We start from the raw sequence: 57,671 nt of genomic DNA, 5'->3' as shown, positions 1-57,671 counted from the left end.
GATGCCCTGGGCGAGTGCTGCCTCACCCACGACGTCGCACTCCCGGCGGACCGGATCGCGGCCGACTTCGCGGTCCGGTTCGCGGGTGTGCCCGCCACCTCGCACACCCGCCCGGAACCGGCCGTGCGCTACACCGCCACCGGTCACGCGATTCCTGTGCTGCTGGGCATGTACGGCGACGAGGAGCGAGTCCGCAACTGGCTTCCCGGATTACCGGAAAGGTCCACCGTGGACTCGGTTGCCAAGCTCCTGGACCAACGCGCCGAACCCGAACACGTGACCAAAGCTCAGTGTCAGCAACAGGTCTCGTCACTGGCGGCGTTGCCGGTGCTGCGGGCCACGCCACGGGATGCGGGGCCGTTCCTGACGATGGGTCTGGTGCACGCGGGCGAGGCGTTGTCCGTGCACCGGATGCTCGTGCTCGACGACTCGCGGCTCGCCATCTGGATGGTTCCCGGACGTCAGCTGTTGGCTTTGTACGAGAAGAACAAGAAGCTGCCCGTGTCCATCAACATCGGCGCCCCACCCGCCGCGCTGGTGGCGTCGGCGTTGTCGAGCGCGATCCTCGGCGGCGTGAGCAAACTGGAGATCGCCGGCGCGCTGGCGGGTGCCCCGATCGCGGTCGCCGAGGGTGTCACGCAACCGGTGCGGGTGCTCGCGGACTCGGAGATCGTGCTGGAGGGCTACCTCGACGGCAGCACCGCCGACGAACCGCCACCGGTGTCGCTGCCGGAGTTCCTCGGCTACGACGGCGATGCGCGGGCCGGTCTGCCGGTGATCACCGTGACCGCCGTGACCACCCGGCACAACCCGGTGTACCAGGCGGTGATCGGGCCGGGCCGCGAGCAGTCGGTGATCCTCGGGCTCGCCGGGGCGTTGTCGGTCGCGCTGTCGGGCACCGACGACGACTGGCGCCTGATCGACGACCTGCACTTCAGCGCGTCGGGCGGCGGCATGCTCACGCTCAACGTCGCCATCCGCAAGAAGTCGGCCCGCGACGACGAACGGCTCACGGACGTCGCCCGGCGGATCTTCGCGCAGCACCGGTTCGTGAAGCTGATCGTCTTCACCGACCCGGACGTGGACCTCCGCAACCCCGAGGACCTGTGGTGGGCCGTGACGACCCGCGCGAACCTCGGCACGGACTGCCACGCGTTCGGCGACTTCCGCCCGTTGCCGATGGACCCGTCCCAGGCACCGGACTGGCGCGGCGGGCACGGTGGCACCACCCGCACGTTCGTCGACGCCACGACCCCCTTCGCGCTCAACACCCAGCGGAGCTTTGGATGAGACTCGTCGTCGGCATCACCGGCGCGACCGGCACGATCCTCGGCGTGCGGCTGCTGGAGGCGTTGCGGCAGCTGGAGGTCGAGACCCACCTGGTGCTCAGCCGGTGGGGTCGCGCGACGCTGGAGATGGAGACCGACCTGACCGCCGCGGACGTCCGTGCGCTCGCCACCGTCTCCTACGGGCCCGGTGACGCGTCCGCGGCGATCGCCAGCGGGTCCTTCCGCACCGACGGGATGATCATCGTGCCGTGCAGCATGAAGACGCTGGCCGCGGTGCGCACCGGCTACGGCGACGGACTGATCCCCCGTGCCGCCGACGTGACTCTGAAGGAACGCCGCAAGCTCGTGCTGGTGCCGCGCGAACTACCGCTGTCGGAGATCCACCTGGAGAACATGCTGGCGTTGACCAGGATGGGCGCCGTGATCGCGCCGCCGGTGCCGGCGTTCTACACCCGCCCCACGTCGATCGACGAGATCGTCACGCACATCGTCGCGCGCGTGCTCGACCAGTTCGGACTCGATCTGCCGGACGTGCCTCGCTGGACCGGACCGCCCGAGAAACTCGTTGGATCATCGGATGGCCGCGACCTACCGTGACGCGTGTGAGCGACCAACCTGTTCAGGCCTTCGAACCGCCCTACTACCTGGCGGTCTTCACCACGGTGCGCACCCAGGAGCAGACCGGCTACAGCGAGACCGCCGACCGCATGGAGGAGCTCGTGCAGGACATCCCCGGCTACCTGGGGATGGACCACGCGCAGACGCCCGGTGGGCTGGGCATCTCCGTCGGGTACTTCCGTGATGCCGAGGCGTTGACGCAATGGCGGACCCAGGCCGAACACCGCGAGGCGCAGCAGCGCGGCCGGGAGCAGTGGTATGAGAGCTACACGCTGCACGTGGCGAAGGTGGAACGGAGCCACGGGTTCACCCGCGCATAGGGTGACGCCATGCTGACCATCGACGACGTCCGGGCCGCGGCCGAGGTCCTCGAAGGACGGGTGCTGCGCACGCCGACACTCCCCTCGCCGGGGCTGTCCGCGCTGCTGGGCGTGCCGACGACGGTGAAGCTGGAGTTGTTGCAGCGCACCGGGTCGTTCAAGACGCGCGGTGCCGTCGCGAAGATCCTCTCGCTGTCCGACGAGGCACGGGCGGCGGGCGTGGTCGGAGTCAGCGGCGGCAACCACGGCATCGCGCTGGCCGACGCGGCGGCGCAACTGGGCGTTCGCGCAGCCGTCGTGATGCCCTCCTCGGCACCGGTCCGGTCGGTGGAGCTCGCCCGCGCCTCTGGTGCGGACGTGCGGATCACGAACGGCCTGGCGGAGGCGTTCGCGCTGCTGAACGAGCTGGTCACGGCGGGTGCGACCCTGGTCCACCCGTACGACGACCCGATCGTGGTCGCCGCGCAGGGCACCGTCGGCCTGGAGTTCGCGACGGACGCCCCGGACGTCACCGACGTGCTGGTGAGCATCGGCGGCGGAGGGCTGATCTCGGGTGTCGCGACCGCGTTCCACGCGCTGGTGCCCGGCGTGCGCGTGTGGGGCGTCGAGGTCGAGGGCGCCGACGCGATGCGCCAGGCGCTGGCCGCGGGCGGTCCCGTGGACATCACGCCCACGTCGATCGTCTCGACCCTCTCGGCGCCCCACGCGTCGCAGCTGACCTACGACCACGTCGTCGCGCTGGTCGAGGACGTGCTGGTGGTGTCCGACGCCGAGGCGGTGCAGGGCTCGATCACGCTGGCCGAGACGCAGAAGGTGTGGGCCGAGCCCGCGGCCGGTTGTCTTGTCGCGGCGGCCCGGACGGTGCTCGACCGGGTCGGGCCCGGCGCCCGGCTCGGAATCGTGGTGTGCGGCGGGAACGTGGCGCTCGCGGACATGATCCGCTGGCGTGAGCGTTAGTTGACAACTTCCCACGAACTCGCCCGGCGGCACCGGTCCCGCCACTATCCTCCCGGCGCGGAGACCTGGGGATCGGAGGAGCCATCGGCGGGTTGAGCGTGCGGGTGCTGGGCCCGCTCGAGGTCTGGCGTGCCGACCGCAGGGAGAGCCTCGGCGGCGTCAAGCAGCGAGCGCTGCTCGCGCACCTCGCGCTGCACGCGAACACCGGTGTCTCGCTCGACCAGCTGGTAGAGGCCCTGTGGCCGGTCTCGCGGCCGCGCTCGGTCGTGTCGAACGTCCGCACGTACGTCTGGCAGCTGCGCCAACTCCTCGATGACCACCTGCGCACCCACGGCACCGGATACGTGCTGCAGGTGTCCGCTCAGGAACTCGACGCGTTGCAGTTCGACGAGCTGGTGTCGGACGCGCGCCGAAGCCCGGACGCACTGGAGTTGTTGCGGCAGGCGGAATCCCTCTGGCGCGGCCGGCCGTTGGAAGACCTGCCGGACCACGAGGCCTGGGCACCCGCCATCGCCCGGCTGGACGAGGCCCGGCTCACCGCGACCGAGCAACGGCTCGCGTTGCAGGTGGCGCTCGGCGAGAGTGCCGCCGCGATCCCGGAGCTGCGGGCGTTACTGGCCGAGCACCCGTACCGCGAGAGTGTGTGCGGTCAGCTCGTGGTCGCGTTGCAGCAGGACAACAGGCGTGCCGAGGCGCTGCAGGTCTACGCGGACATGCGCTCACGGCTGGCCGACGAGCTCGGTCTGGAGCCGGGACCGGCACTGCGGGAAGCCCAGCTCGCGGTGCTGCGCGACGAACCGGTCTCCGCGGCGATTCGTCAGTTACCGCCGTCGGTGTCCGATTTCTGCGGTCGTACCAACGAATCCGAGGCGTTGGTGGCGGCGTTGCGCGGCTCGGTGTCGGTCGCCGGAGTGACCGGACCGCCCGGCGTCGGCAAGTCGACGTTCGCGATCCGGGTGGCACACGAGGTCAGCGATCACTTCCCGGACGGGCAGCTGTACGTCGATCTCGCCGGTACCGCCGACCACCCGCGTGACGCGAGCGACGTGCTCACGGAACTGTTGCACGCCTTGGGGATCACCGGAGCCGGGTTGCCGTCGCAGGGGACCGCCCGTGCCGCGCTCTACCGTTCGAAGCTCGCCGGCCGGCGGGTGCTGGTGGTGCTCGACGACGCCGCCTCGGTGAGCCAGGTCGTGCCGCTGCTGCCGGGCGACCCGGGCTGCGCGGTCCTGGTGACCAGCCGGCGTCGGCTGTCCGAGCTGCCCGGCGCGCTGCAGGTGGAGCTGCCGCCGTTCGAACCCGAGGAGGCGTTCGCGCTGCTCGCGGGCATCGCGGGCGAGGACCGCGTCAGCGCCCAGCCCGGTGAGGCCGCGGCGATCGCGCTGGCGTGCGGGCATCTGCCGCTGGCGATCCGGGTGGCGGGCGCGCGGCTGGCCGGGCGCAGCGGGTGGTCGATGCAGGTCCTGCGGGAACGGCTGGTCGACGAGTCGACGCGCCTGCGTGAGCTGAGCTCCGGCGAACTGGCCGTGCGGGCGAGCTTCGACCTCAGCGTGCGGCAGCTGCCTGAACGGGAGTACCACGCATTCGTGCGGCTGGCGTTGCTCGGACAGCACGACTTCCCGGGCTGGGTGGTCGAGACGCTGCTCGACGCGCCGGGCAGCGAGGAGCTGGTCGACGGGCTGGTCGACGCCAACCTGCTCGAGTCCTGCGGCGCCGACGGCATCGGCCAGCCGCGCTACCGGCTGCACGACCTGCTGCGGTGCCACGCGCTGGAGCTGGTCCGTTCGGTGCCCGACCGTGCGCTCGCGTTGGAACGGACGTTGCGTGCATGGCTGTGGCTCGCGGTCACGGCGGCACACCGGTTGCCGGTCACGTTCGGCACGACGATCGCTTCGGTCGACCCGGTGCACGCACCGGAACACCTGCTCGCCGAGCCGGTCGCGTGGTTCGAGGCGGAGCGGCGGACGTTGTGCGGCGCGGTCGACCTGGCGGCGGCGGCCGGGCTCGACGAGGTGGCGTGGCAGCTCGCGGCGGCCTGCGTGCCGTTCTTCGACCTGCACAGCCACTACGAGGACTGGGCCCGGACGCACGCACGGGCTCTGCAATGCGTTCGCGCGGCGGGCAACAAGGCGGGTGAAGCGGCGTTGCTGCGCGGCGTCGCCCAGGTGCACATCTACCGCGACGAGTTCGCCGAGGCCGAACAGGGAATGCTCGCGGCGCAAGAGCTCTACCGCTCGGTCGGGGACGAACGCGGTCAGGGCATCGCAGTCGCGGGCATCGGTGTGGTGTACCGGCTGCGGGCGGAGTACGAGCGCTCGATGGCGTTCTACGTCGAGGCGTTGCGGCTGCTGGAGTCCGCGGGCGATCTGCACTCCATCGCACACGTCCGCGCGTCGATCGGTGGGGTCCACGGTTCACTCGGGGCCTCGGACGAGGCGTTGAGGTGGCTCACCGACGCCCGGCAGCTGGCCGCCGATCTCGGTGACCTGCACCGGGAAGCGCTGGTGCTGGTCCGGCTCTCCGCGCTGTACCGGGCAACTGGCGAGCACGAGGCGGAGTTGGTCAGCGCGCGCCGGGCCGTGGCGATCCTGATGGATCTCACCGACGAGCGGTGCACGGCGTTCGCGCAGGTCGAGCTGGCCGAGGCGTTGATCTCGAACGGGCACCCGCAGGCGGCGCACGACCTGGTGCAACAGGCGTTGGAGACCTACCGCCGGACGGGCAACCGCGAAGGCGAACCCGCCGCGCTGCGCACATTGGCGCGCGCGGCGGGCGCAGTGCCGCGACCCGGATCGCTGGCGAGGTGATTCACGCTCAGCAGGGCACCTCGCGGCACCGGTCTGACCGCGAATTCCCACGGCGGCGTTCCGGGCCGCGGCACTGGGTCAGTTGCTGTTGCCGGGCTTCCAGCCGAGGTAGTTCCGGAAGTAGCCCGTCGAGCTCGCGTGACCGATCCTGCCGCCCACGCTGGTCGACCAGAAGCCGCCGTTGCCGTCAGCGATGCCGACGTGACCCCACTGGCTGGTGTTCCAGAAGACGAACGCACCCTTCGGCGGCCGGCCCGTCGTGTGGCGAGCGCCGTCCGAAGACCTCCAGTGCGCGATGGCCGAAGCGTGGTGCGTCCTGCGGGCCCACGCCAACCGGACCGCACGCTCGCAGTAGCCCTCGTACGCGGTGCTGCCGCGGCGATCCGACATCCACTTGATGGCGCCGGCCGCCGTCTGCTGAATCGCGATGTCGCCGTCGACGGCGGTCGCGGTGGCCGTGTCCTCGAGCCACGGCGCCGCGACCTCGACGTCCGGGCTGAACGCCTCAGCGCCGGTCGCGCTCGCCGGAGCGGCGGTGCTGATCAGCGCCGCGCCCAGCAGACCGACGACCGCGGCCGTCACTTTGATGAACCGCATGGAGATCCTCCCCTGTTTTGCATGACTGCACTGCTCCGTCAGCGTCGCGAGGGGACATCCACGGCCGATACATCGCCGATACACGGCTCAGGTGCGCTGCTCCGGCGGCACGTGCTCGAAGGTCGGGCCGGCCTCCATCTTCATCAACGCCTGCGCCTGGCCCTTGAGCTGGTACATCGTGCCGACGGTCGCGCCGAGCTGGGCCGGGTTGCCGTTGAAGACCTCTTCCAGCTGGTAGAGCAGCAGGCAGTAGGTGTTGTTGAACTGCACCTGGGCGGCGCGGATGTCGGGGTGGTCGGCCGGACTCGGGTTCGGCGGCATGGGCAGCACCCCGTCGAGGTCGACGGTGATCTCCTCGCCGGTCGGACCGGACTGCGGGGTGTCGCCGGCCTGATAGCGGCGGCCGTGCTTCAGCTCCTGGAACCGGTAGTAGTGCGCCACCTCGTCGCGGTCGGGGTGGAAGACGTCCCGTTCGCCGTCCCACACCTCGGTCCGCGCGGCGCCCTCACCCTGCTCCACGATCTCGGCCAGCGCGGCCAGCGCGGACTTCAGGTCGTGGACCGGGATCACCTCACCGCCGCCGGTGCGCAGGTGGAACTCGCCGACCTGCCGCTTCGGGTCGCCGCTGAAGACCGCGGCCTCACCCAGCGAGTCGCAGAGCGAGCGCAGGCCCGCCTCGATGGCGGCGTAGAACTGCCCGATCGTCTCGTACTCGTCCGCCTCGGGCGGTGCGTCCGCCGCCGCGGGCTTCTCGATCTGCAGGAACAGCTCCAGGGCCGCCGGTCCGAACGGAGCGAGCTGGACCTGCACGGACCGGTCGCCGTGCGGGAGCGGACGCGGATACGGCTGCAGGAAGTCGGGAGTGTCGAGCCTGGGCTCGCCGCCCACGGCGTTGAGCAGGTTCGCCGCCAGCGCCAGGTGCAGCATCTCCTCGGCGAACACGCTGCCCACGACCTGCGCCGCCGCGGCGTTGCGGCCGGGGTCCAGCGAGTACAGCGCGCACAGGTACGGCGGGATCGTCGCGTGTTCGAGCTCGATCGCCCATTGCAGGTGGCGACGGAGATCCTCGACGGTCTCGATCGCGGAGCCACGGGTGTCCATTGTGGAACCTCGTCTTCATCGGTTCGGTGTCGAAAGCCAAGACAAGGTGGCGCCCTCAGTTGTGACAACGGACGTAACGAAAGCTCGCCGGCAACGAGTTCGAAGGTGTAGCGGCCGGCGGCCGTCTCGCCGCCGGGCGATTCCCCGCGACGAGAGGACGGGCCGATGAACGAACGTGTCGTCAGGATCTCTCAAGACGTGGCCGAGGCGGTCCGCGCCGTCGAGGAAGCGGGTGGTCGCGTCCTGCACCGCTATGACCGGGTGCTGATCGTCGAGGGCGACGACCTGCCGGAGCTGCGCAGTGACGTCGAGCTCACCGAGGCCGAGAACCTCGCGGTGGAGGCGTTCCGGCTCAGGAAGACGCCCGCGTACCAGGAGGCGAAGCGCAACCGGCCGGACCGCGACAAGGAGTGGGGCAAGGACGACCTCGACGCGCCGGACGCGGACGAGGAGCAGGCCGCGCCGAGCCTGAGAGCCGTGGCGAAGCCCACCAGCGAGCGGATGATCAACGAGATCGCGGTCGGGGTCGTGCTCGTCAACGGGACCGATCCCGGCTACGTGATGAGCGCGGCGGATCGGGTCGCGGCCGTCGCGGACGTGCAGGAAGGCCTCGACTGGCTGGCCGCGCAGGAGCCGAACGCCAAGATCACGTGGGCGTACGACGTGCGGGTCGCGACGGTCGACATCGAGCCGTGGCAGGGCGCGCGGTGGAAGGGGCTGCCCGAGACGTTCTACAAGGGCATCGACGCGGCGCTGTTCCGCGAGGACAACAACGCGACCTACTTCTTCAAGGGTGACCAGTACGTCCGGTTCTCGGCCGGCTCCACCACCGCCGACGCCGGGTATCCCAAACCCATCGCCGGCAACTGGCCCGGCCTGCCCGCGAGCTTCCAGAGCGGCATCGACGCCGCGTTCTGGCGCGAGTCCAACGACGCGGTCTACCTGTTCAAGGGCAGCCAGTACGTGCGGTTCACCAAGGTCCCAGACGGCGTCGACGCGGGCTATCCGAAACCCATCGCGGGCAACTGGCCCGGTCTGCCGGCGAGCTTCGAAGCCGGCCTCGACGCGGCGTTGATGCGCAAGGACAACCACAAGATCTACTTCTTCTAGCACGGCCGCTTCTACGGCAGGTACGTGCGGTTCTCGTAGGTCTCATACTGGGTCGAAGCGGGCTATCCGAATCCCATCGCGGGCTACTTGCCCGGTCTGCCGGCGAGCTTCGAAGCCGGCCTCGACGCGGCGTTGATGCGCAAGGACAACCACAAGATCTACTTCTTCAAGGGCGACCAGTACGTCCGTTACTCGAACGTCAGCGACGGTGTCGACCCCGGCTACCCGACCACGCTCTCGCCGAACTGGGATCTCGACAGCGGCTTCGAGGACGGCATCGACGCGGCCGTGTACCGCGGCGACAACCAGAAGATCTACTTCTTCAAGAACGGCCGCTTCAACGGCAGGTACGTGCGGTTCACGGACGTCGACGCGGGCGTGGACGCCGACTACCCGAAGCCGATCGGGCTCTCCACCAGCGAGGCCGAGCTGCTGTGGCGCGACCCGGCGATGGCGAAGCTCGGCTATCCCGCGGGCGACGCGGGCGTGCAGCAGTACGTCGAGGACATCCGCACGAAGCTGAAGACCGACTGGACCTACACGGCGTTCATCACGCGCCACCCCGTCACCTGGTTCGCCTACGCGGGCCGGCCCAAGGTCGTCATGCACTTCGGCACCAACGGGATCTCCGACATGGTCTACGCCCACGAGACCGGGCACATCTTCGGCGCACCGGACGAGTACGCGGCCAGCAACTGCTCGTGCGCCTCGGAGGCCGGCGGGTTCTTCCGCTCCCCCAACAAGAACTGCGCCAACTGCACACCCGACGAGAACGCGCTGTGCGTGATGCGCAGCAACTCCAAGGCGATCTGCGCCTACACGCCCAAGCACTTCGGCTGGGGCCCGTTCCTCACCAAGGTCGACGCCGCAGTGTGGCGCGGCGACAACGCGCGCGCCTACCTGTTCAGCGGTGACGAGTACATCCGCTACACCGACATCGCCAACGGCCGCGACGACGGCTACCCGCGGAAGATCTCACCGAACTGGAGCGGCCTGCCCTCGAGCTTCCGCACCAGCATCGACGCGGCGCTGTTCCGCGAGGACAACAACGCCCTCTACTTCTTCAAGGGCAACCAGTACGTCCGCTTCTCGGCCGGCTCCACGGCGGTCGACAGCGGCTACCCGAAACCCATCGCGGGCAACTGGCCCGGCCTGCCGGCGAGCTTCGAGGCCGGCATCGACGCCGCGTTCTGGCGGGAGTCGAACGGCGCGGTCTACCTGTTCAAGGGCAACCAGTACGTGCGGTTCACCAAGGTCAGCGACGGGGTCGACGCCGGCTATCCCAACCCGATCGCGGGCAACTGGCCGGGCCTGCCCGCGAGCTTCGAGGCGGGGATCGACGCGGCGTTGATGCGCAAGGACAACCACAAGATCTACTTCTTCAAGGGCACGCGGTACGTCCGGTTCTCGAACGTGAGCGACGGGGTCGACGCCGGCTATCCCAACCCGATCGCGGGCAACTGGCCGGGCCGGCCCGCGAGCTTCGAGGCGGGGATCGACGCGGCGTTGATGCGCAAGGACAACCACAAGATCTACTTCTTCAAGGGCACGCGGTACGTCCGGTTCTCGAACGTGAGCGACGGGGTCGACGCGGGTTATCCGGCCTGGGTCGACGGCAACTGGATGCCCTTCCCGCGCTGAGCGGGGTGCGGGGTCCAGCGCAGGTGGACGTTCCGATCAGCGGCGTCCGCCCGCAGCAACGACAGCCGCGGCCGCACGGCGTCGGTGCGCGAGGTCGGCGGCTTGCGGCTGCCGGCCCGGTACTGCACGGGCCACTCCGCCCCGCGGTACTCCTGCTCGGCGGCCGCGTGCAGCGTCCAGTGCGGGTCGTAGAGGTGTGTGCGGCCGATCGCGCACAGGTCGGCGCGGCCGGCGAGCAGGATGGAGTTGACGTCGTCGTAGGAGGCGATGGCGCCGACCGCGATCACGGCCGCGTCGGGTACCTCGTGGCGGATCCGGTCGGCGAACGGCGTCTGGTACGAGCGGCCGTACGCCGGGCGCTCGTCCGCTGTGACCTGGCCGGTGGAGACGTCGATCGCGTCGGCGCCGTGTGCGATGAAGGCACGGGCGATCTCGACGGCGTCGTGCTCGGTGTTGCCGTCGGGAACCCAGTCGGTCGCGGAGATGCGCACGATCATCGGGCGCTCGGCAGGCCACGCCGCGCGGACGGCGTCGAACACCTCCAACGGGTAGCGCAGCCGGTTCACCAGCGGGCCGCCGTACTCGTCGGTGCGCTTGTTCGCGATCGGTGACAGGAAGGACGACAGCAAGTAGCCGTGCGCGCAGTGCAGTTCGAGCAGGTCGAAGCCCGCTTCGGCACCGCGTCGGGCAGCGGCGACGAACTCGGCGGTGATCCGGTCCATGTCGTCACGACTGACCACGCGCGGGACAGGTGATCCAGGGCCGTACGGGAGCGCGGACGGGCCGATGGTCTCCCAGTTGCCGTCCGGCAGCGGCTCGTCCATGCCCTCCCACATCAGCCGGGTCGAGCCCTTGCGGCCGGAATGGCCCAGCTGCAACCCGATGCGGGCCGTGCTGCGCTCGTGCACGAAATCCACGATCCGCGCCCAGGAGTCGCGTTGCTCGTCGGTCCACAACCCGGTGCAACCGGGCGTGATCCGCCCCTCGGGCGAGACGCACACCATCTCGGTCATCACCAGGCCCGGCCCTCCCATGGCCTTCGAGCCCAGGTGGACGAGGTGGAAGTCGCCGGGCACGCCGTCGACGGCGGAGTACATGTCCATCGGCGAGACGATCACGCGGTTCTTCAGCTCCAGCTGTCCGAGCCGGAACGGCTGGAACATCGCCGGAGCGGGGCTCGGAAGCCCTTGGGAGGCGGCGAAAGCGGCGTCGACGCGGTCGGCGAACTCCGAGTCACGGGTGCGGAGGTTGTCGTAGGTGATGCGGCGCGACCGGGTCAGCAGGTTGAAGCAGAACCGGGTCGGCTCCTGCCCCGCGTACATGCCGATGTTCTCGAACCATTCCAACGACGCCTGCGCGGCGCGCTGCGTCGACTCCACGACCGGGCGCCGTTCAGCCTCGTAGGCCGTCAAACCCGCCTCGACGCCGGAGTGTTCGTGCAGGCAGGCCGCGAGGGCAAGGGAGTCCTCCATCGCGAGTTTGGTGCCCGACCCGATCGAGAAGTGCGCGGTGTGCGCGGCGTCGCCGACGAGGACGAGGTTGCCGTGGTGCCAGCGCTCGTTGCGCACGGTCGTGAAGCTGAGCCACTTCGAGTTGTTGGCGAACACCTGGTGCCCGGCCAGCTCCTCGGCGAACAGCTCGCGGATCCGTTCGACGGCCAGCTCGTCGGAGGCACCAGGCGGGAACTCCTCGCCGGTGTCGAAACCCGCCCGGCGCCAGACGTCCTCGTGCATCTCGACGATGAACGTGGAACCGGTGTCGGAGTACGGGTACCCGTGGACCTGCATGGTCCCCCACGGCGTGTCCCTGATGAAGAACTGGAACGCCTCGAACACCCGGTCCGTACCGAGCCACATGTACTTGTTGTGCCGCCGGTCCAGGGTCGGCCGGAAAACGTCCGAAAAGGACTGTCGCACGAGCGAGTTGACGCCGTCCGCGCCGACCACCAGATCATGGGTGGCGCGCAGGAGTTCGGCGTCGGGCGCGGGCGTCGAGAAGCGCACGTCCACACCGAGATCACGGCACCGCTGCTGCAACAGGGCGAGCAGCTCCTTGCGACTCATCGCGGCGAACCCTTGTCCGCCAACGGTGTGGCTCTCGCCGCGGTAGTGGATGTCGATGTCGGTCCAGCGGGCGAACCTGCGCGCCATCGTGTCGGCGAACTCACGATCGGCGTTCTCGATGCCGCCCAGGGTCTCGTCGGAGAACACCACGCCGAAGCCGAAGGTGACGTCCGCGGCGTCGCGCTCCCAGACGGTGATGTCGTGCGCCGGGTCGAGCTGCTTCATCAGCGCGGCGAAGTACAGGCCACCGGGGCCACCACCGACGACAGCGATCTTCACCTGAGCACCTCGTCCTCGACGATCTTGCGCAGCGTGAACCGCTGCAGCTTGCCGCTGGCGTTGCGCGGCAAGGACTCCACGAACCGGACGTCGCGCGGGTACTTGTAGGGCGCGATCGTCTGCTTGACGTGGTCCTGGATCTCCTTGACCTTCGCCGCGTCACCGGTCACACCGTGCCGCAGCACCACGAAGGCGCACACGACCGAGCCGCGTTCGTCGTCGGGCTTGGCGACGACGGCGGACTCCAGCACGTCGGGGTGGGTGTCGACGGCCTCCTCGACCTCCGGCCCGCCGATGTTGTAGCCGGAAGAGACGATCATGTGGTCGCTGCGGGCGTGGTAGTGGAAGTAGCCGTCCTCGTCGCGGTGGAAGATGTCGCCGGTGACGTTCCAGCCGTTGACCACGTAGTCCTTCTGCCGCGCGTCGTCGAGGTAGCGGCAGCCGACCGGGCCGATCACACCGAGCCGTCCGGGTTCGCCGGGGCCGAGCTCGTTGCCGTCGAAGTCGAGCACCGTGGCGCGGTAGCCCGGCACCGGCTTCCCCGTCGAGCCGGGCCGGATGTCGTCACCGGCGGCGGAGATGAAGATGTGCAACAGCTCCGTGGCACCGATACCGTCGATCACCTTGAGCCCCAGCCGGTCCCGCAATCGCTGCCAGGCCTCCTGGGGGATGTGCTCGCCGGCCGACACGGCGGTCCGCAGCCCGGCGAGCTTTCCGTCGATGCCGTCGCGCAGGATCGCCTTGTACGCCGTCGGTGCCGTAGCGAGCACCGTGACTCCGTGCTGCTCCACGAGATCCGCGACCTGCGCGGGTGCGGCGGCCTCGGTCAGCAACGCACACGCCCCTGCCCGCAACGGGAAGACCACCAGCATGCCGAGACCGAACGTGAACGCGAACGGTGCCGTGCAGGCGACGAGGTCGTTCTGGTCGAGCCGCAACACGTGCCGGCCGAAGGTGTTGTCGATGGACAGGATGTCGCGGTGGAAGTGCACGGTGATCTTGGGGGCGCCGGTGCTCCCGGACGTCGGTGCCAGCAGCGCCACGTCGTCGGCGGCGGTGTCCACGGCGGCGAACTCCCCCGACTTGGTGCGGGCGCACGTCATGAGGTCGCTGTAGGTCACGACGGTCAGCGGCAGGGCTTGGACGTCCTCGGCGAACCGGTCGTCCGCCAGCGCGATCGACGGACGGGTCCGCTCCACGATCGGCATCAGCTCGCGGGTGCGCAACGCCGCCATGGTGGTCACCACGACACCGCCGGCCTTCAGCACGCCCAACCACGCGGCCACCGTCCACGGGTTGTTGGGCGAGCGCAGCAGAACCCGTTGTCCCGGCTGGAGACCGAGGTTCTCGGTCAGCGCCTGGGCAACCTGGTTGGCACGGGTCAGCAGCTCGCCGTAGGACCAGACCTCGCCGGCCGGTGTGCGCAGCGCCGGGCGGTCACCTCCGAACTTCGCCACCGGCACGTCGATGAGCTCCGTGGCCGCGTTGAGCCGGTCCGGGTAGGTCAGCTCGGGCGTCGTGAACTCGATCGTCGGCCACAGCTCCACGGGCGGTAAGTGGTCGCGGGCGAAGGTGTCCATGGTCAGTCCTTCCGCGGGCGGCGGGTCAGGAAGCGCGGAGCATGCCCTCCTGGGCAACGGTGGCGAGGTGCTTGCGATCGCGGGTGAAGAAGCGGCCGTACCCCAGGCCTCGGCCCGAGTCGGCGGCGACCGCGTCCTGCACGTACAGCAGCCAGTCGTCGACCGGTGCCGTGCGGTGGAACCACATGGCGTGGTCGAGGCTCGCGGTCACCAGACCGGGCTTGGCCCACGGCAGGTCGAGCACCCGCAGGATCGGTTCCAGGATCGTGTAGTCGCACATGTAGGCCAGCGCGGCGAGGTCCCGTTGGGCGTCGGTCAGGCCTTCGACGGGGCGCAGCGGGTCGAACGGCTTGAGCCACACCGCCTGGTGTGGCACCTTCTCGCCCTCGACCGCGAGGTAGACGGGGCCGGGCACGTGCCGCATGTCGAAGCTGCGGCCGGCGGACCAGTAGGCCTTCGACTCGTCGGTCATCGTGCCGCCGCTGCGTTCGGCGAGGTAGTCGGCCGAGCTGGGCAGATCTTCCGGGCCGGGCACGCTCTCGGTGAACTCGGCCTCGAAGCTGCCGCCGGGCTCGCCGGCCGCGAAGTTCGCGAGGCAGACGTAGAGGGGCTTGCCGTTCTGGTAGCCGCGGACCTGCCGGGTGCTGTAGCCGCGGCCGTCGCGCAGCAGCTCCACCTCGTACCGCACCTGCGCGCCGATGTCGGCCGGGCGCAGGAAGTAGCTGTGCATCGAGTGCAGCGTCTTGCCGTCGGTGACCGAGCGCATCGCCGCGGCCGCTGCAGCCGCGACCAGGTCGCCGCCGTACGCCTTGGGCCACGGGCAGGGCTGGGTGACGGCGGTGAACGCCAGGTCGAAGTGCTCGGGGTCGGCCTTCTCCAGCGTGATGGCGTCGGTGAAGATCGCGGAGGTCATCGGTCCAGCCAATCGCGGAGGTCCTCGTCCGGCACGTCGGCGAGGTTCACGACGATGTTCTCCGGAGTTCGGGTGGTCATCCACGTGAGCGACTTGTTGCGGTCGAGGTTGCACTCGATGTGCGGCATGAACGGCGGCACGAAGACCCAGTCGCCCTCCTCCATGTCGACGTAGTCCTCGAACTTCTCGCCGAAGTAGATCCGCGCGCGTCCCGAGAGGACGTAGCCACCGGTCTCGGCCTCGCCGTGGTGGTGGGTGACGGAGCGGTAGCCGGGCTCGTTGGTGACCTTGCCGAACCACAGCCGCGTCGCCGGGGTGTGCTGGATGCTCACGCCCGAGATCCGGATCGCGCCACCGGAGTTCGCGGTGTCCGGGTTCTCCATGCCGCCCCGCGTCACCACCGGGGCGACGAGCCCACTGGGCAGCCGATACATCGAGTTGTCGCCTTCGAGCTGGTACTTGCTGAGGTCCGGCTCCATATCTCGCATTCTTCACGACCGTCAGATATTGTCAATAAGCATGAGCCCTGTGGCAGTGAACCCGGCCAGCCTTCCCGCCCCGAGCGGCTACTCGCACGGCACGCTCGCCGGCAACACCCTCCACCTGGGCGGACAGACCGCCCTGGACGCCGACATGAAGATCGTGCCGGGCGGCATCGTCGAGCAGTTCCGCCAGGCCTTCAGCAACGTGCTCACCACGCTGCGCGCGGCCGGCGGCGAGCCTTCGGACCTGGTCAGCATCACGATCTATCTCACCGACATCCCCGACTACCAGGCGCACGGCAAGGAGATCGGCAAGGTGTGGCGCGAGCTCGCCGGCCCCGTCTACCCGGCCATGGCGGGCATCGGCTGCACCGCGCTGTGGCAGCCGGAGGCGCTCATCGAGATCCTCGGCGTCGCCGTGATCCCCTCGGACCGCCTGGTCACGCCGATTCAGAAATAGCGTTTTGATGATCAGCGAAATGGGGACGCGATAGTGAAGCTGGCATCTCTGACCGTCGAGGGTGTCCGCCGCGCCGGTGTCGTGGATGTGGAGGAGCAGTCTGTGGCGCTGCTGGCCACCACCGTGGACGACATCGTGCGAGAGGGCTCTTTGGGCGCGCAGGGCGAAGTTCTGCCGTTGTCCTCGGTCCGCCTGGAGTCACCGCTGCACCGCTTCAACCGCGACATCCTGTGCACCGGCTGGAACTACCTGGACCACTTCCTGGAGTCGAGCGGCAAGCGCGAAGGCCAAGGTCCCGCCGAGATGCCGCTGCGTCCAACGTTCTTCACCAAGGGCCCGGACACGGTGATCGGCCCGGCCGACGACATCGCGTACGACCCTTCGATCTCGTCCAAGTGGGACTACGAGGCCGAGATCGCCATGGTCATCGGCCGCGACGGCCGGTCGATCCCCGAGGAGAAGGCGCTGGACCACGTGTTCGGCTTCCTCGTCGCCAACGACGTCTCACAGCGCGACCTCCAACGGGCGCACGGCGGACAGTGGTTGAAGGGCAAGAGCCTCGACCGCACGATGCCGCTCGGCCCGTGGATCACCACACCCGAGGACCTCGATCTGGCGGATCTGCAGGTGCGGTGCGAGGTCAACGGCGTGCTGCTGCAGAACGCCTCCAGCGCGCAGATGGCGTTCTCGTTCGCGCGGATCATCGCCGAGCTCAGCCACGGCATGACGTTGCGCGCCGGGGACGTGATCCTCACCGGCACCCCCAGCGGCATCGGCAGCGCCCGTGATCCGCAGATCTTCTTGCGCGACGGAGATGTTGTGGTGACTCGTGTCAGCGGGCTCGGCGAGCTGCGCAACACTGTCACCCTCACGGATCTGAGCTGAGGAGAAGGCCCTGAACGTCGCGACCACGGAACTGAGCCCGGTGACTGGGCGCGACCGGCTGGGCCCGCTCATCGTCACGCTCTTCGGCCTGTACGCGCGCGGCGAGCACAACTGGCTCTCCGTGGCGTCCGTCGTGCAGCTGATGGCGGACCTCGGCGTGGAGGGCCAGGCAGTCCGCTCCTCGATCTCCCGCCTGAAGCGCCGCGGCGTGGTCCGCAGCGACCGCCGCGACGGCGCCGCGGGTTACGCGCTGGCCGAGCCGACCCTGGACATGCTCGCCGAGGGCGACGCCCGGATCTTCGAACGCCGCCGCGCGACCACCGAGGACGGCTGGCTCGTGGTCGTGTTCTCCGTGCCGGAGTCCGAACGCGAAAAGCGCCACGCCCTGCGCACCAGCCTGACCCAGCTCGGCTTCGGCACCGCGGCACCCGGAGTGTGGGTGGCGCCCGGCAACCTGGACATGGAGACCCGCCGAACGCTGGAACGGCGTGGCCTGTCCGAGTACGTCGACATCTTCACCGGCCACCACTTCGCGTTCGGCGACCTGCGCTCGAAGGTGCGCGCGTGGTGGGACCTCGACGAGCTGGCCGACCTGTACGCGGACTTCCTGCGCCGCCACCGCCCGGAGCTCGACGTCGGTGTGGTGACCCCGGCGCAGGCGTTCGGGCTGTACGTGCCGATGCTGACCCGGTGGCGGCGGCTGCCCTACAGCGATCCGGGGCTCCCGCTGTCGCTCCTCCCGCCGGGGTGGAACGGGGTGACCGCGGAAGCGCTGTTCGAGCAGCTCAACACCACGCTGAGCGCACCGGCACGTGAGCACGCGCTGGCCGTCATCCACGGGCGCTAGTCGTGCGCCACGCGAAGTAGCCGAGGGCGATCGAGCCGGCCGCCATCGGGATGCTGGTCAGCAGGCCGGCCAGGCCGTCGCCGGGGATCACGAACGTGAGCACGATCGTGAGCGCGCAGATCGGGACCCACTTCGGGACGGCGTGCGAGCGGAACAGGCCGACGCACTGCAGCACGGTGCCGAGCAGCACCAGCGCGGCGCCGGGGATCATCAGCGCGAACAGGTGGGCGTCGTTGTTGGCCGCCTGGATCACCGCTTCACCGACCCCGCGGTCGACCGCGGGGTCGGTCGGGAAGAAGTAGGCCGTGGCCCAGCCCGCGCCGCCCGCCGCCTGCAATGCGACGCCGATCCACATCAGTGCGGCACCCCAGGTCGCCCAGGTGCTGCCGCGGCGGCGGACGAGGAACATCGTTGCCAGCGCCTGGAGTGGGACGTTGACGACTGCCATGACCGCCAGGCCGGAGAGCAGGGCCCACCACAGGTCGCGTTGCGCCGCGATGTCGGCGTACGAGTAGGTTTCGCCGCCGCCGGTCGGTTCCGGCCAGAACAGTCCGCCGACTGCGGCTGCGACGGAGGTGACGGCCAGGACGATCGCCAGGACGGCTACGCGTCCGCGGGTGGGGCTTGCACCGGCGGGGCTCGCGGCGGCGGAACTTGCGGTGGCGGGGGCCGTCTGGAGCGCGGTGGTGGGTGGTGCGGCGGCAGTCTGGTGCGTGGTGGCGGGGTGTGCGGCGGCTCTCTGCTGCGCGGCAGCAGTCTGCGCGGCGGTGTTGTCGAGGAACATGGCCTCGGTCCTTTCGCGAAGGTTCGTGGAGGTTGCGCGGCTCCAGGCAACTCGGCGAGGCCTCCACGACACATCGGTACCGCCCCGGGACCTGACCTCCGTGTCAGCACGGAGGCCGCGCGGCCACACCGGCCTTACCCTGGGCCGATGAGGTCCGTGGCACTGGCTCTGCTCGCCGCCGTCGTCGCCATGACGGCCGGCGGGACCTGGCTCGTGTTCCGCCTGCCGGACCTCGCGCTGGCGTTCGCGGGCCTCACCGTCCTGGGGCTGGCCATCACCGCCCTGGGCGTGGTGATCGCGTTCCGCGTCCACGCCAACCCGGTCGGCCCCCTGCTCACCTGGGTCGGGTCGATCGTGGTCTTCCTGGCCGCGCGCGACGTCTACTACCGGACCTGGCTCGACGACGCGTCAGTTCCGCTGGACCCCCGCGTGGTCGCGTTCCTCAACGAGAGCGGCTGGTGGCTGCTCGCCGCGATCGCGTTGCTGTTGCTGCACTTCCCGGACGGCCGGCGGTGGCGGGTGCTGCCGCCCGTGATCGTCGCCCTCGCCCTGGCCCAGCAGGGTTTCGGCATGGTGCCGCGAGAACCGTTCACCGAACCGATGGAAGGGCTCGCGCATCCCTGGGGACCACCGTCCGATGTGGTCCACGTGCTGAGCTTCGTGGTGAACATCGCGCTGGTCGTGGCCTTCCTCGCCTCCGGTTTCTCGCTGGTGGCGAGGTTCCGCCGGTCCGAAGCGAAAGCCAGGGCGCAGCTGAAGTGGCTCGCGTTCGCCGGGATGGCCGCGACCGCCTACCCGGTCGTGTGCCTCGCCGAGATCGTGGTGACCGGCCGAAGTGGCGTGGTGGCAACGGTTTTCGGCGTGGTGACGATCGTGGCGCTGTTCTGCTCGGTGGGCATCGCGATGCTGCGCCACGACCTCTACGACGTGGACCGCGTGCTGGCGGACACCATCAGCTACACGATCGTGCTGCTGATCCTCATCGGCGCGTATGCCCTGTCGGCGCTCACGATCGGGCTCGTGGTGGGCCGGGACTCCCCCGTGGCCGCAGCAGGCGCCACCGCGGTCTGCGCGGTGCTGCTCGCACCCGTGCGCAAAAAGCTGCAACAACTGGTGGATCGGCGGCTCTTCCCCCGGACCAAGGCGGCTCTGCAAGCGATCGACGACCTGCAGCACCGCGTGCACACGCAGGCCGCCCAACCGGAAGAACTCGAAGAAGCCCTCCGCACGGCACTCAAAGACCCCACGCTCCGAGTGGGCCTGCTGCTCCACGCGGGATTCGTCGACACACGAGGCGCACCGGTCACCGACACCGGACTCGTGCCGATCACGCTCGGCGGCACGCAGATCGGTGTTCTCGCGTCGGAAACCACCACTCCGGCCGTGTTGCGGATCGTCGCGAACGCCGCCGCGAGCCTGGTCGAGGTGTCGCGCCTGCGGGGTGAGCTGGCCACCGCGTTGCGCGAGGTCGAGGCCAGCCGCGCCCGGCTCGTGCAAGCGGGAGACGCCGAACGGCGAAAGCTCGAACGCGACCTGCACGACGGCGCCCAGCAACGCCTGGTGTCGCTGGGGATGGCGATGCGGCTGGCTCAGCGGCAGCTGCCCACCGGATCCGTCGACGTGCACGACCTGCTCGACCAGGGAGTCGCGGAACTCGCCACCGCCATCGCCGAGCTCCGGCAGATCGCGCACGGCCTGCGCCCCACCAGTCTCGACGACGGTCTGCACGCCGCCCTCGCCGCGCTGACGAACAAGCTGCCGGTGCCGGTGGCGTTGGAGATCATGCCCGAGCCGCTGGCGGACGACATCGCCATCACGGCCTACTTCGTCGCCGCGGAAGCGATCACCAACGCCGCCAAGCACGCGAACGCCAGCGCGATCACGGTTCGCGTGACCCAGCAGGAGGACGAGGTCAACGTGTGGGTGCGCGACGACGGCCGCGGTGGCGCCGACCCGAGTGGCGGCTCCGGGCTGGCCGGGCTCGCCGACCGCGTCGCCGCGCTGGGAGGTTCGTTGCTGCTCAACAGCCGGCCGGGTGGCGGCACGACGATCCAGGCGGTGCTGCCGTGCGCATCGTGATCGGTGAGGACTCGGCGCTGTTCCGCGAGGGCCTGGCGAGCCTGCTCTCCCACGCCGGCCACGACGTCGTGGGCCGCGCGGCCGACGCGGACACCCTCGTCGCCGTCGTCAAGCAGGCCGAACCCGACCTGGCCATCGTCGACGTGCGGATGCCTCCCGACCACACCGACGACGGCGCCCGCGCGGCCCGCCGGATCAGGACCGCGCAGCCCGAGGTCGCGATTTTGCTGCTGTCCCAGCACATCGAGACACGGCACTCCGTCGACCTCGTCAGCCAGGGCGGGTTCGGCTACCTGCTCAAGGACCGCGTGCTGGACGTCGACGACTTCCTGGAGTCGATCACGCGCGTCGCAGCCGGAGGGTCGGCGCTCGATCCCGAGGTGGTGGGCAGGCTGCTGGGCCGCCCGGCCACCGCGCAGCTCACCCCGCGAGAACGCGAGGTGCTCGGGCTGATGGCCGAGGGCTGCACGAACGTCGCGATCGCGCGGAGGCTCTGGCTCAACGAACGCACCGTCGAGACCCACGTCGGCAACATCATGTCGAAGCTGGGGCTTGCCGCGAACGTGGAGGAGCACCGCCGGGTGCTGGCTGTCCTGACCTACCTGGCCGAGTACGCCTGAGGTGGTGCCACGCCACCGTGACCGTGGCGGCGAGGAACACGACCTGCATGAGCGTGCGCGGCACGAGCTGGTCGTCCCACGGCACGGGTCCGTTGAGCGCCTTGTGGACGTTCGCCGGGAACATCGCGACCAGCATCGCGGTGAGCCCCGCCGCGGACCAGCCGGCCGTCCGCGACCACAACAACCCCACGGCGCCCAGCAGTTCCAGCACACCGGTGACCGTGACCAGCAGGCCGGGCGCGGGCAGGGCCGGCGGCACCATCGCGATCAGCTCCTCGCGCAAGCCGATGAAGTGCGCACCCCCGGTCAGCACGAACATGAACGCCAGCCCGCCCCGCAGCGCGACCGGCAGTGACTTCAACCGCCGTACCCCGAACGCGCCGATGAGCAGCAACACCGACGTGACGACGACCAAAGCGATGAACGGAGCCATCTCCAAACCCCCTCGTATCTTGTCACCGACAAGATTGCGTGCGACACGGCATCTTGTCAACGGTAAGATTGGGCTCGTGCCCCCGTACCACCACGGCGACCTGCGCCGCGCCGTCCTCGAAGCAGCCGTCGACGCGATCACCGAGAGCGGACCGGCCGGAGTCAGCCTCCGCGACCTCGCCCGCCGCGTGGGCGTCTCCCACGCCGGCCCCGTCCACCACTTCAAGGACAAGGCGGGCCTGCTCACAGCCTTGGCCACCGAGGGCTTCGCACTGCTCGCCGACACCCTCACCGCGACCATCGACCGCACGGACTCGTTCGCCGAGATGGGCGTGGCCTACGTGCGGTTCGCCGTCGAGCACAAGGCGCACTTCGAGGTCATGTTCCGGCCGGACCTGCACCACCCCGACGACCCGGCGCTGACCGAAGCACGGGAACGAGCCGGCGCCGCGCTGTCCGCCGGGGTCGAGAACGTCGGCGAGGAGCGCACCGGACCCCAACGGGTCGCAGGCGTTGCCGCGTGGTCACTCGTGCACGGGCTCGCCACGTTGTCGAACACCGGGAACATCGACCCGGCCCTGGGCAGCGACCTGGGCGCACTGGCCCAGCAGGTGACCGTGCTGCTCTTCAAGGACCTTGACTGACGAATTCAGCACACCGCTCGTCAGGACCTTGGCCCCACGCCGAGCAGTCTGAGGTAGGCGAGCAACGGCTGGGAGTGGCTGTGCAGGTTGGCGACGGGATAGGCCTGCATGGCGACGCCGAGCTCGGGCAGGGCCCACGTCTCGCCGGGGCGGTCGCTCTCCGGCGCGAGGTAGCAGTCGGGGCCGGACAGCGTCCCCGTCCACGTGCTCGGGTACGCGGCGGCGTGCGCGCGCAGGGTCATGCGGCGCCACTCGTCCCACGCCAGGTCCGGGTCGTAGCGGGACGCAGCCCAGATCAACGTCATGTTGACGGAGAACCACACCGCGCCGTTCTCCCCGGCCGGCCACCTCAGTCGCGCGCCCAAGGGTGATCCGGCCCGGCACTTCTCGTCGATCGTGGCGAGCAACGCCGTTGCCTGCTCCGGGGTGGCCGCTCCGCACAGGATCGCCCACGGCTGGACCTCCAGCCACAGGTCGTGATCACCGATCGCGTTGCCGCCGGGAGCGTGCGCGCGCCGGAACCACCGGCCGTTCCACTCCCCCGCGACCCTTTCGCGGAGATCTGCCGCACGCTCTCGTGCTTCCGCCGCCGTGGCGTGATCTCCGAGCCGCTCCGCCAGATCCGCGTACACCGGGAGGACCCAGGCGGCCATCGCCGAGTTGAGCACGGACTCGCCGCGTTCGATCATCAGCTCACGGTCCACTCCGGACTCTTTGACGGCGAGGTCGTTCCAGTCGGCGTTGAGGATCCGGACGTGGCCGTGCTCCCCCACTCCCACCTCGTCGACGAAGAACCTGAACTGGCGCCGCAGGTTCTCGGCGAGCGGGACCGGATCGGCCGCGTGGCACGGGTGGTAGGGCACCGGTTCGAGGAAGGCGGCGAGGTCGTTCGTCGCCGCGGCGTACTCGGCGGCCAGCCAGAGCGCCCACAGGTTCTGGTCGGACGGGCGGAACAGCTGGGTCCACGGCTGTTTGTGGCCGTCGAGTGCGTACGGCAGGTCGCCGTCCGGGCTGCCCCAGGCGCAGGTGTTGCGCAGGACAGACAGCGCGAGGTCCGGCTCGAGGTGGACGAGCGGGAGCGCGTGCTGCAGCGGATCCCTTGCGGCGCCGTTGAAACCGTGCCGGAACGAGTAGGCGGAGCCCTGGTTGAGGGTGTGGCCGCCGAGCACGCCGTCCACGCAGGCGCCGCCGGTGAGGAGGGCGGCGTGCCAAGGGATCTCGGCCTCCGGTGTGCCCGAGGGGAGGCGTTGGCGCAGCGCGGCCAGGCTGCCTTCGTACGACGCCTCGGGATCCGCTGGTCCGTCGACGAGCCCGAAGCGGAACCACACGGTCGTCCGCTCGCCAGGGGGAAGCTCGACGGGGACGGAGACCGACAACGGCCCTGCTGTGGCTTGCGCCCGGTCGCCGCCGAACGCTTCCAGGGTGACGAGGGGTGACCCCTCCGGGGCGACGAGGGGCGCGTCTGCCGGAGTGGCGTCGTGCGTGGGTCCGAACTCCAGACTCACCACCCGCGGCGCGACCACCCACTCCTCGGTGAGCGTCCGCCGCAGCAGCTCGACGCCCGTGTTGACCACGTCGACCCTGATCAACACCCACGGCACCTCACCCTCCGGGCACAGCACCGTCCGCTCGATTTCTCCCACCGCGATCCGGAAGAACGTGGGGCCGAACAACTTAGTCGGCGCGTCGTCCGTGGACAGGTCGCCGAACCGGCAAACGCCCGTGTGCTCGGCGATCCACCGGCACCCGAGGTGTTCGTCCCACACACCACAGCGCCCGTCGCTGTCGGCCACGAGGGTGATCCGGCGGTTGCCGACGTGGACCCGATGGCTCGACGCCGGCGGGTCGATGATCGGATCCCAGGACTGAGGGCCTGCCCGGTACTCGAACGCGGGCAGGCCCTCGGCCGTCGTCCACTCCCCGAAAGCGCTCACACCGAACAGCGTTCCGCTGCGCGCTGCGGGGAGCTAGCGCCGTTCAGCGCCACAACGTTCTGACGCTCTCCCTGTTCAGCGCCAGAACGAGCGGCGGCGTTCCGGTGCCTGTGCCGGTGCCGGTGCGGCGAACTCCTGCAGCACCTGCCGGGCGCGTGCCCACAGCTGGTCGACGTCTCCCCCGGCGGCGAGCTCGGCGACCAGGCGCAGCAACGGCTCGTACTCCTTGCCCTGCCTGCCCGCGACCAGGGTGCCGAGCCTGCTCGCCAGGTCGGCGAGCAGTTCACGGCGTTCCCAGTCGGTCCGGCCGGCGTCCCGCTCCAGGCGCTGCACCTCCAGCGCGGCGATCGCCCGCAGGTCCGCGGGATCACCGGCCGGCGGCACCGGTGCCGGCGCTGGCATCATCTTCGGCGCCGCAGGCCGCATGCCACGGGTGCGGCCCACGGTGGGCACGTACGGCGCCGGTGGGGGCGCGGCGTCGAAGGAGACCGCTGCTTGCATCGGTGCGCCGCCGTAGGCACCACCTGGTGCCGCGGCGAACATCGGTGCGGCGGCGAACGGTGCGGCCGGCATCTCCCAGCCGGCGGGCTGCTCGACCGGCTGCACGACCCGGTGCACCGTGCCGTCGGACACGACCCGCTCGTCCACCGCGACGAACGCCGTGAAGCGGCACAACACCCCGAACCGCAAGGAGGTCTGCAAGATCTCCGGCTCCACCGCCCGATCACCGGTCGCATACCGGTCTTCGAGATCACGCAGTGCGGCACGAGCCCACTGCGCGCGGACCGCGGGCTCCTCCGACTGCCGCGCGGGCACCGTCTCCTCCCAGTCCGCACCGTCACGGGTCCGGCCGCGCACGACGAACGACTCCGGCGCCGCCCCGCGATACCGGCCGAGCGCGACCAGCGGCACACCGGGATAGATCGCCGACGGCTGCTTCGGCAGTGCGGACGCGGGCGTCACCACCACGTCGGTGATCACCGGCGCACCGATCCGGCGTTGGATGTGCGTCATCGCCTCGTCCAGGCGGTCTTCGCTCTCGACGAGTTCGCAACGACCGGCACCCTGGGCGGCCAACCGCCCGAGGAAGCCCGCGTTGACGGCTGTGTCGATGCCGACGGCGTGCACGCGCGTCCGGTTGAGCACCGGCGCGATGTCGCGCAGGAGCTGGTCCTCGTTGCCGACCTGGCCGTCCGTGACCAGCACCAGGACGGGATCGCGGTCCTCGCTCGCCGAGGACAGCAGGCTCAGCCCTTCCCGCAGCGGCGCGAACAGCTCGGTGCCGCCGCGGGCCTGCACGCCCGCCAGGTGCTCGACGGCGCGGAAGCGGTGGCGGTCGGTGGCCGCGACCAGCCCCGTGCCGAGGTCGGGCCGTTCCACGGTGTGGTCGAAGGTGATCACCGCGAACGTGTCGTCCGAGGTCAGCGTGTCGACGATGCGGGCGGCCGCGCGCCTGGCCGCCACCATCTTCCAACCCGACATGCTGCCGGAGCGGTCGAGCAGCAACACCACGTCGCGCGGACGAACGGCGGCCGAAGGTTCCGGAGGCAGAACCGTGAGCTGGTAGGTGCCCTCCTCTGAACCGGGATCGGGCACGCAGACGGCCGCGGAGCTGTTTCCCGCGTACGCCAGGCGAAGCACGAAGTCGCGATCGACCCGCTCGCCCGGCACCACGGTCACCGTGTTGCCCTCCGCCACCACGGTGTGCAGGCTCGACCGCACCTCGCCGAGCTCCAGCCCGGCCGCGTCGATCTCCACGCCGATGCCGAGCCGCACCGGGTTCGGGAAGCCCGGCAGCAACACAGGTGGCGTGATCCGGGAAGCGTCCGGCACGACATCCGTGTCCTCGGCGTACCCGTCGCCGACCGACGGTCCCGTCAGCGGAGTGCCCGGCACGTACCGAGGTGCCACCACCAGGGGGAATCGGAACGTGGCCGCGCCGTCCTCGTAGACCAGCGGCCCGACCAGGCTGAGCTCGACGGTCACCCGCTCGCCCGCCGGGATGTTGCCCACCCGCATGGTGAAGACGTCCGGGCGTTCTTCCTCCACAATGGACGCTCTTCGGCCGGCCGCTATCGCGTCGTCGTAAGCCTGGCGCGCCTGGCCGCGTTCCTGCAGCTCGGCTTCGACCGTGCGGTCGCCGGCGGTCATCTTCATGCCGGTCACGGCGGCGCGGTCCGGCAGCGGGAACACGTACGTCGCTTCGAGAGCGGTGTCGTGGCAGTTGACGAAGCCGGTCGTGAGCACGACGCGGCCGATCAGCCCGGTGATCGTCGCCCGCACGTCGAGGCGCTCCAGCGGCAGGTTGCCGCGTTCGGTGCGCATCGCGCCGACACCGGTGTCCTCGATCGTCCGGCCGATCCGGTCCAGCTCGGTGGAGGGCATCGGGGCGACGGAGAAGGTCATGACTTGTCCCTTTCGTTCGTGAGCAGACCACGGGCGGCGAGCAGGTCGAGCAACGGCCGGGCGGCGGCCGCGATGTCCGCGACGTCGGACGCGGTGGGAGTACCCGGCACCAGGACCACGGCGCCTCCGCCGAGAGCCACGCCGGTCAGCAGGGTCGCTGCGGCGGTCAGCGGGGTCGCTGCGGCGGGCACCGAGGGCGCCGGTGCGGGTGGAACCGGTGTGGGTGACGTTGGGGCCGGTGGCGCTGGAACGGGTGACGCTGGGGCAGGTGGCGCGGGTGGCGTTGAGGCGGGTGGCGCTGGAACGGGTGGCGCTGAGGCGGGTGGCGCTGAGGCGGGTGGCGCTGAGGCGGGTGGCGCTGAGGCGGGTGGCGCTGAGGCGGGTGGCGCTGGAACGGGTGACGCTGGGGCAGGTGGCGCGGGCGGCGCTGAGGCCGGCGGCGCTGAGGCGGGTGCCTGGGGTGCTGCCGCGGCGACGGGCTCAGCCCAGAACCTCGGCCGAACAGCCCCCGGCGCTGGCACATCCCCGGTCTCCAGCAGGTGCTCCGGCACGCGGGCGATCTCCGCCAGCGCCCTGTCCGTGGCGCCCGCGAGCTCGGTCTGGATCTCTGCCAGCGCCCTCCCCTCCGACTGCAGTCTCTTCACGGCCACCAGCTGGAGCAGGTGGCGCTCCTCGTACAACGCCGTGCGGCCGCGCATCGCCGACGGCCGGTCGACCAGCCCCGTCGTCGCGTACCAGCGAACGGCCCGTTTGTCGGGCACGTCCCGCACGCGGCCGTTGGGCGCGCCCGAGTACTCCGCCGTCAGCGCGGCGGAGACACGTTCCAGCAACTCGTCGAGCGTCCACACCCCACGATAGTGACACTGCAATCGTGACAGTGTCAACGTCGTAAACCGGTCAGGAGCCCGCCGGGGCGCGCGGTAGGGTTCCGCGCGTCGCGTGCCCCTGCACACGGACACAGGACGGAGAGCACGAGTGACCACGGATGTCGGCCGGACCGCCGACCACGACACCGAATTGAGCCGGCTCAAGACCAAGAAGCAGCAGATCCACTACGCGCTGGAGCACATGCCGCGCGGGTGCACGGTCGAGGACGTGCGCAGGTGGCTGTTCAAGCACGGCCAGCAAGCGCCCACCAGGCCCTACGCCGCGCCGATCGTGAACGAGTGGCGAGCGCGCAACGGCGTGACCGACACCGCCGGCCACGTGCTGCTCACCCCGGAGCTGATCGCGAAGCTGGACGAAGAAACCGCTCCGGCGCCTGCCGAGGCTGTGCCGGCGGCCACCGAGTCTGTGCCGGCGCCTGCCGAGGCTGTTCCGGCCTCTGCCGAGGCGGCGAAACCCGCCGGCGCCAAGGGTTTCTACGCGGTCGCGCTGCTGAGCATCGGTGTCAGCGTCGACACCTCGTGGCGGTTCTTCGAGCAACGACTCGGGATCACCGACGCCGTGGAGCGCGTGATCCTGTTCTCCGTCATGGAGGCGGCGCTGGTCGCGTGCGGCTGGGCGATGCGCGGAGGCGTGCGGCGTGACGGCCGTCCGGGCCCGGCTCGTCTGGTGGCGTGGGCGCTGACGGCGTTCGCCGCGTTCGCCGCCCTCAGCCTCTCCGGCCCGGTCGCCGGTACCGCCCGAGTCCTGCTCGGACCGGTGCTGGGCCTGGTGATGCTGCACCTCGCGCTCGGCATCGAGATCCGCGCGACCCGCCAGCACACGACGACCTGGGCACGCGTGGGCCGTGAGCTTCGTGAGCGCGTGCTGTCGTTGCTGGGCTTGGGCGACGACCACCGCGACGCCTTGGCGCGCACCCGCGACCGAGCGGCGCTGCGAGCCGCCAAGCTCGCGCTGGCCAGCCGGTGGACGCCGTTCCGGACGTCGCGCCTGCGCAAGGCACTGCACGCTTCGCACGTCGCGCACGACCCCGTTCAGCGCGACCGGATGTTGCGCGAGCTGGGTGTGCTGCAGCACGCGAAGAAGCTGGCCGAGACCACCCAGCCGTCGCCGTGGTGACGTTCACCGACGACGTCTCGCTGGCTCCCGAGATCGCCGGCCTGGTGAACCGCGTGTACGCCGAGGCGGAGGCCGGGATCTGGGTCGACGGCGCCGCCCGGACCACCGAGGCCGAGGTCGAGGGCCTGATCGGGGCCGGTCAGATCGCGGTGACCCGGTCCGACTCACGGGTCGTGGGTGCGGTGCGCATCCAGCGGCTCGACGACGGCGTGGGCGAGTTCGGGATGCTGGTCGCCGCTCCGGAAGAGCGCGGCACCGGCGTCGGCAGGAACCTCGTCTCGTTCGCCGAGGGCTGGGCCCGCGCGCAGGGCCTCCCCCGCATGCAGCTGGAGTTGCTGGTCCCGCGGACCTGGGCGCATCCGTCGAAGGAGTTCCTGAAGGGCTGGTACACGCGCATCGGCTACCGGGTCGTGCGCACGGGCGACTTCGGCGCGGACTACCCGGAGCTGGTGCCGCACCTCGCGTGTCCCTGCGACTTCCTCGTCTTCCACAAGGACCTCTAGGCGTACCGTTTCCGAGGTGGCCGAAGAGGACACACTCGCGCTCGGACGCGCCGCGCACGCCCGGCAGGACTGGCCGGCCGCGCACCGCTGCCTGTCCGGCGCCACGCTGGCCTCCGACCTCGTGCTGTTCGCCGAGGCCGCGTTCCTCGTCGGTGAGGACGCCGCGAGCGTCGCCGCTTGGAGCCGCGCTTTCCAGCTCACCGTCGACGACGCGCCGCGCGCCGTGCACTGCGCGTTCTGGCTCGCGTTCGGACTGATCAACAAGGGCGAGTTCGCACGCGGCGGCGGATGGGCCGACCGCGCGCAACGGCTGGTGCACGAACGCGACTGCGTCGAACAGGGCCACCTCCGCTACCTCGCCGGCCTGCGCAGCGTGCTGCAGGGCGAGGTGGTGCCCGCTCACGCCGCGTTCGCCCAGGCGGCGAAGATCGGTGAGCGGTTCGGTTCGGTCGAGCTGACGACGCTGGCCCGCGTCGGCGAGGGGCGCTGCCTGATCTACCTCGGCGACGTCGCCGAAGGGGTGGCGCTGCTCGACGAGGCGATGACCGCGGTCACGTCGGGCGAGATCTCACCGCTGGCCGTCGGCGACCTCTACTGCACCGTGATCGAGGGCTGCGCGGAACTGTTCGACGTGCGCCGGGCGCGGGAGTGGACCGCATCGCTCTCCTCTTGGTGCGACGGCCAGGAGGGTCTGGTGCTGTACCGCGGGCAGTGCCTCGTGCACCGCGCCGAGCTGATGCGCCTGCACGGCGACTGGCCCGCTGCCGCCGCGGAACTCGCCCTCGCCTGCTCACGGTTCGCGCCCGCGGCCGGGCCTCTCACGCTCGCGTCCGCCTGCTACGAACGCGGCGAGCTGCACCGGTTGACCGGACGGACCGCCGACGCCGACGAGGCCTACCAGGAGGCCGTGCTGTGGGGCCGTGACCCGCAACCCGGTCTGGCGTTGCTGCGGCTCGCCCAGGGCAAGACCTCTGACGCTCTTGGTGGCATCCGCAGAGCCCTCGACGAGGCATCGGATCCGCTCCGCCGCTGCGCGCTGCTGCCCGCGTTCGTCGAGATCTCCTTGGCGTGCGGTGACATCACGGCCGCACGGGCTGCCGCGGACGAGCTCTCCGGCCACGCTGTTCTACTCGCCTCGCCGCTGCTGCGGGCACGCGCCTCCCACGCGACCGGCGCCGTGCTGCTCGCCTCGGACTCTCCGACACCGGCCCTGGCTGCTTTGCGTCCAGCCGCTTCGACGTTGCTCGAACTCGGCGCACGCCACGAGAACGCCCGCGTCCGTGTCCACATCGGACTGGCCTGCCAGGCGCTGGGCGACCACGACGGCGCGACCGCGGAGTGGGAAGCGGCCCGTTCGGTGTTCCGCGCCCTCGCTGCGGCGCCCGACCTGGGTTGGTTGGACCGCTTGAGTTGTACGGACACCGGACTGCTCACCGGCCGCGAACGCGAAGTGCTCGCGCTGGTCGCCGCCGGCCGCACCAACCGGGCGATCGCGGCAGACCTGGTGATCAGCGAGAAGACCGTGGCCAGCCACGTCAGCCACATCCTCACCAAGCTCGGCCTGCCGAGCAGGGCCGCCGCCACCGCGTACGCCTACGAGAACGGTCTCGTCTGAACTACTGACGTTCCTTCCGCTGGTGTTTCCACATTTCTCCCGATGTGGTGCCGCCTGGTGGACTCCTACCGTCGGCGGACCAGCTCGCTCGCTCGTGAGGAGGACGCCATGCACTACCAACTCGCCTATTCGATCGGTTTCCACCCGTGGGAGGACGCGGCGACCGACCAGCCGTTCGTCGACAAGATCACGTCGCTCTTCGCTCGCGAGGAGACGGGCCGCGAACGCCCGTTCGGCCCAGCGCTCGACCTCGGCACCGGCAGCGGCATCTGGGCCGTGGAGCTGGCAAAACGCGGCTGGCAGGTCACCGGCGTCGAACTGGTCGACAAGGCGCTGAGCCGCGCCCGCGACCGCGTGGCCCAGGAGGGCGTCGACGTGCGCCTCGTCCACGGCGACGTGACCGACCTGCGCGCCGCGGGCATCGGCTCCGGCTACCGGCTGATCGTCGACTCGGGCACCTTCCACGACTTCGACACCGAACGCCAACGCGCGATGGGCCGCGAGGTGACGGCGGTGGCCGCTGCGGACGCGACCCTGCTGCTGATCGCCTGGCCGCGCCGCAGAAGGCCGTTGATCCGCGGGGCCGACCGCTCCGAGATCGAGCAGGCCTTCCCCGACTGGACCATCACCGACGTCGAACCGTCGCACTTCACGCTGCCGCGGCTGATGGAGGCCGTGCTGCGGCCGGACGAGCAGTGGTACCGGTTGCGCCGCAAGCACTAGCCGCGACGTTCCTCCGAACCGTTGAGGTTGACGGTTTTCTGGTAGTTCGCGATGGCGTTTCGCTCGGTCTGGACAACGTCGGCATGGCCGAAGGTGACAGTGCTGCCGGGCTGTCGTGCGGTGACGAGTGACCACACCGCCACCGCCAGCCCGGCCAGGCCGACGAAGAAGCTCGCCACGCTCGCGTACTGGTCGGCACTGCCCAGGTCCTGGTTGACGAAGAACACGATGGCGACCGCGATCACGACGATGGAGAGCACCAGCAGCGCGATCCGCACGCGTTGGGAAGAAAGGAACTTCATCGTTCGCCCTCCTGCCGGTGGGGATTCTGGCGAGCGCGCTCGGACGGCGGAAGCAGCGGCACCGGCGGACGGTTCGGGTCAAGCGGCGGCCAGGTCTGGGGTCCGCGTTCGAGCGGCACCGGCGGACGGTTCGGGTCAAGCGGCGGCCAGCTCTTGGGTGCGTGGTCGAGCGGGACCGGCGGACCGGCGGGCGGGTCCGGCGGTGCCGGTGGATGCGCGCGCCGAGGCGGACGCATGCGCGGCGCCGCCTGCTCGTCGTCCCGGCGCCGGGACGATCTCGCCGTCACCTCCGTGGACTCCCGCGGCACTCTCTCATCTTGGCCGCACACCGGCTCTTTGGGCTCAAGGCCGTGTACAGCCAGCAGTCTCTCGACGTCGCCGACCAGACTTCGCTTGCTGAGTTCAGGCAGGTCGAGCCTCATGCGCTGGGTGATCCGGTGGCCGGTGCCGAGCATGACCGCCGAGCTCTGGTCGATCAGCTTGTCGCCCCAGAAGTGGAAGAGCGTGGTCCGGGGCGCGAGTTCGAGAGGAAGTTGCGCCAGCTGTTCGAGATCCCCGAACTGTCCGGAGACGCGCACCGCGAGCCGGGCGAACGAGTCGACGTTGTCCACGGTCGGCTGGCTGAGCATCACACCCAGCGCGGTGACCAGTCTTCTGTCCTTCACCAGGAGATCGACGAGCGGGACAACCCGCTCCTCGACGACGTACTTCGTGTTGTGCCGCAACAACGTGCGGTCCGCGACCTGGACGACGTCGATGTCGTCAGCCGTCACCTCGGCGTTCTCGGCAGCAGGATGCAGGACCTGGGTGCGCGGCTTGACCGGCTTGTCCGAGGCGAACTGGGCCAGAGCGCGTTGCAGTTGACTGATGGCGGTGTCGTTGTGGGGATCCTCGGCAAGTGCCTGGATCGCTTTCCTGACCTCGGCTGACGGGTCGAGGAGTGGCTCCATGTCGAGCGACGCACGGTAGGCGTGGTAGTGATCCTCGGTCTTGAGCTCGCAGTCGTGTCCGACGACGACGCCGCCCGAGTTCCGGACATCGATCCTCTCCGCCCGGAAGAACCCGCCCAAGCCGGCGACGCTGACCGACGAGTGGCTGGGGGCGACCACGTGCGCCACGCTGCTGCGGTGTGGCTGCTCGTCCTCGGTGATCAGCTCGGCCGACACCGGCCTCTGCACAGACGCTTTCTTCACCTGCTCACGAGCCGCCGGACGAGCGCGTGTGGGCGCCGACTGCTCTGAACGCATTCGCGGACGAAATCTCTGCACGTCGATCCCCCGTCGGTCGACCGAGCGGCGCACTGAAGTCCCTTACCGTACTTGACTTTCTCGCTCCAGAGCGCCGACCGGCAACCGCCTCAGAAACCACAACCCTCCGGCGACCACGTGCGGTCACTCGCGTTGCTGCCGTCCGCCCGCACCACCCGAACCTCGACGCACAACGTGCCCGACGCGGCGAGCTCGACCGAAGGCACGTCAACCGTCCCGGTCTTCAGCTCGTCATTGGTTCGCCACACGAACTTGTCGCCGGCCTGCGCGTCCGGATACGTCCACGTGAAGCGGAGCGTCTTCGGGTTCACGCGCGTCACGCTGACCACGGCCTTGCCGGAAACCCCGACCTGAGCACCTTCCTGGCTCTTCGGCTGCGCCCCCACCGGAGCCGGCAGGGAACCCTTGTCCGGCATCAGGAACGTGCTGGCGACGACCACGCCGGCAGCAACCGCCGCGGCACCGGCGTACAGCGGCCAGCGCGGCCTCCGGCGAGTGGGCGCGTCGGAGGCGGCCGGAACGACAACGGCTTCCAGTCCGGCGGTGGGGGCCGACTGGTGGATGTGCCGCAGTCGCTGGGCGAACTCGTCGGCCGACACCGGGCGCGCGGCCGGGTCGGCCGCCATCGCGTGGCGCAGCAACGCTTCCATCGGTTGTGGTGCGCGGCCCGTTGGGCGAGGGCCTGCCTGCAGGATGCGTTGTTCGATCGCGGCGCGGGTGTTGGAGCCGCGCGGCACCACGAACGGCGAGTGGCCGACCAGGAGGTGCCACAACGTCGCGCCCAGGGAGAAGACGTCCGCGCGGACGCCGTGGGCGCCGCTGCTGATCACCTCGGGCGCGGTCCAGGGCAGCCGGTCTCGGCCGGTGGTGCCGAAGTCCGTCAGACACACCTGGCCGCGTTCGTCGAGCAGCACGTTGGCGGGCTTGACGTCGCGGTGCACGACGCCGGCCTGGTGCGCGGCGTGCAACGCGTCCGCGAGCTGTACGCCCATCTCCACCACGCGCTCGAACGGCAGCGGCGCCGCAGCGGCCGAGTCGCCGTCCGGGTAGTAGCGCATCACCAGGTACGGCAGGCCTGCGCGGGTCCGGCCGGCGCGGTGCACGGGGACGATCCCGGGGTGGGAGAGTCCGGCCACCGTCCTGATCTCGTTCACGCGCGGTGGGTCGACCAGAAGCTTCACCGCGACCTCGCCGTCCTGGCCGCGGTAGTGATGAACGTTCTTGCCGAGCGGTCGGACGTACCGGAAGCCGGGGATCTCCGGTAACTCCTCTGTCATTCGCCACCTCGTGGTCAGCGACGTCGGTGAGATGGCCCCGCCCATCTCACCGCGCCGGACACTTCTGCAAGGGCTTGGAATAATCCACCGCCAACCCGACTGTCAACCGTCAACCCACCAGTTGAGACGCGATGACGATCTCCGAAGAGGGGTCGTGGCGGACGTCAGGCGTGCTCGCCGCGATGACCGTCGCCCGGTGCCACGGCTGTTCGCGGAGCATCAGCGGCACCTCCTCTGCCAGCCACTCCGCGACGTGGCGGCGCTGGGCGGAGGAGTCGCCGTCGCGTGCCACGAGCCGGCGTTCCTGCTCGTCCAGATCGCCCTGCAGCCAGATCGAGGCGTCGATCCACGGCTCGAAAACTGCCCGGATCGTCCCCGTGCCCTCGACCCACACGACGTCCATTCGCGCCGGGACGCGGATCGCACCGGGGCGGTCGTGCGCGATCCAGGCTCGCGGCCGGAACTCCACCGCCTCGCCCCGGCGCAGGGGCCGCAACACGTGAGAGACCAGGAGGTCGCCCCAGTCGAAGAACGCGTGGTTCCAGGCGACGTCGTCGGTGTGCACGACCTCGGACGCGGGCACGGTCGCCTGCAGCCGTGCGGCGAGCGTGGACTTCCCGGCGCCGCCCCGCCCGTCGATCGCGATGACGAGCGGGCGGCCGGTGACCCCGAGCGCGGCGAAACGCTGCACGAGCGAGGACAGCTTCACCACGTGCCACCCGGTGCCCTCGGCCTCACCCGCGTGCAGACGCATCCACGACCTCCACCTGGCTCAGCCGAGACCGATCTGGCTGAAGAACGTCTGGTTGTCCCAGAACAAGAACTCCTCGTCCATCGTGCCGCGCCGGTTCCACAACCCCACAGTCGCCATGTTGACCGCGTACCGGCGCCCGGTGGGAGCGATGAAACCTCCTTTGCCGTCCGGCATCGGCCGCGTGAAGGTGCCCTTCATGACCCCGGCGACCGCGCTCAGACCGCCGTTCGCGACGCGGAGGTAGTGGGACTCGACACGGGTGTCCGGCGCCCACACGAACAACGCCTTCAGGTCCTCGACGTGCTTGTCGATGCCGTCGGTGTAGTGGCCGTCGGGCCAGTGCACGCGGATGTTGCGCGCGTGGCTCTCGCCGAGCCGCGCCCACTTCTGGTGGCTGAAGACGTCGAAGTCGAGCTCGTCGAACGTCTCCAGGTTGCGCCGTTCCTGCATGGTCAGGTCCTTCGCGAACGGCGGGTTGGGCACCGGGGTGACGGACGGGTCCGGCAGCGGTGTCCACGGCGAGTACCCGGCAGGAGCGGCCTCGGCGGTGCCACCGGCGACGGCCGCCAGGGCCATGGCGCCGAACGCGGCGGTGCTGCCGTTCGTGATGAGTGAGCGACGGTTGAGCATCTCGTGCCACCTCTCGTTCAAGTTTGAACAAGAGCTTGGCACTAACTTTTCGTTAGCGCTAGCGATGCCGCAGTGCTCCCGGTCACTTCACCGTCGCCATCGGGAACTGGGAGTTCGTCCTGGCCACGCCGGGCAGCCGGGTGAGGGTCGAGATGTAGAGGCGTTCGTACGCCTCGATGTCGGCCACGGCGACCCACACGTGGTAGTCCGGCTGGCCGAACATGCGCAGGCACGACTCGACCGCGTCCAGCGCGGCGACCTTCGCCTCGAACGCGGAGATGGTCTCGATGTCCTGCCTGGCCATGTCGATGTGCACGAGCACGCGGAAGCCGCGGCCGATCGCGGCGGGGTCGACGGCCGCGTGGTAGCCGGTGATCACCCCGGCCTCCTCCAGCGCCCGCACCCGGCGCAGGCACGGTGAGGGGGTCAGGCCCACCTTGTCGGCCAGTTCGGTGTTCGTCAGCCGCCCGTCCTCCTGGAGGTGGCGGATGATTGCGCGATCGATGCGGTCCACTGGCAGATCATGCCACGCGCAAGGTACGCCGCAGCAGAAGTAGCAATCGGATGCCGTCGCCCAAGACCTAATCTGCCTCTCGTGAACGAACTCCTGCTGACCGACGAAGAACGCGACCGCGCCGGAGCCCGCCTGCTCGCGGTGCTGGACGGCTACGAGCGAGGCCTGGCGAAGGCCGAGGTGCTGCCGCCACCCGACCGCGACCGGCTGGCGGAACTGCTGACCACCCCGATGCCGGCACAGGGCATCGGCGTCGACGCGCTCTTCGACCGGTGGGAGCAGACGGTCCTGCCGAACTCCGCCGCGGTGGCGCACCCGCGCTTCCTCGCCTACGTGCTCGGCCCGCCCAACGGCATCGCCCCCTACGCCGAAGCACTGGCCGCAGCACTCAACCAGAACTGCAACATCTGAACGCTCGGCATTCCGGCCTGCGTGAAGATGGGCGCAAGACTGGCCTGACCTGCTGGTTCGTTCTCGTTGGATCCGGTTGTATCCGGACCGTTCTGGACGTCAGACGGCCTGGAAACGGCCTGAAAGTTGATCACGGCGGCTCCTCGGGTTCGCGCACAGACGCGGCTCGCGGGGCCTTTCGGCGTACCCGGAGACCGGAAGGTGATCACGGTCGGAGCAGCCTTGAAGATCGGCACGACCTCGGCCACGGGTGCGGGTCGCTCCACCTGGCGGGGGCGTGAGGTGGCGGCTACGGCCTGGTTCTCCAGCTCGTAGAGGCCCCAGAGCGAGAGCTGTCCCGGCTGGGCATGGTGGCGGTTCCTCATGGTCAGCACTCCTGCGTTGAAGGGCTTGAGTGAGGCGGTGGCTACTCGCCCCCGCTCCCTCGGCCCTGGCCGCAGTTAGCACCGTGTCGTTGGTGTCAAGGGTGGGCCTTGGCCCATCGCGTAGCGACGCCGTAGGCGCCCTTGATACCGGCGGCACGGTGCTAAAGGATCTGGCCCCCGTGGGAGCAGTCAGCGCACGTGACCTGCACGTTTGCAGGCAATTCCGCGGCGAGATCCGTCAGCTTTCGTGAGCAGATCCGCCGGCCTGTTGGCCGCTGGTGGCGGCGCGCGGACACGGCCACCTGCGCGCGCTCCTGCGCGGGGCCGACAGGCGGAGCGAAGCGGGAGCCTGGCGTGTCCCGATGCGGGGAGCGGGCGCAACGGTGGGCGGTGTCAGCGCAAGACGCCCGCCCGCGCGCCGCCAGCGGCGGCGCGCCCTTGATCCCCTAAAGCACAATTCTTCAACGCAGCGTGCGTGACAAAATCGCGGCAAGTCCGCTGCGACCCACTGTCCGTGGCGGAGATCCCAGGAAGGCAGTACTGCATGATCAGTCTCCAGCCAGTGGTAACGCCGCTGCCAGAAGATGTCAGGCGGCTTCGACTCGCCCTCGCAGGATTTCGAGCAGCAAAGATCCGCCATGACCAGGCCAGAGACCATCGTGATCTGGAAAACTCCTACACGTCAGCGGTTGAAGCAACTATGTGGGTAGTCGCTATCAACGATCAGCTCCGGAAGTTTTACAGCCACTCCTACGAGAACGCACGAGACAACAACACGTACGGCATGGTCATGAGAGGTGTGCTCTGGGTGCGCAACAGACACGCTCACCAATTGCCTGTCACGGTGGACGAAGACCCCACAACCTTCTTCGGTGGGACAAAGGGGATCATCAGCTTGTCGGCCGGGATGCGCTGGCGCAAGGTGGCCGAACTTCCTCCACCTGACCGCAGGTTCCTGGACCCGACCGGTGAAGCCAACTACCAAACACACTTAGAAGGTAGGAGCACCAACGACGTCTTGAATTCGTGCGACCTGTGGTTCTCCGAACTCGAAAGCTGCCCCACCTGTCTACTGTAAGCACTGCCTCACTTGTCAAGCTTGTGACAGCAGGCCGAACTAGAAGATCGACTGAACCAGAGACAGGAGTTGATCAGCTACAGCCGGTGCGACGGCGATTGTGTGTGTTGATGCCTTCGTGTGCTCGGCACCTGAGCTGTCCATCACGAGTGCACCCGCCTCGCGCGCGATGAGAATGCCGGCCGCGAGGTCCAGCGGCTTGTTCGAGAGCACGATTGCGCCGTCGACCCGCCCCTCTGCCAACCACACGAGGTCGTGCGCAGCAGACCCGAACATGCGGACCCGCTCGACCCGTGCGGCAAGCTCGGCCGTGAGCGCGATCCGCTGGCGGTTCTTTTCCGCCGCACCATCCCCAAGCGCGTAGTCGCCAATGGCCACAATGGACTTGGACAGCTCGGTCGTCTTGCTCGCCGACAGCTTCCTCCCGTTGACGAACGCTCCCCCGCCAACGACGGCGGAGTAGTGAAGTTCCAAGTATGGCAACGAAACTGCGGCGACTACCGTGCGATCGCCCTGCATCAGCGCCAGAGACACGCCACACAGCGGCACGCCGTGAACGAAGTTAGCGGTGCCGTCGATCGGGTCGAGCCCCCACACGTATGGACTGTCTGCGGCGGCGTCGCTGCGCCCTTCTTCCTCGCCCACGAAGCCGATGTCAGGGGTCACCTCGGCAAGGTACTCGCGGATCTCGTGTTCGATCCTCACGTCCACGTCTGTGAACGTGTCGCGGTCAGTCTTCTCCGTGACAGTCTCTGGGCGGGCGGTCTTGATCAGCTCATGACCGATGCGGACGGCCTTCCTAGCCACGTCCACCAGGTGGTCGAGCTGGTGCATCAAGCAACCTCCCGTGCGCGGTCCCACATGGACTCGAAAACCTGGGCGAACGTCCCATAGAGACCAGGCATGGCCTCGTCCTTCTCGATCACCAGCGTGGGTGACTCGACGCCTCGCGCGTCTGGAAGGTACGGCTGCACCACGCACTTGAGATCGTCGATAATCGTTATGTTGTAACGGATTGGCTCGTCGTAGACGCGGATGCCGAGCACACCCTTGGCGCTCGGAGACGCCTTCGATCCGACCCGCCTGAGAGCTTCGATGTTCAACCGCGTGAGCGTGCTGAGGTGTCCCGTCGGCAGACCCTCTTCCTGCTCGCGGGCAGTGCTGTAGGTCCCGTTCGGATCGAGGAACAACGCCCGGATGACCGTGCCTTCCTCGATCGCGTCAAGCAGGCTCTTGTCCGAGTACTGCTGGCACAGCATGTTGAGCGACAACCCGGCCATGCTGATCGTCTTCGCGCCATCGAACAACGTGCGCGGGGTGACGTTGTGCAGGAACTCGGTCCGCGTCGCGTAGGCGGCGGTGATGTCGGCAAGGCGGGCCTGCTGAGGCAACTGCACCGGACGCGGAGCAGGGGCGGTGCTGGCTGCTCGCTGCGGCGGGGTCACAAGGCTTTCGCTGTCGCCCTCGTGGGGCGCAAATAGCTGCTGTGCGCTCCAGCCCGGAAACATTTTCTCCAGGACGCGGCAATGGTCCGCGTATGGCAGTCCCAGCAGATCGCCGGAGGTCCACCGGTAGAACTGGGCCTTGCTCGGCCACTTGCCGACAAGATCACCGTCTAGCTGCTTCGCGATGCGGTCGTACTCCTTGCGGAACGTCAGGTAGCCCTGCATGTGCCGCTGCCGCAGCAGCACTCTCAACAGCGTCGACTCGGTCGGCATGACCTCTCCCCGTGGTGCGAGACCCGATCAAGGTACCACGCAGACGAGACCAAGACGAGACTATCCGAGTGTGTCGCGCGGTAGACGAGACAGGGACGGAACGTGGACGGGACGAATCGGTGCCGAAGCTATTCATGCACGGTCCAGAAACAGCAGTGCGCCGCGAACGAGCGGCCATACAGAAGGAGAACCAAGTGGGTATCCCCGCTGGCCATCGGTTCCCGATCACGTTCGACGAGTTGTTCCCGCAGGGGTTCTTCGTGTTGAGCGTCGAGCGGGCAACGGAGTACTCGGAGGGCAAGCAGCCCCGTCCCGCCGTGGACAAGCTGACGGGCCTTCCGGTGTGGACGGTCCAGGGCACGGACCCGTCCGCGAAGGGCAAGAACACGGGTCAGGTCGTCAAGATCGCTTCGGAGTACCAGCCGGTTCCGCCGGAGGTGCTGCCCGGTACGCCGTTCCGCCCGGCGGTCTTCCGTGGCCTCAAGGTCACGCCGTACGTGCGGGACGGCTGGGTGAGCTACACGGTGTGGGCGGAGGAGATGTTGGCTCCGCAGACGTCGAACCGTGGAGCGAAGCAGCAGGGCAACGCCACGCCTGACGCGCCCAAGGCGGCGTAAGCCGTGGGAGATCTTCAGACCTTGGGTGAGCAGTGGCAGAAGGCTTACCAGCGGTTCACGGCTGCCGATGAGGCGAACCGCTACGCGAGTCCCGACGACCCGGACGCCGTTGCTCGGATCGCGCCCGCCTATCGACAGGTGGCGTGGGCCTGGCGGCAACTCGCTGGCCACGCGGACACGCCCTGGTGGGCCAAGGCGGCTGCGTTGCACGCTGCTGAGATGTTCGACCACCAGGCCGATTCGCGAGAACAGTTGTTGCGCAAGGACACCGACGCCTACGGCGAATCGGGCGTGGGGAGGTTGACGTGACCGTGGTCGAGCGTCGTGAGGCTACGTGGGCTCAGACCCAGAAGATCGCGTCGTTGTCCGAGGCGCATGACGTGCTTCCTCGGCTGATGCCGCGCAAGGGTGCCGAGGTTGCGGAGCTGAGGAAGTTCTACGAGAAGAGCGCGGAGGTCTATCGGCGCGTGGCCGAGATCGACCGTGGTCATCACCACGAGGCGCTGTACTGGGCTGAACGTGAGGCGCAGAAGGCGCGAGATCTGGACGGGGCCTGAGGAAGAAGGCCCTGCGCTGTAACAACTTAAGAGGTGTTGCCGCTATCGCGTGACCTGATCGTGGGTCACGCGAGGGTGGGCTACGCCTTGGTGCACAACTAAAAACGGGTGTGCGGCCGGTTGGTGGTCGCCAATGGAAACAGCCGAGTTCTTGGCGGTTCTGGGTCTGCTTCCATGGCGACGCACTGACTGGTCTTTCTTGTCGTCTTCGTTGCTACGCAAAGGATTCCCAGTCGTGACAATGGTATCTGTCTGCACGGGTGCGGCGTCAAGCCGAACCGTTAGCCCGGTGGTGTGGATGTCCTCACTACCCCAGATGATTGGGGGTGAGGCCTGATGGGTAGGTGGGTTGATCCGGCCCCGTTTGAGGGTGTGCGTCCGCGTGTGCCGTGGTGGGCGCTGGTTCCCGGCAAGCTGAAGTGGATTGCTGCGTTTCTAGCGTTGGTGTGGCTGCTGCTGGTCGGCGGCGTCCGCCTGGCGTTGCTGGTGGTGCGGTACCCGATGGTGACACTGACCCCGGCGTTGCTGCTGGTGTGCTGGCGGTGGCTCGGTGTCGTGCCGCTGGTCCTGGTGCTGCTCGCGGTCGCGGCCGGCCTGGTGATCTGGTGGGGCCTGTCGCGAGGTTCGTTCCGTGGTCAGGTGTGGCTGCGGCTGGTGACGGAGTGGCGTCGCGCCTCGGTGTACGTGCCGCGCTGGAAGACCACCGTGCGCCTTGCCGAGCTGGCCAAGGAGTGGCGGGGTCGTGAGTACCTGCCGAAGCTGCGGCGAGTCCGTTCGGACGGCTGGCGGGACCGGGTTCGGGTGCGGATGATTCCGGCCCAGTCACACGAGGAATGGGAGCTTCGTCGCGCTGGCCTGGCGCACTCGTTCGGGGCGCGGTCGTGCCGGGTTCGGGTGCTCAAGCCTCGGATGCTGGAACTCGACTTCGTGCACGCCGATCCGCTGGCCCGTCCGGTGCCGGTGCCGCCGTTGTGCAACGACGCGGACGCGGTGGATCTCAAGCGCGTGGTCGTCGGTGTCCTGGAGACCGGGAAGGCCTGGCGGCTCAAGCTCCTCGGCAACCAGGTCCTCGGCGTGGGTGTGCAGGGCGCGGGCAAGGCCTCAGTGCTGTGGTCGATTGTGTGGCACCTCGCCCCGGCCATCCGCGCGGGAGCTGTCCGCCTGGTCGGTATCGATCCCAAGGGAGGCATGGAACTCGGACAGTGCGAGGAAGCGTTCTCGCGCCTCGTCTTCGACAACGGCACGGCTGCGGTCGAGCTGCTGGAGGAGATCGCGGCGGAGGTCAAGGAACGAGCCGCGAAGTACCGGGGTGTGCGCCGATTGTGGGCCCGTCGCACGGGTGAACCGTTCACCCTGCTGATCATTGACGAGTTGGCGGATCTCGTTGCCTATCAACCAGATCGCAACCTCCGCGAACGTGCGGTGCGGGCCATCTCCACCATCACGTCACAGGGCCGCGCACCTGGTTACGCGGTGCTGGGACTGGTGCAGGACCCGCGTAAGGAGGTCGTGGCCTTCAGGCACCTGTTCGGCACAAAGATCGCGCTCCGGCTCGATGAGGCCCCTCAGGTGGACATGGTCCTGGGTGAGGGTGCGCGTGTCCGGGGCGCTGCGGCTCACGAGATCAGCGAGAACACGCCCGGCGTGGCGTGGGTGAAGACCGACGGGCGCGGTATGCCCGAACGTGCGCGGGCCTTCTACATCACCGACGCGGACCTGGTCGAGCTGGCCATGTTCTTCGGGATCACCGAAGCCACGGTGCACGAGTTCCCGATCAGTCCCGACAGCGGCGAGATGAGTGGAGGTGCAGCGGCATGACCAACAACCAGAAGGAGGTGATGACAACCACTGTGGACAGTGCGGAAACTGTTGCTGCGCCTGGGGTTGTCCCGGCCGTCACTGCTGACGTTTCCGGGATGACTTCGGCGGAGCGTGCCCGGATGCCGCTGACCCTCGACGTGGTCAAGGCGGCGGCTGAGCAGCACGGCGTATGTGTGCGTCCCGTGCTGCGCGAGGTCGTGGACCTCGACACCGGTGAGGTCCGCATGGTGGGCGTGCGGTGCAACTCGACGATCGCGTCCAAGTGCCCGGCGTGTGCCGATCGCAACCGGCGTTCGCGGATGGCGCAGTGCCGGGAGGGCTGGCACCTCGACAGTGAGCCTGTGGCGGAGCGGGAGACCGCCACGACTGACCAGATCGAGCTGGTGACCTACCGGGCCGATCTGACCGCTGAGTACCGCCTGGCGCAGCACGAGAAGGAGGCGGAACAGGTCGAGGACCTGCGGGAAGCGATCAGGGAAGCGGACTCTGACCTGCGCCGGGAGGGAGTCCGCGGGAACCTTCCCTCGGTGGATCGGCCGGCTGTTGCGGCTCCGGTTCGCTCGACTCGTCGGCGTCAGGACTCGCCGAACCTGCCTCGTCGCAAGGTTGCCAAGACCACGGTGGGGCGGGAGTTCGCGGGCAAGTACCGGCCGTCGACGTTCGTGACGGTCACGCTGGACTCTTACGGCAAGGTGCGCTCTGACGGCACTCCGGCTGACCCTGCGTCGTACGACTACCGCCGTGCTGCTCGGGACGCGGTGCACTTCGCGTCGCTGGTGGACCGGTGGTGGCAGAACCTCCGCCGGGTCGTGGGCTGGGACGTGCAGTACTTCGGCACGGTCGAGCCCCAGAAGCGCATCACCCCGCACGCCCACTTCGCCGTCAGGGGCTCGATCCCGCACGCCGTGGTGCGGCAGGTGACGGCGGCTACCTACCTCCAGGTGTGGTGGCCCAACCACGACGAGATCAAGTACAGCGGCGACAGGTTGCCTGTGTGGGACATGCGCGCCATGGGGTTCGTGGACCCGGACACCAATGTGCCGCTGGCCTCGTGGGCGGACGCGGTGGCCGGTCTGGACGCTCCGGCGCACGTGGTCGAGTTCGGATCTCAGGTGCACTCCAAGGGCATCCTCGGCGGCACGGAGGAGGCAGGGCGGCACATCGGCTACCTGACCAAGTACCTGGTCAAGTCGATCTCCGAAGTCGTCGCGGTCGACGAGTCGCAGCGAGTGAGTGAGCACGCGGACCGTCTGGCGGCCGAACTCGCAATCACGCCGTGCTCGGAGCGGTGCGCGGTGTGGCTGCTCTACGGCATCGCCCCTAAGGGCACGAACTCCCGGATGACTCCAGGCCGCTGCCGTTCCAAGGCTCACCGCCGGGAGACGCTCGGGTTGCCGGGGCGGCGGGTGCTGGTGTCGCGGCGGTGGTCGGGGAAGACCCTCGCCGAACACAAGTCCGACCGGGCGGCGTTCGTGAAGGAGGCGCTGGCTGCTGCCGGGATCGCCAAGCCTGAGGGCACGGACCGCACGCGGCTGATGTGGGCTCCGGTCCGGGCGGGTGATCCACACGCTCCCAGCCGCGCAGAGCTGCTGATGCAGATGATCGCTCAGCGGCTCAAGTGGCGGGCCGAGTACGACCAGGGCCCAAGCCGTCCTCGCTGTCCTACCTCGACCCGCACCCGATGAGGCGCTGAATCTTTCAGCAACTCACCGGGAGGCGGCCTGACCAGCGACGGAAGGGGGGATCTGGTGAGTGACCGACCGCGCTTCATCACCGTGGAATGCCTCTGGACGCCGGCCGTTCTGGCCGATTTCCTCGGCATCCCTGAGAAGACGCTGACCGACTGGCGTTACCGCAGCGTGGGACCTGCGTTCGTCCGGCTCGGAAAGCACGTCCGTTACCGCCCGGATGACGTCCGGGACTGGCTGGACGATCAGAAGGCCGCCTAGCACGTAGCGAGCCAGCCGGGCAGCTCCTCCCGGCCTGTCCGGCTGGCTCTTTCTTTCAGCAACTCCAACACAGAAGGGCTCACCCATGGCCGGACACATTCAGGACCGGTGGATGCGGGTCAAGCGCGATCCCGACACCGGTAAGGCCGTGCGCGATGAGGAAGGCAAGGCGATCAAAGAGCGCCACCCCGCCATGTGGGGCAAGGGCGACAGGTACAAGGTGCGGTATCCGAAGCCTGGCGGCGGTGAGGACTCGAAGACCTTCCCGGACAAGCAGCTCAAGAAGGCCCAGGCCTTCCTGACAAAGATGCAGAACGACATCCTGGACGGCGCGTACGTCAACCCTCAGGCGGGCAAGCTGACGCTTCGCGCCTACGCGGAGAACTACGTCAAGGGACGGTCCCAAGATCCATCTTCGCAGGAGACGTTGAAGCGCCAGTTGGAGAACAACGTCTATCCGTTCCTCGGGGACAAGAACCTTGATGCGATCAAGGTGGATGTCCTGCGGGACTTCCTGGCCTGGTTGACGGATGAGCGGGCGGTGTCGGTCAACTACCAGGTACAGATCTGGAAGGCCTTGTCGTCCATCCTCGACGCGGCGCGAGAAGAGAAGAAGATCGGCGCGAACCCCTGTCATTCGAAAGCCATCTCTGCGCCGCGCCCGGTGGAGAACAAGATCGTGACTTGGCCTGAAGTCAAGCTGAACAAGATCTCGCTTGCCCTGGAGGCTCGGCACAAGATCGTGATCCCGCTCGGCGCTGGCCTGGGTCTTCGCCAGGGTGAGATCTTCGCGTTCTCGATGGACAACGTGGACCGCGATCAGATGATCTACCGCTGCTCGCGTCAGATCGCGATCATCGGGAACAAGCTGACGTTCCGCTTGCCCAAGGGGCACAAGACGCGTGAAGTCCCGCTGAGTCAAGGCGTGCTCGATGAACTGGACGCGTACGCGGAGAACTACCCGCCGGTCGCGATCACGCTCCCCTGGAGCGAGCGAGACAGCAAACAGACCGAGACCGTGAACCTGCTCATGGTCAACTACCAGGGGGCGCCAGACCGACGTCAGACCTTCAACAACCGGGTGTGGCTGCCCGCCTTCAAGCGTGCGCGCATCGAACACGACGCCGACGGCGACGGGATGCACGCACTACGGCACCTCTACGCGTCCCATCTGCTCGCCCAGGGCGTCAGCATCCGTGAGCTGGCGGACTACCTGGGGCACTCCTCGCCCGCCTTCACGCTCCGCAAGTACGCGCACATGATGCCGTCCAGCCACGACCGGGCGCGGCTGGCGGTCAACTCCATGTTCAAGCCGCGCAAGCGTGCAGAGTCCACAAAGGACGTGACGGCTGCCGGCGAGATCGCCCCCGAGGCCGCCGAGTCGCGGCCCGTCGACGGCTGACGGCCTGGGGACGGCCTAGCGGCCTGAAAACAACTCCACATAGGGATGTTCTGGCAGGTCAGGCCTTGATCCGCAGCAGAACTGCAACTTCTGGCAGCTCTCCCCCGCGGCCAGCGTCGTCGAACGCGCGGTGCTGGAGTGGCTCGCCTCGGTCATCGGCTTTCCCAGCACCGCCAAGGGAATCCTCACCGGCGGCGGATCGCTGGCCACGCTCCAGGCGCTCACCACCGCGCTGAACGACCGCGTGCCCGGCTTCCGCGCCCAGGGCCTGCAGCGCGACGCTCCCCCGCTCGTCGTCTACACCTCCGTCGAGGCCCACCGCAGCGTCGACAAGGCCGCCGCGATCCTCGGCATCGGCCTCGACCACGTGCGCCACATCCGCACCGACGCCCAGCACCGCATGGACGTCGCCGCACTGACCCAAGCGATCGAGGAGGACCGGCGCGCGGGCCGGCAGCCGTGGTGCGTGGTCGCCACCTGCGGCACGGTCTCGACCGGCTCGGTGGACCCGCTCGACGCCATCGCGGACCTGTGCGAAGCGGAAGACCTCTGGCTGCACGTCGACGGTGCCTACGGCGCGCTCTTCCTGCTCTCCGACCACATGCGCGCCCTGATGGGCGGCTGCGCCCGCGCCGACTCGATCACGCTCGACCCGCACAAGCTGCTGTACGCGTCGCTGGAGGCCGGCTGCCTGCTGGTGCGCGACGGCGAGAAGCTGCGCGACGCGCACGCGTTCAACTCCTCCTACCTGACGGTCGCCGACGACCCGCTCATGACCGACTACATGGACCACGGGCCGCAGCTTTCCCGCAACTTCAAGGCTTTCAAGGTGTGGAGCGCACTCCAGGCGTTCGGTGTGGACGCCTTCCGCACGGCCAACAACCGCACCCTCGACCTCGCCCAGCGCCTCGGCCGCGGCGTCGAGGCCACCCCTGGCCTCACGCTGCTGGCGCCCGTGACGCTGACCGCGGTGTGCATTGCCGTTGATGGCGCTTCGGCTGAAGAGCACACGGCGTTGCTGGCAGAACTCGCCGCCGAGAACACCGCGTTGCTCGGCCCGGTGCTGGTGGACGGGCGGCACGGGATCCGCGCATGCATCACCAACCACCGGACGAGCGAAGCTGACATCGACCTGATCGTCGACCGGCTCGGGCAGATCGCGGCTCGGTGACAGCAGCCCGGCCGGAGGTCAGACAGGCCGCGTCACCGTGACCGCGGCCCGGCACACCTCCACCGGATCCCGCACCTGCGCCACCGTCGCCGCCGCCCTCCCTGCGGCGGCGGCGAACCGCGGATCACCCAGCACCCGAGCCACCGCGTCCCTCAATCCCTCCACAGTGGACGGACGAACGATCACCCCGCTCCCCTGCCGCGCGACCCGGTTCGCCATCTCCCACTGGTCACCACCGCCCGGCACCACCACGACAGGAACCCCGGCCCGCAACGCCTTGGCCAGCATCCCGTGCCCACCCCCGCACACCAGCACGGATGACTCCCGCAGCAGCTCGTCCTGCCGCCCCGGCCCCGACCGCGCCCATGAGGGCAGCCCGTCCGGGGCCGGCGCGAACGTCGACACCACGGCCCTCACACCCAGCCCGCGCAACGCATCCAAAGTCATCGAGGCCATGTCAGCGGCCCCGGTCCAGGCCGTCGACGGCGCGATCATCACCAGCGGCGCGGTGCCCGGCGGCGGACTCATCCGCTCCCGGCTCGCCTCCCACAGCAACGGACCCACCACGTGCGCGTTGCGCGGCCAGTCCGGGCGCGGCACCTCCAGCGCGGGCAACGTCGCGATCAACCTCACCGCAGGTCCCGGCTCCCGCGCGCTCAGGCCGATCCGCTGGCGCACGACAGCACGTTGCCGCGAACCCTCCCGAATCGACCTGGCCGTGAACGCACGCAGCACCGCGTCGCGCATCCTGCCCCGCACGCCGACACCGGCGGCCAGCCCGCTGCCGAGCGGCGGAAGTCCCCGAGACGGCTCGTAAAGCGGGTGCGGCGACAGCTGCGCCCACGGCACGCCGAGAAGTTCGGCGGCCATGCTCGCGCCCAACGCGAGGACGTCGCACACCACCAGATCAGGCTCGGCGGCAGCCAACTGCGGAACCAAGGCCGAAGCCAACTCAGCGGCCTGGTCGTGCAGCGCCTGACCGAGATCGGCAGCACCCCGCAGGTCGGCCAGCGCCAGGCCGCAAACCCGGGACGCCGTGATGCCCTCGGCAACAGCAGCGTCGACCCACCGGTCACCGGTGAACAGGACCGGGGTGTCACCGACCTCGACGAACCTCAGGCACAACGCGATCGCCGGCACCACATGCCCCGGATCGCCTCCGGAGACCACAGCTACCCGCACGGCGCTCACTCCATCACAACGACCTGCCGCACAGCCTCACCGGAAGCGAGCCGCGCGAACCCCTCGTTGATCTCCTCCAACCGCAACCGCCCGGACAGCAGGCCGTCCACCGGCAACCGCCCCGCGCGGTACAGGTCGATGAACCGCGGCACATCCCGCCGAGGCACACACGAACCCAGGTAGCTGCCCTTCAACGTCCGTTCCTCGGCAACGAGGTTCAGCGCGGGCAGCGACACGGTCCGATCCGGATGCGGCAACCCCACCGTCACCGTCGTCCCGCCAACAGCCGTGGCCGCGTAGGCCTGCTCCAGAACCGCCGCGACCCCGGTGGTGTCGATGACCTTGTCCGCACCACCACCGGTCAGCTCCCGCACCGCGGCGACGGCGTCCGGCCCGCCCTCAGCCGCGTGCGTCGCACCCGAAGTCAAGGCCAGGTCCCGTTTGTGCGAGACGACGTCCACCGCGACGACCTGCGTCGCACCCGCCGTCACCGCCGCGAGCACCGCCGCCAGCCCGACACCGCCGAGCCCGAACACCGCGACCTTCTCCCCCGGCACGACCTGCGCGCTGTAGAACGCCGCACCCGCACCGGTCAGCACCGCGCAGCCGAACAGCGCGGCTATGTCGAGCGGCAGGTCCGGCGGCACGAGCGTGGCCGAGCGGTCGGAGATCACGGTGTACTCGGCGAAACCGGACACGCCGAGGTGGTGGTGCGGCCGCGTGCCGTCCGGGAGCGTCCACCGGCGTTCGCCGCTCAGCAACGTGCCGTCGCGGTTCGCCAGCGCACCCGGTTCGCACAACGCCTGCCGCCCCGAGGCGCAACGCCGGCACGCGCCACACGCGGGCACGAACGACAGCACGACGTGGTCGCCCGGCTTGAACTCGGCGTTGGGGCCCGCCTCGACGACCTCACCCGCCGCCTCGTGACCGAGCACCATCGGCAACGGCCGGATGCGCGAGCCGTCGATCACGGACAGGTCGGAGTGGCACAGGCCGGTGGCGTGCACGCGCACCAGCAGTTCGCCGGGACCGGGCGGGTCCAGTTCCAGTTCGACGATCTCCAGCGGCCCGCCGACACCGGTCAGCACCGCGCCCCGCGTCTTCACGCGACCACCAGGCCTTCCATCGCCGTGCGCAGACCCGCCGGGATCTCCACCGGTTTGCGGGTCGTCCGGTCGACGAACACGTGCACGAAATGCCCCTCGGCGATGACGTCGTCGGCGAGGAAGAACCCCACCTCGTAGCGCACGCTCGACCGGCCGAGGTGCCCGACGCGCAGTCCGGCGTCCAGCACGTCCGGGAAGGCGGCCGAGGCGCGGTAGTTGCAGTGCGACTCGACGCAGAGCCCGATCTCCCGGCCGGTCTGGATGTCCAGCCCGTGATCGATCAGCCACGTGTTGATCACGGTGTCCATGAAGGCGTAGTGGACGACGTTGTTCACGTGCCCGTAGACGTCGTTGTCCGCCCACCGGGTCGGGATCCGCTGCCAGTGCCGGTAGTCGTCGCGCACACAACCTCCAGGGTTGATCGACCAGGTGCCGAGACCACGAACTTAGCCGGGCGGCACGTCAGGTGAGCAACTCCACGAGGTGGACCACGTGGCCGCGGGCCCAGGTCTGGTGCGCGCCGCCCTGGAAGGTCACCAGGACGTCCTCGTCGTACGTCACGGCGACGACCTGGCCGACCGGCCCGATCGAGCCGTAGAGCCGGACGAGGTCGCCCGGCATCAGTTCGTCCGCAGTCGTCGTGTCGATGTTGCGGGCCATCGAGGCCGGCCGCACGCGGGCGGTGAACAGCCACCACGACCCACCGCACAGCGCCGGCACCGTGAGCACCAGGACGCCCGCGACGACGGGGTACGTGCCCACGAGCACGGCCGCGCCGACCGACGCCCACAGCAGGCCGACGACCGCTGCGATGTGGGACGAGCTCACGGGGTGGTCACCGACCTGGAGCCAGCCCGTCGTGCGCACCCAGCCGTCCTCGGTCAGGCCGCGCGCGACGACGGGCGTCACGACCGGTTTGCTGAACAGGTCGACGTGTTCGTCAGTCAGCACGCTGCCACCTCAGCTGGTTCTTGGCGTTGCGGGCGCAGACCATCTCGGTGCCGTCCTGAGACGTCCTGCGCGAGCCTTCGATGAAGCACAGCTTGCCCAGCCTCGGGTCCACGAAGTCGCTCGGCGGCGTCACCGACGTGGTGGGTATGCGCGGTACGGACCACGATGGCGGTGCCGAGGGCTCCGGCGCAGGAGTCGTCGTGGTCGTGGTCGGACTCGGCGTCGAGGACGTCGTGCTCGCAGCGGTGGTCGTGCTCGTGACGCAGGCGGCGGCCCACAGGCCGCGCCGTTCCTCGCGGGCGGTGACCTCGACCGTCGCGAGCTCGTCGCGGGAGGCCGGATCGACCGACGCCATCCCTTCCCGCACAACGGTCTTCGCGTAGTCCGAGCCGTCCGGCAGTTGCACGTCGACCGCGATCTCGCCGTTGCCGGGAACGCCGTCGTTCTTCACCGTGAGCCGCACGTTCTTGCCGCGCAACAGGTTCTGCGCGGCGGCCCGCGACTCGGTCAGCCAGCAGCCCGCGGTGCGGCGGATCCCCGCGACGCGGGCGTGGAAGAACAGTCCGGTGGCGGGCTCCAGGCCCTCGAACGAGTCCACATCGGACACCTCACGGACGGTCACCTCGAAGGCGTCGCCGCGGTGCAACGCCGGCGAGGACTCGGCGCTCCCGTGCTCTCGCGGCGGCGTTCCGTCGACGAAACCGGCAGCGGCGGTCGTGACGAGCGCGGTGAGCACGCCGAGGCTCATGATCGTGAGCCTCGCGGGCTGGCTGATACGCCACCAGAAGCGGCGGACAAAGCTGGGCAATGGCGGTCCCGGGATTCATGTGTTCGGACAATCTTTGCGACAAAAGCGCTGGTCAACGCCTTTCCGGGGAGTGTTGTTGCCGATCACTTCACCGTCAAGGACGAAAAAGGTTCAATTGAATTCTTCACCGCCCCCAGGCGCAGGCTGTGATTGATCGTGCACGCAGACCGTCGAATCCGCGTCGAATTCGACGCGGATTCGACGGTCTCCGGCTAGCTCGCCGGGTTCAGATCGAGACTCCACGTGTCGATCGTGCCGACGTCCTGTGCGGCCAGGTCGCGCACGCGAAGCTTCCACGTGCCGTTGGCGGCCTCACTCGACACATTCGCGGTGTAGGTCTGATTGATGTTGTCCGTCGAGCCGCCGGAACGGTTGTGCAGCGTGTACGCCGTGCCGTCCGGTGCGATCAGGGCCACCGTCAGGTCACCGATGTAGGTGTGCCGGATGTTCACCGCCACCCGCGTGACGGTGGACGGCGTCGCCGAGCACCCGGAGATCACGATGTCGCTGTCGACCGCGGCGCCCGCGTCCGGGATGGCGACGTCGTTCGGGTTCGTGCCGGAGCAGCTGCCGCCACCACCACCGGTGATCGTCAGGTTGTAGGTCGCGGTGCGGGATCCCGTGCCGGTCGCGGTGATCGTGACCGGGAAGGTGCCGTTGACCGCCGACGCCGTGGTGCTGATCGTCAACGTCGAGCTGCCGCCCGTCGTGACCGACGCGGGGTTGAACGAAGCCGTTGCGCCAGAAGGCAGTCCGGACGCCGACAGCTGCACGGTCTGCGGGTCACCGCTCACCGTCGCGGTGGAGACGGTGGCCGAGACGGACGAACCCGCCGTCACCGAACCGGACGTCGGCGAGACCGACACGGAGAAGTCCGCGCCGGGCGTGGGGCTGACCGCCGACTTCCACAGGGTGTAGGCGATGCCGTCGACCGCGCGGTTGAGGTGGGTGTCGCTGACGTTGGCCGTCGTGTCGCAGGCGCGGTGGTAGCAGGGGTCGAACGCGCTTCCCGCGCTGCCGCCCCACTTGTTCGCCTGCGCGGTCGTCTTCGTGGCGCTGGCACCCATGGCGTAACCGGAGGCCGGAATGCCCGCGTTGGTGAAGGACGCGTCGTCGGAACGGTTGCGGCCCTCGGTGTTCTCCTCGGGCGACAGGCTCAGGGAGTCCCAGTAGGCCTTCATGTGGGTGGACTGGGTGCTGTTGATGTTGTTGATGAAGTAGCCGCCGTTGACCGACCCGACCATGTCGAAGTTGTGGTAGGTCTTGATCTTCGTGCGCTCGGCGGACGGGAGCTGCGAGACGTAGAAGCGCGAGCCGTTGAGGCCCTGCTCCTCGTCGGTCCACCAGGCGAACCGGACCTTGTTCAGCATCGCCGGGTTGAGGCGCGCCAGCACGATCGCGGTTTCGAGCAACGCGGACGAGCCGGTGGCGTTGTCGTTGATGCCCGGGCCCGCGGACACGCCGTCGAGGTGCGCGCCGAACATGTAGACGTTGTTCGCGTTGCCACCGGGCCATTCGGCGATCACGTTCGGGCCGGCGCCGGTGGTGCAGCCCGAGGTGCAGGGCTGCTCGGTGACGGTGAACCCGGCCGCGGTGAGCTTGTCCTTCACGTACGTCACCGACGCGCGGTAGCCCGCGCTGGTGGAACGCCTGTTGCCGCCGTTCTGCGAGGCGATGGTGCCGAACGCGTTCAAGTGCGCCTTGACCGCCGTGATGTCGATGTCGGGCGGCTGGACACCGCCGCCTCCGCCGGTGACGGTCAGCGTGTAGGTGGCGGTCCTGGTCGTGGCACCAGCGGCCTGGATGGTCACCGGGTAGGTGCCGGCCGGTGTCGACGCACTGGTGGAGATCGTCAAGCTGGAGTTCGAGCCCGTCGTGACGGACGCCGGGTTGAACGCCGCGGTCGCGCCGGAGGGCAGGCCGCTCGCGGTCAGCTGCACGGTCTGCGCCTGGCCGCTCGTCGTCTGGGTCTGCACGGTGGTCGACGCCGCCGAACCCGCCGCGACCGAACCGGAGGCCGGTGACACAGCGACGGAGAAGTCGTTGGCCGGAGTGGCGCCGAGGTTCAGCGACCAGGAGTCGATCCGGCCGACGTCGTTGGCCGCGTTGTCGTTGACCCGCAGCTTCCACGTGCCGTTCGAGGTCTCGCTCGACAGGTTGACGGTGTAGGTCTGGTCGATGTTGTCCGCGCTGCCGCCGGTGTGGTTGTGCAGCGGGTAGGTCGACCCGTCCGGGGCGACCAGGGTGACCGCGAGGTCGCCGATGTAGGTGTGGACGATCTTCACCGGCACCGTGCTGGTGGCCGACGGGGCAGACGCGCAGTCGGTGATCGTGATCGGCGACTCGACGGTGGTGTTGTCGCCGATCGCGACGTCACCGTCGTTGGTGCCCGAGCAGCCGGCGAGCGGGGCAGCGGAGGCCGCAGGGATGGCCATCGATGCCGCGACCACGACGGTCGTCAGGAGGCTTGAGAGCAGGGGTCTTCTTCGCACGGGCGGAACTCCTTCGCAGGGAACGCAGGGCCTGGCCGCGAAGGTAACTCCGGCGAAGACGATCGACATCCGGTCGTTCGGATGGTTGTTGTCACGGTTGATGACGCTCTATGTTCCACAGCGGGCGCACACATCGGACTTCGAGCTCTGCTCGGAAAGGGATGTCATGGTCTCCGCACGTCCATGGCCCGTACCTGTTGTCGCAGTTTGCAGTGCCCTTGCGTTGCTCTTCTCCCCTCCTTTCGCCTCCGCGGTCCCCGACCCAGTCATCGGAGCTGTATCGGTCGACCACCGCGCGGTCGTCGAGGTCACGGACTTCGGCGCGGACCCGACCGGCAGGTCGGACTCGGCCGCGGGCATCGCGGCGGCCGTCGAGCACGCCAAACGGCTCAACCGGCCCACGACGATCCGCTTCGCGCCCGGCACGTACCAGATCTACCCGGAGCGTGCCTCGAAGCGGGAGCTGTACGTCAGCAACACGCTCGGCACCGACCAGGCGTGGAAGACGAAGAACATCGGCATCCTGATCGAGGACATGCACGACGTCGTGGTCGACGGCGGCGGCGCGACCATCCTCAACCACGGGTTCCAGACCGTGTTCGCCGCGGTCCGGTCGACCGACGTGCGGTTCACCGGCTTCACGCAGGACTGGGTCGCGCCGAAGACCGTCGACGTCACGGTGACCGAGACCGGCGTTCGTGACGGGCGTGCGCATCGCGTCATTTCCGTGCCGCCGACCTACCGCTACACCGTCGAGGGCACTTCCGTGCGCTGGTCCGGTGAGCGGAGTCCGTTGACGGGCGAGCCTTACTGGACGGGAACGAATTCGTTCAACTACTCGCAGGTGCACGACCCCGCGACCGGCAAGACCTGGCGCACCTCGAACCCGGTCTTCACCGACGTCGCCTCGATCCGCGACCTGGGCGGCCGTCTGGAGATCGTCTACACGAACGGCGTGCCGCCCAAGGACAACGGGCTCGTCTACGCGATGCGGGAGACCACAAGGGACACTCCGGCCGCGCTTTTCTGGGAGTCCGCGCGGGTTTCCGTCGATCACATGAAGCTCGGCCACCTCCACGGCTTCGGTCTGGTCGGCCAGTTCAGCGAGGACATCACCGTCGACTCCGTGGTGTTCAAGACCGATCGCCGGACCGGGCGGGTCACCTCCAGCTTCGCCGACCACATCCAGATGTCCGGCGTCAAAGGCACCGTGCGCGTCACGAACTGCGTCTTCGACAACCCGCAGGACGACCCGATCAACGTCCACGGCACCTATCTCCAGGTGACCGGCGCGGGTTCTCATGAGCTGCGGCTGCAGTACGCGCACCACGAGACCGCGGGCTTCCCGCAGTTCTACCCCGGCAACGCGATCGAGCTCGTCAGCAAGCGCACCATGCTGCCCGTGGCGACAGCCACCGTCGTGTCAGTGGACGGTCCTACCGGCCGGAGTGTGCCGCCCGGCGCGGATCCGGCGACGTACCTGCGCAACATGACCGTGGTCGTGGACCGGCCCTTGCCCGAAGCGGTTGCAAGTTCGCCGACTGACCACGCCGCCGAGAACACCACCTACACGCCGTCCGTCGTCATCAAGGGCAACACGTTCAGCGCGGTGCCCACCCGAGGCATCCTCGTGACGACCCGCAAACCGGTGCGGATCGAGGACAACCGCTTCGACGGCATGACCATGGCCAGCATCTACATCTCGTCCGACGCCCGTTCGTGGTTCGAGTCCGGGCCCGTGCGGGACGTCGTCATCCGCGGCAACGTCTTCGACCGCCCGGCCAGTCCGGTGATCCTCTTCGAACCGACCAACCAGGACTTCGTCGCCGAACAACCGGTGCACCGCAACGTTCGCATCGAGGACAACTCGTTCAACCTGATCTCCGGGACCGTGCTCGCCGGTCGCAGCGTCGGCGATCTGACGTTCCGCGGCAACCGGGTCCAGCACTACACCGGCCTCCACCTGACCGGGCCCGATCAGCCGTTGTACGTCGGCGGCACCGCGGCGCTCACCACGGACGCGCCGCCCTCCTCGAGTACCGCCCCGCTGTTCACTTTGGACGGTTCCGACAACGTGACGTTCGCCGGCGACCGTTACGCCAAGGGTTTCAACCAACGCGTCAGCACGGCCAACATGTCGGCTTCCGAGGTCAGCGTCCAGGACGATCTCGCGCTGAACGCCGACAGGTTGTCCGAGGTACCCGTGACGGTGACCTACCGCAGCTCGGCCCCGTCCGTCGCCACCGTCGACAGTCGCGGCGTGCTGACGGGAGTCCAGAAGGGACAGACCGTGATCACCGCCTGGGCCCGGGTCGGCGGCAAGCTGCTGCGCGCCGAGCCGCTGACGGTGACCGTCCGGTAGTCACTCTCCCCGGTACCCGTCGACGAAGAGCATGCGGCGGCCCGCGAGATCCGACCGGGTCGCGCGGGCCGCCGTGTACTCGGGCGAGTGGTACCACTCCTTCGCCCGCGCGAGATCCGGGAACTCGATCACGACCATCCGGTTCGTCTCCCGCCAGTCACCCTCCAGCGCCTCCGGCAGCGCGCCGCGGGCGAGGAAACGCCCGCCGTGCTGAAGAATCGACGCCTTCGCGAGCTCGCGGTAGGAGCGAACCTCCGGATTGTCCACGTAGTGGGATTCGGCAATGACGTAAGCGGTCACGAACCCCATGATGGCATGTGGGTAGAATGCTTTTCGTGAGTTCACCGCAATTGTCCGGGCAGCCCACTTCGGTCACCTATCCCGCGGGTTCCGTGCGGGAGACAGCGACAGTTCTGCACGTGATCGAACGCGCAGCCGGCCAGACTCTGGTGATCACCGACGTGACACCGTTCCACCCGCTCGACCCGCTGTGGCCGGACCAGCCGGCCGACCACGGCTCGCTGCGGACCCCGGACGCCACGCACGCGGTCGTCGACACCGTCACCGTCGCTCAACGCGCCGGCGGACCGCTCCTGGTCGGTGACGAGATCGACGCCCGCCGCGACGAGCAGGACGTGTTGTTCCAGGTGGCGCACGTGATCGAAGGCAGCGTGGCGGTCGGCGACCAGGTCGAGCTGCTGGTCGACACCGACCGCAGGCAGCGGCTCAGCGCCGCGCACACCGCGTGCCACCTCCTCGCGTACGCGCTCAACGAGGTGACGCACGAGCTGTGGAAGAAGCCGGGACCGCTCGACTCGCGCGGCCACCACGACTTCGACGAGGCGACCTGCGTGAGCACCCGCCACGACGTCGGCGGCAGCCACGACCAGTACCGGCTGGGCAAGTCGCTGCGCAAACGCGGATTCGACTCGGCACGTTTTCTCGACGAGCTTCCGCGCATTGTCGGCGAGACGAACGACCTGCTCGCGAAATGGGTCGCCGCCGATGTCGCGGTGCGAATCGACTGCGCCGGCCACCGTCTCACGGACCGGCGGCAATGGGTGTGTGAAACGCCGGGTGGAATCGCGCAGATGCCGTGCGGCGGCACCCACGTCACGCGACTCGGTGAGATCCGGCAGATGACGGCGGTGGCGACGTTCGACCCGGACAGCTCGCTGCTCACGATCAGGAACGAGGTCGAGGTCCGCTAGCGACGTGTCGGCCGAGGTCCGCGGACCTCGGC

54 protein-coding genes and 2 pseudogenes (1 of these 56 running past the window's edge) are annotated in these 57,671 nt (G+C 69.2%); 29 read left to right on the top strand and 27 right to left on the bottom strand.

Annotation, left to right across the window (positions count from 1 at the left end):
* The 5 genes from LFM09_RS06755 to LFM09_RS06735 all read left to right on the top strand — a co-directional run.
* Window positions 1-1,290: the 3' portion of a UbiD family decarboxylase domain-containing protein gene (locus LFM09_RS06755; RefSeq protein ID WP_414095405.1), read on the top strand. Its footprint begins 21 nt before the window's first position; 1,290 of the gene's 1,311 nt are visible here — the last part of the coding sequence; its start codon lies off the left edge, out of view; it ends in the stop codon at window positions 1,288-1,290.
* Window positions 1,287-1,886: a UbiX family flavin prenyltransferase gene (locus LFM09_RS06750; RefSeq protein WP_414095404.1), complete on the top strand. Its 600-nt coding sequence runs from the start codon at window positions 1,287-1,289 to the stop codon at window positions 1,884-1,886. The genes LFM09_RS06755 and LFM09_RS06750 overlap by 4 nt, the downstream gene beginning before the upstream one ends.
* 5 nt (window positions 1,887-1,891) lie before the next feature.
* A complete protein-coding gene (locus LFM09_RS06745) occupies window positions 1,892-2,227 on the top strand; it encodes an antibiotic biosynthesis monooxygenase family protein (protein WP_414095403.1) in 336 nt (111 codons plus the stop codon).
* 9 nt (window positions 2,228-2,236) lie between these two features.
* Complete coding sequence (locus LFM09_RS06740) at window positions 2,237-3,184, top strand: threonine ammonia-lyase (protein ID WP_414095402.1); 948 nt, start codon at window positions 2,237-2,239, stop codon at window positions 3,182-3,184.
* Between the two features lie 98 nt (window positions 3,185-3,282).
* Window positions 3,283-5,991, top strand: a complete 2,709-nt coding sequence (locus LFM09_RS06735) for a BTAD domain-containing putative transcriptional regulator (protein ID WP_414095602.1) — start codon at window positions 3,283-3,285, stop codon at window positions 5,989-5,991.
* Window positions 5,992-6,069: 78 nt separating this feature from the next.
* Here LFM09_RS06735 and LFM09_RS06730 read toward each other — a convergent pair whose 3' ends face one another.
* On the bottom strand, window positions 6,070-6,588 hold the full coding sequence (locus LFM09_RS06730; RefSeq protein ID WP_414095401.1) for a hypothetical protein: 519 nt from the start codon (window positions 6,586-6,588) through the stop codon (window positions 6,070-6,072).
* 87 nt (window positions 6,589-6,675) lie between these two features.
* Window positions 6,676-7,689: a ferritin-like domain-containing protein gene (locus LFM09_RS06725; protein WP_414095400.1), complete on the bottom strand. Its 1,014-nt coding sequence runs from the start codon at window positions 7,687-7,689 to the stop codon at window positions 6,676-6,678.
* A 165-nt stretch (window positions 7,690-7,854) separates the two neighbouring features.
* On the opposite strand from LFM09_RS06725, the gene LFM09_RS06720 reads away from it, so the two are divergent.
* Window positions 7,855-8,799: a hemopexin repeat-containing protein gene (locus tag LFM09_RS06720; RefSeq protein WP_414095399.1), complete on the top strand. Its 945-nt coding sequence runs from the start codon at window positions 7,855-7,857 to the stop codon at window positions 8,797-8,799.
* 87 nt (window positions 8,800-8,886) lie between these two features.
* Complete coding sequence (locus tag LFM09_RS06715; protein WP_414095398.1) at window positions 8,887-10,440, top strand: hemopexin repeat-containing protein; 1,554 nt, start codon at window positions 8,887-8,889, stop codon at window positions 10,438-10,440.
* Here LFM09_RS06715 and LFM09_RS06710 read toward each other — a convergent pair.
* The 4 genes from LFM09_RS06710 to LFM09_RS06695 are packed head-to-tail and all read right to left on the bottom strand — an operon-like array spanning window position 10,395 to window position 15,754.
* Entirely contained in the window at window positions 10,395-12,782 is a 2,388-nt protein-coding gene (locus tag LFM09_RS06710) for a bifunctional salicylyl-CoA 5-hydroxylase/oxidoreductase (protein WP_414095397.1), read from the bottom strand. The genes LFM09_RS06715 and LFM09_RS06710 overlap by 46 nt on opposite strands.
* Window positions 12,779-14,362: an AMP-binding protein gene (locus LFM09_RS06705; RefSeq protein ID WP_414095396.1), complete on the bottom strand. Its 1,584-nt coding sequence runs from the start codon at window positions 14,360-14,362 to the stop codon at window positions 12,779-12,781. Before LFM09_RS06705 ends, LFM09_RS06710 begins: the two co-directional genes overlap by 4 nt.
* Window positions 14,363-14,387: 25 nt before the next feature.
* Window positions 14,388-15,275: an acyl-CoA thioesterase gene (locus LFM09_RS06700; RefSeq protein WP_414095395.1), complete on the bottom strand. Its 888-nt coding sequence runs from the start codon at window positions 15,273-15,275 to the stop codon at window positions 14,388-14,390.
* Complete coding sequence (locus LFM09_RS06695; protein ID WP_414095394.1) at window positions 15,272-15,754, bottom strand: cupin domain-containing protein; 483 nt, start codon at window positions 15,752-15,754, stop codon at window positions 15,272-15,274. The genes LFM09_RS06700 and LFM09_RS06695 overlap by 4 nt, the downstream gene beginning before the upstream one ends.
* A 40-nt stretch (window positions 15,755-15,794) precedes the next feature.
* On the opposite strand from LFM09_RS06695, the gene LFM09_RS06690 reads away from it, so the two are divergent.
* Genes LFM09_RS06690 through LFM09_RS06680 form a run of 3 tightly spaced genes read left to right on the top strand, consistent with a single transcriptional unit; the run spans window position 15,795 to window position 17,949 of the window.
* On the top strand, window positions 15,795-16,217 hold the full coding sequence (locus tag LFM09_RS06690; RefSeq protein ID WP_414095393.1) for a RidA family protein: 423 nt from the start codon (window positions 15,795-15,797) through the stop codon (window positions 16,215-16,217).
* 33 nt (window positions 16,218-16,250) lie between these two features.
* On the top strand, window positions 16,251-17,102 hold the full coding sequence (locus LFM09_RS06685; protein ID WP_414095392.1) for a fumarylacetoacetate hydrolase family protein: 852 nt from the start codon (window positions 16,251-16,253) through the stop codon (window positions 17,100-17,102).
* Window positions 17,103-17,142: 40 nt separating this feature from the next.
* Entirely contained in the window at window positions 17,143-17,949 is an 807-nt protein-coding gene (locus LFM09_RS06680) for a PaaX family transcriptional regulator C-terminal domain-containing protein (protein WP_414095391.1), read from the top strand.
* On the opposite strand, the gene LFM09_RS06675 is transcribed toward LFM09_RS06680, so the two are convergent.
* Window positions 17,933-18,733, bottom strand: a complete 801-nt coding sequence (locus LFM09_RS06675) for a hypothetical protein (RefSeq protein WP_414095390.1) — start codon at window positions 18,731-18,733, stop codon at window positions 17,933-17,935. The two genes, LFM09_RS06680 and LFM09_RS06675, sit on opposite strands and share 17 nt — an antisense overlap.
* Window positions 18,734-18,880: 147 nt before the next feature.
* Here LFM09_RS06675 and LFM09_RS06670 point away from each other — a divergent pair, with 147 nt between their 5' ends.
* Both LFM09_RS06670 and LFM09_RS06665 read left to right on the top strand, forming a co-directional pair.
* Window positions 18,881-20,812, top strand: coding sequence for a sensor histidine kinase (locus LFM09_RS06670; RefSeq protein WP_414095389.1), 1,932 nt, complete (start codon window positions 18,881-18,883; stop codon window positions 20,810-20,812).
* Complete coding sequence (locus tag LFM09_RS06665) at window positions 20,800-21,432, top strand: response regulator transcription factor (protein WP_414095388.1); 633 nt, start codon at window positions 20,800-20,802, stop codon at window positions 21,430-21,432. The genes LFM09_RS06670 and LFM09_RS06665 overlap by 13 nt, the downstream gene beginning before the upstream one ends.
* Here the strand turns inward: LFM09_RS06665 and LFM09_RS06660 are convergent.
* Complete coding sequence (locus tag LFM09_RS06660) at window positions 21,347-21,865, bottom strand: hypothetical protein (RefSeq protein WP_414095387.1); 519 nt, start codon at window positions 21,863-21,865, stop codon at window positions 21,347-21,349. The genes LFM09_RS06665 and LFM09_RS06660 overlap by 86 nt on opposite strands.
* A 76-nt stretch (window positions 21,866-21,941) precedes the next feature.
* Between LFM09_RS06660 and LFM09_RS06655 the strand changes: the two genes are divergently transcribed.
* Complete coding sequence (locus LFM09_RS06655; protein WP_414095386.1) at window positions 21,942-22,508, top strand: TetR/AcrR family transcriptional regulator; 567 nt, start codon at window positions 21,942-21,944, stop codon at window positions 22,506-22,508.
* Between the two features lie 20 nt (window positions 22,509-22,528).
* On the opposite strand, the gene LFM09_RS06650 is transcribed toward LFM09_RS06655, so the two are convergent.
* From LFM09_RS06650 to LFM09_RS06635, 4 genes and pseudogenes are all read right to left on the bottom strand, one after another.
* Window positions 22,529-24,442 carry a GH36-type glycosyl hydrolase domain-containing protein gene (locus LFM09_RS06650; RefSeq protein ID WP_414095385.1) on the bottom strand — a complete coding sequence of 638 codons (1,914 nt, stop codon included), beginning with the start codon at window positions 24,440-24,442 and terminating at the stop codon, window positions 22,529-22,531.
* A 75-nt stretch (window positions 24,443-24,517) separates the two neighbouring features.
* A complete protein-coding gene (locus LFM09_RS06645; RefSeq protein ID WP_414095384.1) occupies window positions 24,518-26,848 on the bottom strand; it encodes a VIT domain-containing protein in 2,331 nt (776 codons plus the stop codon).
* Window positions 26,845-27,039 carry a hypothetical protein gene (locus tag LFM09_RS06640; RefSeq protein ID WP_414095608.1) on the bottom strand — a complete coding sequence of 65 codons (195 nt, stop codon included), beginning with the start codon at window positions 27,037-27,039 and terminating at the stop codon, window positions 26,845-26,847. The genes LFM09_RS06645 and LFM09_RS06640 overlap by 4 nt, the downstream gene beginning before the upstream one ends.
* A gap of 456 nt (window positions 27,040-27,495) precedes the next feature.
* Window positions 27,496-27,546 (bottom strand): annotated as a pseudogene (locus LFM09_RS06635) (hypothetical protein); the annotation flags it as partial.
* Window positions 27,547-27,823: 277 nt separating this feature from the next.
* Here LFM09_RS06635 and LFM09_RS06630 point away from each other — a divergent pair.
* From LFM09_RS06630 to LFM09_RS06615, 4 genes are read left to right on the top strand one after another with little or no spacing between them, the layout of a single operon-like run.
* Window positions 27,824-28,852: a hypothetical protein gene (locus tag LFM09_RS06630; RefSeq protein WP_414095383.1), complete on the top strand. Its 1,029-nt coding sequence runs from the start codon at window positions 27,824-27,826 to the stop codon at window positions 28,850-28,852.
* On the top strand, window positions 28,849-29,355 hold the full coding sequence (locus tag LFM09_RS06625) for a GNAT family N-acetyltransferase (RefSeq protein ID WP_414095382.1): 507 nt from the start codon (window positions 28,849-28,851) through the stop codon (window positions 29,353-29,355). Before LFM09_RS06630 ends, LFM09_RS06625 begins: the two co-directional genes overlap by 4 nt.
* A gap of 16 nt (window positions 29,356-29,371) precedes the next feature.
* Window positions 29,372-30,970 carry a LuxR C-terminal-related transcriptional regulator gene (locus LFM09_RS06620; protein WP_414095381.1) on the top strand — a complete coding sequence of 533 codons (1,599 nt, stop codon included), beginning with the start codon at window positions 29,372-29,374 and terminating at the stop codon, window positions 30,968-30,970.
* 57 nt (window positions 30,971-31,027) lie between these two features.
* Complete coding sequence (locus LFM09_RS06615; protein ID WP_414095379.1) at window positions 31,028-31,693, top strand: class I SAM-dependent methyltransferase; 666 nt, start codon at window positions 31,028-31,030, stop codon at window positions 31,691-31,693.
* Here the strand turns inward: LFM09_RS06615 and LFM09_RS06610 are convergent.
* From LFM09_RS06610 to LFM09_RS06585, 6 genes are all read right to left on the bottom strand, one after another.
* Entirely contained in the window at window positions 31,690-31,995 is a 306-nt protein-coding gene (locus tag LFM09_RS06610; RefSeq protein WP_414095378.1) for a hypothetical protein, read from the bottom strand. The genes LFM09_RS06615 and LFM09_RS06610 overlap by 4 nt on opposite strands.
* A complete protein-coding gene (locus LFM09_RS06605; RefSeq protein ID WP_414095377.1) occupies window positions 31,992-33,188 on the bottom strand; it encodes a hypothetical protein in 1,197 nt (398 codons plus the stop codon). Before LFM09_RS06605 ends, LFM09_RS06610 begins: the two co-directional genes overlap by 4 nt.
* Before the next feature lie 164 nt (window positions 33,189-33,352).
* Window positions 33,353-34,540, bottom strand: a complete 1,188-nt coding sequence (locus tag LFM09_RS06600) for a serine/threonine-protein kinase (protein WP_414095376.1) — start codon at window positions 34,538-34,540, stop codon at window positions 33,353-33,355.
* Window positions 34,541-34,649: 109 nt separating this feature from the next.
* Window positions 34,650-35,294 (bottom strand): uridine kinase family protein, encoded by a 645-nt coding sequence (locus LFM09_RS06595; RefSeq protein ID WP_414095375.1) that lies wholly within the window; start codon window positions 35,292-35,294, stop codon window positions 34,650-34,652.
* A gap of 18 nt (window positions 35,295-35,312) precedes the next feature.
* Window positions 35,313-35,924 (bottom strand): ester cyclase, encoded by a 612-nt coding sequence (locus LFM09_RS06590; RefSeq protein WP_414095374.1) that lies wholly within the window; start codon window positions 35,922-35,924, stop codon window positions 35,313-35,315.
* An 82-nt stretch (window positions 35,925-36,006) separates the two neighbouring features.
* A complete protein-coding gene (locus tag LFM09_RS06585) occupies window positions 36,007-36,438 on the bottom strand; it encodes an Lrp/AsnC family transcriptional regulator (RefSeq protein ID WP_414095373.1) in 432 nt (143 codons plus the stop codon).
* Window positions 36,439-36,519: 81 nt separating this feature from the next.
* Between LFM09_RS06585 and LFM09_RS06580 the strand changes: the two genes are divergently transcribed.
* Window positions 36,520-36,849 carry a hypothetical protein gene (locus LFM09_RS06580; RefSeq protein WP_414095372.1) on the top strand — a complete coding sequence of 110 codons (330 nt, stop codon included), beginning with the start codon at window positions 36,520-36,522 and terminating at the stop codon, window positions 36,847-36,849.
* 909 nt (window positions 36,850-37,758) lie between these two features.
* A complete protein-coding gene (locus LFM09_RS06575; protein ID WP_414095371.1) occupies window positions 37,759-38,292 on the top strand; it encodes a hypothetical protein in 534 nt (177 codons plus the stop codon).
* Window positions 38,293-38,331: 39 nt separating this feature from the next.
* Here LFM09_RS06575 and LFM09_RS06570 read toward each other — a convergent pair whose 3' ends face one another.
* On the bottom strand, window positions 38,332-39,126 hold the full coding sequence (locus LFM09_RS06570) for an inositol monophosphatase family protein (RefSeq protein WP_414095370.1): 795 nt from the start codon (window positions 39,124-39,126) through the stop codon (window positions 38,332-38,334).
* Window positions 39,126-39,983: a DUF5919 domain-containing protein gene (locus LFM09_RS06565; RefSeq protein WP_414095369.1), complete on the bottom strand. Its 858-nt coding sequence runs from the start codon at window positions 39,981-39,983 to the stop codon at window positions 39,126-39,128. Before LFM09_RS06565 ends, LFM09_RS06570 begins: the two co-directional genes overlap by 1 nt.
* A gap of 221 nt (window positions 39,984-40,204) precedes the next feature.
* Between LFM09_RS06565 and LFM09_RS06560 the strand changes: the two genes are divergently transcribed.
* The 8 genes and pseudogenes from LFM09_RS06560 to LFM09_RS06525 all read left to right on the top strand — a co-directional run.
* Window positions 40,205-40,627 (top strand): hypothetical protein, encoded by a 423-nt coding sequence (locus tag LFM09_RS06560; RefSeq protein ID WP_414095368.1) that lies wholly within the window; start codon window positions 40,205-40,207, stop codon window positions 40,625-40,627.
* 21 nt (window positions 40,628-40,648) lie between these two features.
* Complete coding sequence (locus LFM09_RS06555) at window positions 40,649-40,936, top strand: hypothetical protein (RefSeq protein WP_414095367.1); 288 nt, start codon at window positions 40,649-40,651, stop codon at window positions 40,934-40,936.
* Entirely contained in the window at window positions 40,933-41,184 is a 252-nt protein-coding gene (locus LFM09_RS06550; protein WP_414095366.1) for an AMED_5909 family protein, read from the top strand. Before LFM09_RS06555 ends, LFM09_RS06550 begins: the two co-directional genes overlap by 4 nt.
* A gap of 336 nt (window positions 41,185-41,520) precedes the next feature.
* On the top strand, window positions 41,521-43,002 hold the full coding sequence (locus LFM09_RS06545; RefSeq protein ID WP_414095365.1) for an FtsK/SpoIIIE domain-containing protein: 1,482 nt from the start codon (window positions 41,521-41,523) through the stop codon (window positions 43,000-43,002).
* Window positions 43,003-43,100: 98 nt separating this feature from the next.
* Window positions 43,101-44,690 (top strand): replication initiator, encoded by a 1,590-nt coding sequence (locus tag LFM09_RS06540; RefSeq protein ID WP_414095601.1) that lies wholly within the window; start codon window positions 43,101-43,103, stop codon window positions 44,688-44,690.
* A gap of 63 nt (window positions 44,691-44,753) precedes the next feature.
* Window positions 44,754-44,954, top strand: a complete 201-nt coding sequence (locus LFM09_RS06535) for a helix-turn-helix transcriptional regulator (protein ID WP_414095364.1) — start codon at window positions 44,754-44,756, stop codon at window positions 44,952-44,954.
* An 85-nt stretch (window positions 44,955-45,039) separates the two neighbouring features.
* Window positions 45,040-46,356 carry a tyrosine-type recombinase/integrase gene (locus LFM09_RS06530; protein WP_414095363.1) on the top strand — a complete coding sequence of 439 codons (1,317 nt, stop codon included), beginning with the start codon at window positions 45,040-45,042 and terminating at the stop codon, window positions 46,354-46,356.
* A gap of 100 nt (window positions 46,357-46,456) precedes the next feature.
* Window positions 46,457-47,527 (top strand): annotated as a pseudogene (locus LFM09_RS06525) (pyridoxal phosphate-dependent decarboxylase family protein); the annotation flags it as partial.
* Between the two features lie 18 nt (window positions 47,528-47,545).
* Here LFM09_RS06525 and LFM09_RS06520 read toward each other — a convergent pair.
* The 6 genes from LFM09_RS06520 to LFM09_RS06495 all read right to left on the bottom strand — a co-directional run bounded on the left by LFM09_RS06520 (window position 47,546) and on the right by LFM09_RS06495 (window position 54,066).
* Complete coding sequence (locus tag LFM09_RS06520; RefSeq protein WP_414095362.1) at window positions 47,546-48,709, bottom strand: glycosyltransferase; 1,164 nt, start codon at window positions 48,707-48,709, stop codon at window positions 47,546-47,548.
* A gap of 5 nt (window positions 48,710-48,714) precedes the next feature.
* Window positions 48,715-49,815: a zinc-binding dehydrogenase gene (locus LFM09_RS06515; RefSeq protein ID WP_414095361.1), complete on the bottom strand. Its 1,101-nt coding sequence runs from the start codon at window positions 49,813-49,815 to the stop codon at window positions 48,715-48,717.
* Window positions 49,812-50,219 carry an acyl-CoA thioesterase gene (locus tag LFM09_RS06510; protein ID WP_414095360.1) on the bottom strand — a complete coding sequence of 136 codons (408 nt, stop codon included), beginning with the start codon at window positions 50,217-50,219 and terminating at the stop codon, window positions 49,812-49,814. The genes LFM09_RS06515 and LFM09_RS06510 overlap by 4 nt, the downstream gene beginning before the upstream one ends.
* A 58-nt stretch (window positions 50,220-50,277) precedes the next feature.
* The gene (locus tag LFM09_RS06505; RefSeq protein ID WP_414095359.1) at window positions 50,278-50,766 is read right to left on the bottom strand and encodes a hypothetical protein; all 489 of its coding nucleotides are present in this window, start codon (window positions 50,764-50,766) and stop codon (window positions 50,278-50,280) included.
* Window positions 50,756-51,514 carry a thermonuclease family protein gene (locus LFM09_RS06500; protein WP_414095358.1) on the bottom strand — a complete coding sequence of 253 codons (759 nt, stop codon included), beginning with the start codon at window positions 51,512-51,514 and terminating at the stop codon, window positions 50,756-50,758. Before LFM09_RS06500 ends, LFM09_RS06505 begins: the two co-directional genes overlap by 11 nt.
* Before the next feature lie 272 nt (window positions 51,515-51,786).
* Entirely contained in the window at window positions 51,787-54,066 is a 2,280-nt protein-coding gene (locus LFM09_RS06495) for a proprotein convertase P-domain-containing protein (RefSeq protein WP_414095357.1), read from the bottom strand.
* Window positions 54,067-54,289: 223 nt separating this feature from the next.
* On the opposite strand from LFM09_RS06495, the gene LFM09_RS06490 reads away from it, so the two are divergent.
* Window positions 54,290-56,428: an Ig-like domain-containing protein gene (locus LFM09_RS06490; RefSeq protein WP_414095356.1), complete on the top strand. Its 2,139-nt coding sequence runs from the start codon at window positions 54,290-54,292 to the stop codon at window positions 56,426-56,428.
* Here the strand turns inward: LFM09_RS06490 and LFM09_RS06485 are convergent, their stop codons facing one another.
* Window positions 56,429-56,728 carry a DUF1330 domain-containing protein gene (locus LFM09_RS06485; protein WP_414095355.1) on the bottom strand — a complete coding sequence of 100 codons (300 nt, stop codon included), beginning with the start codon at window positions 56,726-56,728 and terminating at the stop codon, window positions 56,429-56,431. It abuts the gene before it with no gap.
* A gap of 35 nt (window positions 56,729-56,763) precedes the next feature.
* Here LFM09_RS06485 and LFM09_RS06480 point away from each other — a divergent pair, with 35 nt between their 5' ends.
* Window positions 56,764-57,639, top strand: a complete 876-nt coding sequence (locus LFM09_RS06480) for a metal-dependent hydrolase (RefSeq protein ID WP_414095354.1) — start codon at window positions 56,764-56,766, stop codon at window positions 57,637-57,639.
* The last annotated feature ends 32 nt before the right edge of the window (window positions 57,640-57,671 follow it).

The sequence above is a fragment of the Lentzea alba genome, assembly GCF_047445655.1.
GTDB classification, from domain to species: Bacteria; Actinomycetota; Actinomycetes; order Mycobacteriales; family Pseudonocardiaceae; genus Lentzea; species Lentzea alba_A.
Note: the sequence above shows the minus strand (reverse complement) of the source record. Positions and strands in the feature narration are given on the sequence as shown.

Bases quoted from the DNA above. Each gene is read 5' to 3' on its own strand.
- LFM09_RS06750 (WP_414095404.1), top strand. From the start codon at position 1,287: ATGAGACTCGTCGTCGGCATCACCGGCGCGACCGGCACGATCCTCGGC.
- LFM09_RS06740 (WP_414095402.1), top strand. From the start codon at position 2,237: ATGCTGACCATCGACGACGTCCGGGCCGCGGCCGAGGTCCTCGAAGGA.
- LFM09_RS06730 (WP_414095401.1), bottom strand. From the start codon at position 6,588: ATGCGGTTCATCAAAGTGACGGCCGCGGTCGTCGGTCTGCTGGGCGCG.
- LFM09_RS06725 (WP_414095400.1), bottom strand. From the start codon at position 7,689: ATGGACACCCGTGGCTCCGCGATCGAGACCGTCGAGGATCTCCGTCGC.
- LFM09_RS06720 (WP_414095399.1), top strand. From the start codon at position 7,855: ATGAACGAACGTGTCGTCAGGATCTCTCAAGACGTGGCCGAGGCGGTC.
- LFM09_RS06705 (WP_414095396.1), bottom strand. From the start codon at position 14,362: ATGGACACCTTCGCCCGCGACCACTTACCGCCCGTGGAGCTGTGGCCG.
- LFM09_RS06700 (WP_414095395.1), bottom strand. From the start codon at position 15,275: ATGACCTCCGCGATCTTCACCGACGCCATCACGCTGGAGAAGGCCGAC.
- LFM09_RS06695 (WP_414095394.1), bottom strand. From the start codon at position 15,754: ATGGAGCCGGACCTCAGCAAGTACCAGCTCGAAGGCGACAACTCGATG.
- LFM09_RS06690 (WP_414095393.1), top strand. From the start codon at position 15,795: ATGAGCCCTGTGGCAGTGAACCCGGCCAGCCTTCCCGCCCCGAGCGGC.
- LFM09_RS06675 (WP_414095390.1), bottom strand. From the start codon at position 18,733: ATGTTCCTCGACAACACCGCCGCGCAGACTGCTGCCGCGCAGCAGAGA.
- LFM09_RS06670 (WP_414095389.1), top strand. From the start codon at position 18,881: ATGAGGTCCGTGGCACTGGCTCTGCTCGCCGCCGTCGTCGCCATGACG.
- LFM09_RS06660 (WP_414095387.1), bottom strand. From the start codon at position 21,865: ATGGCTCCGTTCATCGCTTTGGTCGTCGTCACGTCGGTGTTGCTGCTC.
- LFM09_RS06645 (WP_414095384.1), bottom strand. From the start codon at position 26,848: ATGACCTTCTCCGTCGCCCCGATGCCCTCCACCGAGCTGGACCGGATC.
- LFM09_RS06610 (WP_414095378.1), bottom strand. From the start codon at position 31,995: ATGAAGTTCCTTTCTTCCCAACGCGTGCGGATCGCGCTGCTGGTGCTC.
- LFM09_RS06600 (WP_414095376.1), bottom strand. From the start codon at position 34,540: ATGACAGAGGAGTTACCGGAGATCCCCGGCTTCCGGTACGTCCGACCG.
- LFM09_RS06595 (WP_414095375.1), bottom strand. From the start codon at position 35,294: ATGCGTCTGCACGCGGGTGAGGCCGAGGGCACCGGGTGGCACGTGGTG.
- LFM09_RS06590 (WP_414095374.1), bottom strand. From the start codon at position 35,924: ATGCTCAACCGTCGCTCACTCATCACGAACGGCAGCACCGCCGCGTTC.
- LFM09_RS06575 (WP_414095371.1), top strand. From the start codon at position 37,759: ATGATCAGTCTCCAGCCAGTGGTAACGCCGCTGCCAGAAGATGTCAGG.
- LFM09_RS06570 (WP_414095370.1), bottom strand. From the start codon at position 39,126: ATGCACCAGCTCGACCACCTGGTGGACGTGGCTAGGAAGGCCGTCCGC.
- LFM09_RS06545 (WP_414095365.1), top strand. From the start codon at position 41,521: ATGGGTAGGTGGGTTGATCCGGCCCCGTTTGAGGGTGTGCGTCCGCGT.
- LFM09_RS06540 (WP_414095601.1), top strand. From the start codon at position 43,101: ATGACTTCGGCGGAGCGTGCCCGGATGCCGCTGACCCTCGACGTGGTC.
- LFM09_RS06530 (WP_414095363.1), top strand. From the start codon at position 45,040: ATGGCCGGACACATTCAGGACCGGTGGATGCGGGTCAAGCGCGATCCC.
- LFM09_RS06500 (WP_414095358.1), bottom strand. From the start codon at position 51,514: ATGAGCCTCGGCGTGCTCACCGCGCTCGTCACGACCGCCGCTGCCGGT.